50 protein-coding genes (2 of these 50 cut by a window edge) are annotated in these 57,671 nt (G+C 41.2%); 23 read left to right on the top strand and 27 right to left on the bottom strand.

What is annotated here, in order from left to right; translation table 11 throughout:
* Nucleotides 1–147 carry the 3' end of an amidohydrolase family protein gene (locus LZT21_RS10070; RefSeq protein WP_233990635.1) on the top strand. 774 nt of this gene lie to the left of the window's left edge, so 147 of the gene's 921 nt are visible here — the last part of the coding sequence; its start codon lies beyond the left edge, outside the window; the stop codon is at nucleotides 145–147.
* Between the two features lie 61 nt (nucleotides 148–208).
* Complete coding sequence (locus tag LZT21_RS10065) at nucleotides 209–484, top strand: hypothetical protein (protein WP_233924947.1); 276 nt, start codon at nucleotides 209–211, stop codon at nucleotides 482–484.
* Here the strand turns inward: LZT21_RS10065 and LZT21_RS10060 are convergent, their stop codons facing one another.
* Nucleotides 485–1,765 (bottom strand): serine hydrolase, encoded by a 1,281-nt coding sequence (locus LZT21_RS10060; RefSeq protein WP_233924948.1) that lies wholly within the window; start codon nucleotides 1,763–1,765, stop codon nucleotides 485–487.
* Nucleotides 1,766–1,920: 155 nt separating this feature from the next.
* On the opposite strand from LZT21_RS10060, the gene LZT21_RS10055 reads away from it, so the two are divergent.
* Genes LZT21_RS10055 through cobA form a run of 3 tightly spaced genes read left to right on the top strand, consistent with a single transcriptional unit; the run spans nucleotide 1,921 to nucleotide 5,065 of the window.
* Nucleotides 1,921–3,609: a nitrite/sulfite reductase gene (locus LZT21_RS10055; protein ID WP_233990633.1), complete on the top strand. Its 1,689-nt coding sequence runs from the start codon at nucleotides 1,921–1,923 to the stop codon at nucleotides 3,607–3,609.
* Nucleotides 3,606–4,208, top strand: coding sequence for a DUF934 domain-containing protein (locus LZT21_RS10050; protein WP_233990631.1), 603 nt, complete (start codon nucleotides 3,606–3,608; stop codon nucleotides 4,206–4,208). The genes LZT21_RS10055 and LZT21_RS10050 overlap by 4 nt, the downstream gene beginning before the upstream one ends.
* A complete protein-coding gene (gene cobA / locus LZT21_RS10045) occupies nucleotides 4,208–5,065 on the top strand; it encodes a uroporphyrinogen-III C-methyltransferase (protein WP_233990629.1) in 858 nt (285 codons plus the stop codon). The genes LZT21_RS10050 and cobA overlap by 1 nt, the downstream gene beginning before the upstream one ends.
* Here cobA and LZT21_RS10040 read toward each other — a convergent pair.
* The gene (locus LZT21_RS10040) at nucleotides 4,988–5,353 is read right to left on the bottom strand and encodes a sirohydrochlorin chelatase (protein ID WP_370634821.1); all 366 of its coding nucleotides are present in this window, start codon (nucleotides 5,351–5,353) and stop codon (nucleotides 4,988–4,990) included. The genes cobA and LZT21_RS10040 overlap by 78 nt on opposite strands.
* Before the next feature lie 88 nt (nucleotides 5,354–5,441).
* On the opposite strand from LZT21_RS10040, the gene LZT21_RS10035 reads away from it, so the two are divergent.
* Nucleotides 5,442–6,461, top strand: a complete 1,020-nt coding sequence (locus LZT21_RS10035) for a calcium:proton antiporter (protein ID WP_233935395.1) — start codon at nucleotides 5,442–5,444, stop codon at nucleotides 6,459–6,461.
* Here LZT21_RS10035 and LZT21_RS10030 read toward each other — a convergent pair.
* Nucleotides 6,421–7,008 (bottom strand): hypothetical protein, encoded by a 588-nt coding sequence (locus LZT21_RS10030; protein WP_233990627.1) that lies wholly within the window; start codon nucleotides 7,006–7,008, stop codon nucleotides 6,421–6,423. The two genes, LZT21_RS10035 and LZT21_RS10030, sit on opposite strands and share 41 nt — an antisense overlap.
* 225 nt (nucleotides 7,009–7,233) lie before the next feature.
* On the opposite strand from LZT21_RS10030, the gene LZT21_RS10025 reads away from it, so the two are divergent.
* From LZT21_RS10025 to LZT21_RS10000, 6 genes are read left to right on the top strand one after another with little or no spacing between them, the layout of a single operon-like run.
* Nucleotides 7,234–7,509: a hypothetical protein gene (locus LZT21_RS10025; protein ID WP_233990625.1), complete on the top strand. Its 276-nt coding sequence runs from the start codon at nucleotides 7,234–7,236 to the stop codon at nucleotides 7,507–7,509.
* The gene (locus LZT21_RS10020; RefSeq protein ID WP_233990623.1) at nucleotides 7,509–10,169 is read left to right on the top strand and encodes a glycosyltransferase family 1 protein; all 2,661 of its coding nucleotides are present in this window, start codon (nucleotides 7,509–7,511) and stop codon (nucleotides 10,167–10,169) included. Before LZT21_RS10025 ends, LZT21_RS10020 begins: the two co-directional genes overlap by 1 nt.
* Nucleotides 10,170–10,174: 5 nt before the next feature.
* Nucleotides 10,175–11,020 carry an ABC transporter permease gene (locus LZT21_RS10015; protein WP_233990621.1) on the top strand — a complete coding sequence of 282 codons (846 nt, stop codon included), beginning with the start codon at nucleotides 10,175–10,177 and terminating at the stop codon, nucleotides 11,018–11,020.
* A complete protein-coding gene (locus LZT21_RS10010) occupies nucleotides 11,020–12,252 on the top strand; it encodes an ABC transporter ATP-binding protein (protein ID WP_233924962.1) in 1,233 nt (410 codons plus the stop codon). Before LZT21_RS10015 ends, LZT21_RS10010 begins: the two co-directional genes overlap by 1 nt.
* Before the next feature lie 20 nt (nucleotides 12,253–12,272).
* Nucleotides 12,273–13,178 (top strand): bifunctional 2-polyprenyl-6-hydroxyphenol methylase/3-demethylubiquinol 3-O-methyltransferase UbiG, encoded by a 906-nt coding sequence (locus tag LZT21_RS10005; RefSeq protein WP_233990619.1) that lies wholly within the window; start codon nucleotides 12,273–12,275, stop codon nucleotides 13,176–13,178.
* Nucleotides 13,179–13,185: 7 nt separating this feature from the next.
* On the top strand, nucleotides 13,186–14,106 hold the full coding sequence (locus tag LZT21_RS10000; protein ID WP_233990617.1) for an alpha-1,3-mannosyltransferase family protein: 921 nt from the start codon (nucleotides 13,186–13,188) through the stop codon (nucleotides 14,104–14,106).
* Between the two features lie 27 nt (nucleotides 14,107–14,133).
* Here LZT21_RS10000 and LZT21_RS09995 read toward each other — a convergent pair whose 3' ends face one another.
* From LZT21_RS09995 to LZT21_RS09955, 9 genes are all read right to left on the bottom strand, one after another.
* On the bottom strand, nucleotides 14,134–16,155 hold the full coding sequence (locus tag LZT21_RS09995; RefSeq protein WP_233990615.1) for an acyltransferase family protein: 2,022 nt from the start codon (nucleotides 16,153–16,155) through the stop codon (nucleotides 14,134–14,136).
* 1 nt (nucleotide 16,156) lies between these two features.
* Nucleotides 16,157–17,341, bottom strand: coding sequence for a hypothetical protein (locus LZT21_RS09990; RefSeq protein WP_233990613.1), 1,185 nt, complete (start codon nucleotides 17,339–17,341; stop codon nucleotides 16,157–16,159).
* 10 nt (nucleotides 17,342–17,351) lie between these two features.
* Nucleotides 17,352–18,608, bottom strand: a complete 1,257-nt coding sequence (locus LZT21_RS09985; protein ID WP_233990611.1) for a hypothetical protein — start codon at nucleotides 18,606–18,608, stop codon at nucleotides 17,352–17,354.
* A 22-nt stretch (nucleotides 18,609–18,630) separates the two neighbouring features.
* Nucleotides 18,631–20,472 carry a carbamoyltransferase gene (locus LZT21_RS09980; RefSeq protein ID WP_233990609.1) on the bottom strand — a complete coding sequence of 614 codons (1,842 nt, stop codon included), beginning with the start codon at nucleotides 20,470–20,472 and terminating at the stop codon, nucleotides 18,631–18,633.
* Between the two features lie 15 nt (nucleotides 20,473–20,487).
* Entirely contained in the window at nucleotides 20,488–20,640 is a 153-nt protein-coding gene (locus LZT21_RS09975) for a DUF5989 family protein (RefSeq protein WP_233924969.1), read from the bottom strand.
* 65 nt (nucleotides 20,641–20,705) lie between these two features.
* Nucleotides 20,706–21,125 (bottom strand): SxtJ family membrane protein, encoded by a 420-nt coding sequence (locus tag LZT21_RS09970; RefSeq protein WP_233990607.1) that lies wholly within the window; start codon nucleotides 21,123–21,125, stop codon nucleotides 20,706–20,708.
* 23 nt (nucleotides 21,126–21,148) lie between these two features.
* Nucleotides 21,149–23,092, bottom strand: coding sequence for a nucleoside-diphosphate sugar epimerase/dehydratase (locus tag LZT21_RS09965; RefSeq protein WP_233990605.1), 1,944 nt, complete (start codon nucleotides 23,090–23,092; stop codon nucleotides 21,149–21,151).
* Nucleotides 23,093–23,140: 48 nt separating this feature from the next.
* Nucleotides 23,141–23,701 carry a sugar transferase gene (locus LZT21_RS09960; protein WP_233990603.1) on the bottom strand — a complete coding sequence of 187 codons (561 nt, stop codon included), beginning with the start codon at nucleotides 23,699–23,701 and terminating at the stop codon, nucleotides 23,141–23,143.
* Nucleotides 23,698–24,783 (bottom strand): NAD-dependent epimerase/dehydratase family protein, encoded by a 1,086-nt coding sequence (locus LZT21_RS09955; protein WP_233990601.1) that lies wholly within the window; start codon nucleotides 24,781–24,783, stop codon nucleotides 23,698–23,700. Before LZT21_RS09955 ends, LZT21_RS09960 begins: the two co-directional genes overlap by 4 nt.
* Before the next feature lie 105 nt (nucleotides 24,784–24,888).
* Between LZT21_RS09955 and LZT21_RS09950 the strand changes: the two genes are divergently transcribed.
* Nucleotides 24,889–25,947, top strand: a complete 1,059-nt coding sequence (locus LZT21_RS09950) for an acyltransferase (protein ID WP_233990598.1) — start codon at nucleotides 24,889–24,891, stop codon at nucleotides 25,945–25,947.
* A 12-nt stretch (nucleotides 25,948–25,959) separates the two neighbouring features.
* On the opposite strand, the gene LZT21_RS09945 is transcribed toward LZT21_RS09950, so the two are convergent.
* Genes LZT21_RS09945 through LZT21_RS09925 form a run of 5 tightly spaced genes read right to left on the bottom strand, consistent with a single transcriptional unit; the run spans nucleotide 25,960 to nucleotide 31,341 of the window.
* Nucleotides 25,960–26,703, bottom strand: a complete 744-nt coding sequence (locus tag LZT21_RS09945) for an SDR family NAD(P)-dependent oxidoreductase (RefSeq protein ID WP_233990596.1) — start codon at nucleotides 26,701–26,703, stop codon at nucleotides 25,960–25,962.
* 33 nt (nucleotides 26,704–26,736) lie between these two features.
* Nucleotides 26,737–27,144: a hypothetical protein gene (locus tag LZT21_RS09940; RefSeq protein ID WP_233990594.1), complete on the bottom strand. Its 408-nt coding sequence runs from the start codon at nucleotides 27,142–27,144 to the stop codon at nucleotides 26,737–26,739.
* Nucleotides 27,144–28,556, bottom strand: a complete 1,413-nt coding sequence (locus LZT21_RS09935; RefSeq protein ID WP_233990592.1) for a GMC oxidoreductase — start codon at nucleotides 28,554–28,556, stop codon at nucleotides 27,144–27,146. Before LZT21_RS09935 ends, LZT21_RS09940 begins: the two co-directional genes overlap by 1 nt.
* 47 nt (nucleotides 28,557–28,603) lie before the next feature.
* Nucleotides 28,604–29,905, bottom strand: a complete 1,302-nt coding sequence (locus LZT21_RS09930; RefSeq protein WP_233990590.1) for an FAD-binding oxidoreductase — start codon at nucleotides 29,903–29,905, stop codon at nucleotides 28,604–28,606.
* A complete protein-coding gene (locus tag LZT21_RS09925) occupies nucleotides 29,905–31,341 on the bottom strand; it encodes a UbiA family prenyltransferase (RefSeq protein WP_233990588.1) in 1,437 nt (478 codons plus the stop codon). Before LZT21_RS09925 ends, LZT21_RS09930 begins: the two co-directional genes overlap by 1 nt.
* 258 nt (nucleotides 31,342–31,599) lie before the next feature.
* Here LZT21_RS09925 and LZT21_RS09920 point away from each other — a divergent pair, with 258 nt between their 5' ends.
* Nucleotides 31,600–32,553, top strand: a complete 954-nt coding sequence (locus LZT21_RS09920; RefSeq protein ID WP_370634820.1) for a glycosyltransferase — start codon at nucleotides 31,600–31,602, stop codon at nucleotides 32,551–32,553.
* Nucleotides 32,554–33,510 (top strand): glycosyltransferase family 2 protein, encoded by a 957-nt coding sequence (locus tag LZT21_RS09915; RefSeq protein ID WP_233990587.1) that lies wholly within the window; start codon nucleotides 32,554–32,556, stop codon nucleotides 33,508–33,510.
* Between the two features lie 42 nt (nucleotides 33,511–33,552).
* Here the strand turns inward: LZT21_RS09915 and LZT21_RS09910 are convergent, their stop codons facing one another.
* Together LZT21_RS09910 and LZT21_RS09905 are read right to left on the bottom strand one after the other, a co-directional pair.
* Nucleotides 33,553–34,476: a transferrin-binding protein-like solute binding protein gene (locus tag LZT21_RS09910; protein ID WP_233990586.1), complete on the bottom strand. Its 924-nt coding sequence runs from the start codon at nucleotides 34,474–34,476 to the stop codon at nucleotides 33,553–33,555.
* Nucleotides 34,477–34,496: 20 nt separating this feature from the next.
* Complete coding sequence (locus LZT21_RS09905) at nucleotides 34,497–35,393, bottom strand: transferrin-binding protein-like solute binding protein (protein ID WP_233990585.1); 897 nt, start codon at nucleotides 35,391–35,393, stop codon at nucleotides 34,497–34,499.
* 171 nt (nucleotides 35,394–35,564) lie between these two features.
* On the opposite strand from LZT21_RS09905, the gene LZT21_RS09900 reads away from it, so the two are divergent.
* Nucleotides 35,565–37,721 carry a DUF6311 domain-containing protein gene (locus tag LZT21_RS09900; RefSeq protein WP_233990583.1) on the top strand — a complete coding sequence of 719 codons (2,157 nt, stop codon included), beginning with the start codon at nucleotides 35,565–35,567 and terminating at the stop codon, nucleotides 37,719–37,721.
* A gap of 70 nt (nucleotides 37,722–37,791) precedes the next feature.
* Here LZT21_RS09900 and LZT21_RS09895 read toward each other — a convergent pair whose 3' ends face one another.
* From LZT21_RS09895 to LZT21_RS09885, 3 genes are read right to left on the bottom strand one after another with little or no spacing between them, the layout of a single operon-like run.
* Complete coding sequence (locus LZT21_RS09895) at nucleotides 37,792–38,607, bottom strand: glycosyltransferase (protein ID WP_233990581.1); 816 nt, start codon at nucleotides 38,605–38,607, stop codon at nucleotides 37,792–37,794.
* Nucleotides 38,585–39,838, bottom strand: coding sequence for a glycosyltransferase (locus LZT21_RS09890; protein ID WP_233990579.1), 1,254 nt, complete (start codon nucleotides 39,836–39,838; stop codon nucleotides 38,585–38,587). Before LZT21_RS09890 ends, LZT21_RS09895 begins: the two co-directional genes overlap by 23 nt.
* The gene (locus tag LZT21_RS09885) at nucleotides 39,835–40,800 is read right to left on the bottom strand and encodes a glycosyltransferase family 2 protein (RefSeq protein ID WP_233990577.1); all 966 of its coding nucleotides are present in this window, start codon (nucleotides 40,798–40,800) and stop codon (nucleotides 39,835–39,837) included. Before LZT21_RS09885 ends, LZT21_RS09890 begins: the two co-directional genes overlap by 4 nt.
* A gap of 153 nt (nucleotides 40,801–40,953) precedes the next feature.
* Here LZT21_RS09885 and LZT21_RS09880 point away from each other — a divergent pair, with 153 nt between their 5' ends.
* Complete coding sequence (locus tag LZT21_RS09880) at nucleotides 40,954–42,732, top strand: ABC transporter ATP-binding protein (protein WP_233990576.1); 1,779 nt, start codon at nucleotides 40,954–40,956, stop codon at nucleotides 42,730–42,732.
* 23 nt (nucleotides 42,733–42,755) lie between these two features.
* On the opposite strand, the gene LZT21_RS09875 is transcribed toward LZT21_RS09880, so the two are convergent.
* Together LZT21_RS09875 and LZT21_RS09870 are read right to left on the bottom strand one after the other, a co-directional pair.
* The gene (locus LZT21_RS09875; RefSeq protein WP_233990574.1) at nucleotides 42,756–43,688 is read right to left on the bottom strand and encodes a hypothetical protein; all 933 of its coding nucleotides are present in this window, start codon (nucleotides 43,686–43,688) and stop codon (nucleotides 42,756–42,758) included.
* A gap of 47 nt (nucleotides 43,689–43,735) precedes the next feature.
* On the bottom strand, nucleotides 43,736–44,698 hold the full coding sequence (locus LZT21_RS09870; RefSeq protein ID WP_233990572.1) for a UbiA prenyltransferase family protein: 963 nt from the start codon (nucleotides 44,696–44,698) through the stop codon (nucleotides 43,736–43,738).
* 146 nt (nucleotides 44,699–44,844) lie between these two features.
* Between LZT21_RS09870 and LZT21_RS09865 the strand changes: the two genes are divergently transcribed.
* From LZT21_RS09865 to LZT21_RS09850, 4 genes are all read left to right on the top strand, one after another.
* Nucleotides 44,845–46,386, top strand: coding sequence for a hypothetical protein (locus LZT21_RS09865; RefSeq protein WP_233990570.1), 1,542 nt, complete (start codon nucleotides 44,845–44,847; stop codon nucleotides 46,384–46,386).
* Nucleotides 46,387–46,471: 85 nt separating this feature from the next.
* Complete coding sequence (locus tag LZT21_RS09860; protein WP_233990568.1) at nucleotides 46,472–47,359, top strand: glycosyltransferase family 2 protein; 888 nt, start codon at nucleotides 46,472–46,474, stop codon at nucleotides 47,357–47,359.
* A gap of 5 nt (nucleotides 47,360–47,364) precedes the next feature.
* Complete coding sequence (locus LZT21_RS09855; RefSeq protein WP_233990566.1) at nucleotides 47,365–49,167, top strand: DUF2142 domain-containing protein; 1,803 nt, start codon at nucleotides 47,365–47,367, stop codon at nucleotides 49,165–49,167.
* Nucleotides 49,168–49,189: 22 nt separating this feature from the next.
* The gene (locus LZT21_RS09850) at nucleotides 49,190–50,548 is read left to right on the top strand and encodes a hypothetical protein (protein ID WP_233990564.1); all 1,359 of its coding nucleotides are present in this window, start codon (nucleotides 49,190–49,192) and stop codon (nucleotides 50,546–50,548) included.
* Between the two features lie 15 nt (nucleotides 50,549–50,563).
* On the opposite strand, the gene LZT21_RS09845 is transcribed toward LZT21_RS09850, so the two are convergent.
* The 3 genes from LZT21_RS09845 to LZT21_RS09835 are packed head-to-tail and all read right to left on the bottom strand — an operon-like array spanning nucleotide 50,564 to nucleotide 55,482.
* Nucleotides 50,564–52,198, bottom strand: coding sequence for a hypothetical protein (locus LZT21_RS09845; RefSeq protein WP_233990562.1), 1,635 nt, complete (start codon nucleotides 52,196–52,198; stop codon nucleotides 50,564–50,566).
* 15 nt (nucleotides 52,199–52,213) lie between these two features.
* Complete coding sequence (locus LZT21_RS09840; protein WP_233990560.1) at nucleotides 52,214–53,518, bottom strand: Dol-P-Glc:Glc(2)Man(9)GlcNAc(2)-PP-Dol alpha-1,2-glucosyltransferase; 1,305 nt, start codon at nucleotides 53,516–53,518, stop codon at nucleotides 52,214–52,216.
* A 2-nt stretch (nucleotides 53,519–53,520) separates the two neighbouring features.
* The gene (locus tag LZT21_RS09835; protein WP_233990558.1) at nucleotides 53,521–55,482 is read right to left on the bottom strand and encodes a hypothetical protein; all 1,962 of its coding nucleotides are present in this window, start codon (nucleotides 55,480–55,482) and stop codon (nucleotides 53,521–53,523) included.
* Nucleotides 55,483–55,672: 190 nt separating this feature from the next.
* On the opposite strand from LZT21_RS09835, the gene LZT21_RS09830 reads away from it, so the two are divergent.
* Both LZT21_RS09830 and LZT21_RS09825 read left to right on the top strand, forming a co-directional pair.
* Entirely contained in the window at nucleotides 55,673–57,634 is a 1,962-nt protein-coding gene (locus tag LZT21_RS09830) for an acyltransferase family protein (RefSeq protein WP_233990556.1), read from the top strand.
* Nucleotides 57,631–57,671, top strand: partial view of a beta-1,6-N-acetylglucosaminyltransferase gene (locus LZT21_RS09825; RefSeq protein WP_233990554.1) — the beginning only. Its footprint extends 847 nt past the window's final position; the window shows 41 of its 888 coding nt (coding positions 1–41); it begins with the start codon at nucleotides 57,631–57,633; its stop codon lies beyond the right edge, outside the window. Before LZT21_RS09830 ends, LZT21_RS09825 begins: the two co-directional genes overlap by 4 nt.

The following is a 57,671-nucleotide window of genomic DNA, read 5'->3' as shown; positions in this document are numbered from 1 at the left end:
GGTAGTGATTGGCCCCATGTGATGGTAAAAAACACCATGCCCCATGATGCTGACTTATGTGATCTATTTGGCGACTGGGTCAGTGATGCTCATTTACGCGAAACTATTCTGGTCGATAATCCAGCGATGCTTTATGATTTCTCGTAATAGGCAGTTCGCCTTGCATAAACAAAAAATAACGCCAGGGTAATGAAAGCTACTAAAAATTATGGATATTATGTTAACTGTTTTTTTGGGGGCGCTCTTTATGGTGCTGCCCGTTATAGCGGGACGCTATATGTGGAAAAATTATGATCGTTATTTTGGCCGCAACGATCCCGCTTATATGGATACCCTCTCATATTTCGTGAAGAAATTAGGTCTATCTTTGCTAGTCATCTTTTTAGTTCTAACTTTGGGGATGGTTTTTATCTTTCAAAACCAAGCCCCACTAGCCATTGAAAAAGCAGCGGCAAAAAACACCGTGTCAGCTTCTTTAATTTAATTATTTTTCGAGCGCGCCATACACTAACGCGTTGACTTTCTCACGATGAATTTTACGAATGTCGCCTGGGGCAACTGCCATCATCACTACGACCATTTGCTCTTTGGGATCAACCCAAAAAAGGGTGCCATTAGCACCATTCCATGTGTAGTCGCCAACATTGCCATTAATCGCCGATAGACCGCGCTCCATGCGCACAGCCACACCCAAACCAAAGCCATATCCAACCCGTCCAGGCTCGGTTCCACCAACTAAATTTTTGATGTCTTTGTTTAAATGGTTCGATGTCATAAATGCCACGGTCTGCGGGCCCAGCACCCGCTTGCCATCTAGGCTACCGCCATTCAGCATCATTTGGCCAAAACGAATGTAATCACCTGCTGTAGAAAATGCACAAGAACCACCACAATCAAATTTCACCTTATCAGTCAAAATTTTGATTTTCTGTGGCTTCCCGCTCATTGGATCAAGTGGTAAGGGTTGGGCTAAACGTGCACGCTGGTTATCAGCAACCTGAAAGCTTGTATCGGGCATCACCACTTTTGACCACACCCGCTCTTGCAACACACTACCGAGAGGTTTGTTGGCAATTTTTTCCTCGATTAAACCCAATACGTCAATACCAAAACCGTAATCCCATACTGTACCTGGCTCATAGAGCAAGGGGATGGTCGCAAGCTTATCCATAAACTCTGGGCCGGTGTAATCAAAAGCTGCTGTTACCGAAGCACTTGGAAATAATTTATGTACTGCAGAATTGCCGCGTGCACCATAAGTTAAGCCATTGGTATGGCGCATCAGATCTTGAATCGTAATCGGATTCTTTGCTGGTACCGTGGTCAAGCTGCCATCGGCAGCCACGATACCGACTTTCATATCTTTCATTTGGGGATACCAATTTGAAATTGGTGCATTTAGAGGCATTTTGCCTTCTTCATAAAATGTCAACGCGCCCACTGCGGCCATTACTTTCGTCATCGAAGCTAAATTAAAGATTGCGTCGAGCGGCATTGGCGTATTCGTTGCCTTATTTAAAAAGCCATACGATTTATAGATCACCAGCTTGCCATTTTTTGCCACAGCTAAGACTGCTCCTGGCATCCGATTGTTGGCAATTTCATCGGCAAAGAAAGCATCGATTCGTTTAATACCATCAACACTGACCCCTTGACTCTGGGCATTAGCCATCGGCAAAGGCGGAGTGTTACCAGCTGCATGAGAAATGCCCGATGCTCCAAATAGGGTGCAAGTCATTAGACTAAGTAGGAACTTTGAATTCATGGGGTCTCCGAGTATTGGCCGCTTAATTATTAAAAGAATTTAGCTAGATTCTAACCGTTATTAAAAATCGGCTAACTCTATATACCTAAAATGATATATAAGATCAACTTTATATTATTTAAAGAAATAAGCAGGTTCTAGGACAATCCTTTCCTATGTACCAATATGACCCCATTGACCAAGCCCTCATAGATGAGCGAGTAATTCAATTCCGCGACCAGGTAGAACGCCGCATTAATGGCAGTCTGCCAGAAAGCGAGTTTCGGCCTTTACGCTTACAAAATGGGCTTTATCTACAGCGGCATGCTTATATGCTGCGCGTTGCCATCCCCTATGGCCTTATAAGTAGTAAGCAATTACTTACTTTAGCGGATATTGCCGATCGCTACGACCAAGGATATGGGCATTTCACGACCCGGCAAAATATCCAATTCAATTGGGTTGAACTTGAAAAGACCCCAGATATTTTGGCTGATCTAGCTAAGGTAGAAATGCATGCGATTCAAACCTCGGGAAATTGCATCCGCAATATAACCAGCGACCCCTTTGCTGGTGTTGCTGCCGATGAAGTCGTCGACCCACGGCCAATCTGTGAGCTACTACGGCAATGGTCTACTTTGCATCCAGAGTTTGCCTTCTTACCGCGCAAATTTAAATTTGCCATCAACGGCTCAAAAGAAGATCGCACCGTTCTCTTGTGTCACGATGTTGGTATTCAATTACACAAAGATCATCATGGTGAAATACTGGCTGATATTTATGCCGGTGGCGGAATGGGTAGAACGCCCATTCTAGGTAATTTAGTTCACACCAATTTACCCTGGCAGAAATTACCGAGCTATTTAACGGCATTATTGCGGGTTTATAACCGCTTTGGTCGTCGCGATAATCTCTATAAAGCCCGCATCAAAATTTTAGTGAAGGCCTTAAGTCCGGAAGAGTTTGCGCGCCAGGTGAATATTGAATGGCGCCAAATTCAAGAGAGTGATCACAACTTTACCCCTGCCGAGTGGCAACGCGTTGCACAACACTTTACTAAACCAGCGTATCAAATACTCCCATCACTCGATTCAGCTACGGTTGCATCACAAGCTGATACAAGCTCACGCCCAGCATTCCAGCGTTGGCTCGAGCGTAACGTACGCGCCCACCAAATAGCAGGCTATGCTAGCGTCGTACTTTCCCTTAAACCCCATGCCATACAAGCTCCTGGTGATGCGACTGCCAAGCAAATGCGCGCTATTGCTGGGCTGGCGCAGACCTATAGCTTTGGTGAGTTACGGGTAACGCATGAACAAAATTTAGTGCTTGCTGATGTCGAACAAAGTCAATTATTTGCCCTGTGGTGCGAAGCCAAAAAATCAAATCTAGTTTTACCTAATATTGGCTTACTCACTGACATCATTGCTTGCCCTGGTGGTGATTTCTGCTCATTAGCGAACGCTAAATCTTTGCCTATTGCTAAAGCAATTCAAGAACGCTTTGATAATCTAGATTATTTATTTGATTTAGGTGATTTGTCCGTCAACATTTCGGGATGTATTAATTCTTGCGGGCACCATCATGTTGGTAATATTGGAATTCTGGGCGTCGATAAAGATGGTGAAGAGTGGTATCAAATTACGCTTGGCGGTGAACAAGGTGTAAACGCTGCTATTGGCAAAGTAATCGGGCCATCATTTGGTGCGCTCGATATTCCTACCGTCATGGATGACATTCTTAAAGTGTATGTGAATGAACGCCAGAGTGATGAGCGTTTTATCGATACCTATCGTCGCTTAGGTATTGCGCCATTTAAAACTGCTGCATACCTCAAGCAAAACTTATCAGCGGAGCTTGTATGAAAGCTACAGCGCTAATTGCATATCGCCTGGGTCATCGCGCCACTTTTATTCAGAATGAATGGACTGTTTGGGGCCTACCGTCAGCTGAAGACAAGTCAGACCAAGACACTAGTTCAGACCTGCCCCCAGCGGTAGGCAAGGTGATCATTCCCTTCTCTTGGTGGCTAGAACATCGAAACAACAATGAGATCACCAGGCGGACTGCCCACGGTGAGATCGCAGTGTGGTTTACAGGCACAGATGATGTCCTCGCCCATGCTGCAGTAATTAAAAAGGCATCAGCATGGCCTTTGGTGGCTGTTCATTTCCCTATTTTTACGGATGGCCGCGGCTATAGTACTGCCGCATTGTTACGTGAGCGCTTGCATTGGCAAGGCAATATTTTAGCCATTGGAGATGTGCTGATCGATCAACTACGGCAAATGAGTCGGGTTGGTTTCGATCAATTTTCTTTGCGCGCAGATCAAGATCAAACCCTGGCCTTGAAACAATTCTCGCTCTACAGCGTTAACCTTCAACACGCCTGGCGCGATTCTCGAAGTCAACTTATTCAAGCAGCCAAGCATGACTGTCTTGAAGAAGAATTGCAGGCCGCTTAGTGAGCAAGGTATATTTAGTTGGCGCAGGACCCGGCGCTGCCGATTTAATTACTGTACGCGGAGCGAACTTATTAGCGCGCGCGCAAATTGTGTTTCATGATGCTTTTGTTGAGCCTGAAATGCTTGCTTTGTGTCCCCAAGCGATTCTCGTACCAGTCGGTAAACGCTGCGGGCAATTATCATCATCGCAACGTTTTATTAATAAGCGTTTAGTTGATGCTGCCCAGCGTTATGAAACTGTGGTGCGCTTAAAGGGTGGCGACCCCATGCTATTTGGCCGTGCTGATGAAGAATTACGCGCCCTAGAGGCGGCTGGGGTGCCAACTGAGGTAGTGCCAGGTATTACGGCTGCGCTCGCCGGTGCAGCGGCCATTAAGCAATCGTTAACTTTGCGTGGCGTGGCTCGGAGTGTGGCCTTCATTACTCAAGCGCAAGCAAGTAATATAGTCACAGACTCTGTTGGGCAAATTGCACCCACTTCAAGCCTTCCCAACGCACATGCTACTGCAGATACCTTGGTGTATTACATGGGTCGCAAAGATGCGGCGAGTATTGCCCAAGAATTAATTGCTCAAGGGCGTTCTATTGCTACACCAGTGCATTTATTAGAATCTGTCAGCACTCCACGCGAACGCATCTTTACTACTACTTTAGCTGAACTTGCAGATCATCAATCCGAGTCATGGTTTAACAGTAATTCGCCGCTCTTAATCATGATTGGTGAGGCTTTAAGAAGTAGACAAGAATCTCCAGTGCAGATTCAAGCCGCAGACGCCGTCTTAAATTGCTCGGCTACTGAAATCGATAATGGCTTGCAAGACCTGAGTGTCTTCGCCAACAGCCGACGAAGCGCTTAAAGATGCTTGCGGAAATTGCAGTTGGCAGGCCTCAAGTAATTTGGGGAAATCGTTGCGTAAATGTCCGCCCTGTCCAAAAAATACCGGAATCACTTGAATCGCAGTAGCGCCTTGGCCCACTAATTGAGCAACTGCCTCTGCCAGATTTGGCTCCATCATTTCTAAGAAAGCTACTGCACTCGGAACCTGCGGCTGTTGCTCGCACCATAAAGCACTTAGGCGATCAAACGGCTCACGCCAGCGGGCATCACGCGCCCCATGGCCAAAAAAGATTAGCGCTTTCATCATTATTTTTTAATTTAAATTGAACCTATGGATTTTAATCTGGCTAATGTGCTGTCGTGTATATTTATTCTTTCATTGCCTCCATTAAACTATGTCAAGCTTACTTAATCAAACTTGGGCCATTGCGCTACTTAGCGCCTTACTAATTGGCTCGGTCTTAATGGCAGTGCACCAAGCCGAGGTAATTGCCCATAAGGTTGGCGAACCATTCGGCACGCTAATCTTAGCGCTTTGCGTCACCATTATTGAAGTGGCGCTGATTGTATCGATGATGATCACGGGCTCTGCGGGATCTGAATTAATTGCTCGCGACGCCGTATTTGCCGTGATCATGATTGTGATTAATGGTGTTATCGGCTTATGTATTTTTATGGGTGGTCTGCGCCATAAAGAGTTAAGTTTTCGAATCGAGGGAAGTAATACCGCCCTAGCTGTTCTAGCTGCTCTGGCTATATTTAGTTTAGTCATGCCGGTTGTGACTACCAGCAGTCCAGGGCCAACTTTTAACAATAGTCAGCTGGCCTTTGCTGGTATTGCTTCACTAGCGCTTTATGGGGCATTTGTCTTTTTTCAAACGGTGAGTCATCGTAGCTACTTCTTACCACTTCAGGCTACGCAAAAAATGGCTGGCGTAACGCATGCCCCACACCCGAGCAATCTTAAGGCCATTATTAGTGGCATTCTGCTAATCGTAGCTTTAGTACTAGTGGTGGGCCTAGCCAAAGCCTTAAGCCCTGCTATTGAAGCTGGCGTTATGGCTATCGGCGCACCTAAAGCTGTCGTCGGCATTGCGATTGCCACTTTAGTTCTCTTGCCCGAAGGCCTTGCCGCAGTTAAAGCGGCGCGCGCTAATCAACTGCAAAGTAGTTTAAATTTATCGCTGGGCTCAGCACTTGCTAGTATTGGTTTAACCATTCCTGCGGTAGCCATTATTTCTATTTGGTTTAATTTACCCATTAGCCTTGGCATTAATTCAGTAGGCATCATTTTTCTTTTTCTTACTTTCCTTGTGAGTGTTCTCACTCTCGCCATTGGCCGAACTACCCTCATGCAAGGCGTGGTGCACTTAATTATTTTCTTTGAGTACCTGTTCCTGAGTCTGGTACCTTAACAGCAGTTGCATCAGTAGTTACATCAGCAGCACCAAACAAAATACGACTCACTTCGCTATACCCCAATTCTTCGCGAATGCCGACAAATACCAAGTAGGGCAGAATAATCAGCCAGTAAATAAAGCTGGTAGCTGCTAAGCGGTAGGGGTCACCTTGTTCAAAATTGAGTAGCGATTCCAAAAAGGGTTTGTGATGGAAGAGACCCTCCAAGCCTGCCTCAAAAAAACTAAGGGCTAAGGCTACAACTAAATACACTATCGAGTGCCGCATCAAAATCCAAAAAATAGGCCTCCCCTTACCAAGGGCCATGGGAAATAGACTTTGCCCTAAAAGCATAAATTTTGCGCACAAAGCGGCTTTCACTAAGGCAAAACTGAGCGTCAACAGAGGCAATTCATTAGCGCGCAAAATTGAATTTGATAGTAAAACTAGCGCACTAAACCAAACACTTAAATATAAGAATAGAACAATAAATTTTCTAGTCTCATTGATCGCACTGTTCTTTAGACCCGCTAGAAAACCGGCATGGTGGGGAAATAAGCTCAAGGGGTTCTTTTTCAGGGTTATAAAGACTAAAGAGTAGCAGATCGCTCTTACCCCAAGGCGCAAGAAGCGATCGAAACCTCGTAAAACTTCAATATAATGGCATCTTGCTCTTTTTTAGCTCTTTTATCGCTCTTTTTGTCTTTCTCAGCCATTCCTCATCATTTATTCTCAATGGCAACTATGCTAAGTACTCAAAAAATTAAACAGGCGCTGAAGTGGTTCATCTTGAACACGTTCAACCACTCGATGACTTTTATTAATAAGCATCCCCAATTACGTCAATCCTTATTTAATTTCTTGCGCTCAACTGGCATCTTAAAAATGCTCAAGAAAATGTATTTCAAGCATTTTCTGAAAAAGAATTTACCCTTTTCTCAATACATGATTGGCCCGACGATTGCTATCGATATTACTGAAAAACAAATGACAGCACGTGCCCATGCAATTTATGCTGATTTAAAAAATCGTCTTGCGACAACTAAGCATACGAAGGCTAATTAATGCGCATTGTTATCGATCTACAAGGCGCACAAAGTCTTAGTCGTTTTCGGGGCATCGGTCGTTATTCACTAGCGCTCACCCAAGGCATTATTCGCAACCGCGGTGAACACGAAATTATTTTGGTCTTAAGTGGCATCTTAAGAGATTCTGTGCCTACCATTGTGGAGTTTTTTGCACCTATTTTGTCACGTGAACAGATTCGGGTTTGGTATGCGCCTGGCCCTGTAGCAGAAATTCGTCAAGGTACCGAGCTACGGCGTGAGGCCGCAAAGCGCATGCGTGAAGCTTTTATTACCAGCTTAAAGCCAGATCTGATTCATATCAGCAGTTTTTTTGAGGGCTGGGGTGATGACGCAGTTGCCACCATTGGACCCTTTATGTCCGCAGATGGCCATGAAATTCCCGTAAGCGTCTCACTCTACGATTTAATTCCATTTCTGAATCAAGCAGATTACTTAGACATTATTCCGGGCTATAAATCAATTTATCTAGCGAAAGTGGCCGACCTTAAAAAAGTGCCGCTCTTACTATCCATTTCTGATTTTTCTCGTCAAGAAGGCATCGAACACTTACATATTGCCCCAGAAAAGATTGTGAATATCTCTTCTGCGGCTGATGATTTCTTTACGGATCAAGCCCCTAGTACTGACCCCCAAGCACTTTTTGAAAAGTTTCAGATTACCAAACCGTTTGCTTTGTATACCGGTGGCGCTGATGCCCGTAAAAACCTGAAACGACTACTACTCGCCTACGCCAGCTTATCACCAGCAATCCGCCAGGAACATCAATTAGTTCTAGCAGGGGTCATTGCGCATGAAGAACTCGTCAAATTACAAGAAATCCTGAAGCTCAATGGGATCAAGCCTGGTGAGGTCATTTTTACGGATTACATCACCGATAAAGAACTGCATACGCTGTACTTCACTTGCAAACTCTTCATCTTTCCTTCCTGGCATGAAGGTTTTGGTCTGCCTGCGCTTGAGGCAATGAAATCAGGCGCAGCCGTTATTGCATCAAACGTCACTAGCATCCCCGAAGTGATCGGTATTGACGAGGCGTTCTTCGATCCATTTTCAGTTGAATCGATTGCCCAAAAAATTGCCGCGGGCTTAAGCGATGAAGCCTTACGAACAAGGTTAATTGTCTACGGCAAAGCCAAGGCAAAGGAATTTTCTTGGGATATCACCGGCCAAAAAGCCATGGCAGCATTTGAAAAAGTCTATGCAAAGCATCAAGCTCAATTACAAGCACAAACTACAAAGCCTCTTCCTATCGATATTACTAATGCGGCACTGCGTAATCATGTACTGAATCAACTCATCAGCGATTCGCCTGATGCCGTTTTTCAAAAATACAAGCCTCATAATGAAGACTTACTGCGTTTATCCGTTTGCATTAGTCAAAATTTTCCAGCTGATGATCGTAAACCGCAATTTTTAGTTGATATCTCGCAATTAATTACAGTCGATGAAAAGACGGGTATTCAACGAGTGGTGCGCTCACTGATTACAGAATTTCTGGCAAATCCGCCAGCAAATTGGGACGTGAAGCTTGTCTACTCCGATCGCTTTTCTCTAGGGTATCGCTACGCTACTGAATTTAGTAAGCAATTTTCTCAGCAACCGACAGCTGCCGCCGATGATAGAGTTGATGATCAAGCCGATGATGAGTTAATTGAAACACAACCGGGTGATGTTTTTTTTGGCCTTGATTTGCAATCAGAAAATATTCAAATTCAGAAACAGTATCTTAATGCGCTGTTCATGAATGGCACCAAAATCTATTATGTAGTCTACGATTTACTGCCCTTATATTTTCCTAAAGCTTTTCCTGAAACTGTCGATCACTTGCATGCCCAGTGGCTTAGAGAAATTAGTAAGTACGATGGTATTTACTGTATCTCTAAAGCAGTAGCTGACGAATTTAAGGTCTGGTCGGCCAAAAATATTCCTACGCTTTCGCCAAAATTTGATGTCAATTGGTTTCATCTAGGTGCTGATATTGAAAGCTCTGCGCCCACTAAAGGGATGCCAGCCGATGCGCATGAAGTCATCGCCAAAATTAAGGCGCGCCCCAGCTTTATTATGATCGGTACGATTGAGCCGCGCAAAGGCTATAAGCAGGCGCTAGCTGCTTTTGAGAAACTCTGGGCCAAAGGCGTCGATGTCAATTTAGTCATCATCGGTAAACATGGCTGGCTAATGGATGAATTTGCGAATGATCTGCCAAAACATCCTGAATTTGGTAAACACTTTTTTTGGCTTAACCGCATTAGCGATGAATACCTAGAAGCGCTCTACGCTGCAGGCACTTGTCTACTACTCACCTCTCAAGGCGAAGGCTTCGGTTTACCGCTCATTGAAGCGGCTAGGCGGCATTTACCTATTATTGCCCGTGATATACCGGTATTTAGAGAGGTAGCGGGTGAGCATGCTTATTACTTTCACTGCGATTTAGAGAATGCTGCTAACCCTGCTGATAACACTGTCCCTGCAGCAGAATTCCCCTTGCACAATCTGGCTGAAGCAGACCAAATTGCCAGCAGCATAGAGGCTTGGCTAGCGCTTTATCAGGCTGGAAAACACCCCAAGTCGGATCAAATGCCTTGGCTTACCTGGAAAGAAAGTGCCCAGTCCATTCTGAAAAGCTTATTAAAATAAGGTTTATGAGCAAATTACCTTTGCAAAGCCAACCTCAAACGACCTCATTTAACTCGTTACCCCCCTCCTTGCTTTCGCTTTGGCAGTATCGGGCGTTTATCTTTGGTAGTACCAAGCGCGAATTTCAAATGAAGTATAAAAACTCGCTGCTGGGGTTTGCTTGGCCGATTCTGAATCCTTTAGCACTCATTTTGGTTTATACCTTGGTCTTTTCTAAGATCATGGGTGCTCGTCTACCGGGTGCAGAAAGTATTTACTCCTACAGTATTTATCTTTGTATCGGCATTATTACTTGGAGTTTATTTGCCGAAATTACTTCGCGCTCACAAACTGTATTTTTAGATAATGCCAACCTGCTCAAGAAACTAAACTTTCCACGCCTGTGCCTGCCAGTTGTAGTGATCTTCAATGCATGTCTTAACTTTCTCATTATTTTTGCTTTATTCATTCTTTTTTTGCTAGTTACCAATCAATTTCCAGGCTGGGTCATATTGGCTGTAATTCCCCTGCTACTAATTCAAATTGGCTTTGCAATTGGACTGGGAATTAATTTAGGCGTACTTAATGTATTTTTTCGGGATATTGGTTACTTCTATGGGGTAGCTTTGCAATTTTGGTTTTGGCTCACACCCATTGTGTATTCAGTCAATATTCTGCCGGAAAAAATTCGCCCACTGATTGCTTTAAATCCATTAAGCAGCTTGATGGAGGCATATCAAACGATCTTCATTAATCAACAATGGCCAGAGTGGTCTAGCCTTTGGTACATCATTATTTTGGCCCTCCTACTTAACCTGAATGGGCTGCGTTTATTTCGCAAGCGCTCAGGTGAAATGGTGGATTTACTTTAATGGGCAAAATTGTTGTCTCCAATCTTGGAAAAGCGTATAAACGCTATCCTTCCAAATGGTCGCGTTTAGCCGAGTGGCTTATTCCTTTTAGCGGGCAGCGCCATGAACTGAATTGGGTACTAAGCGATCTTAATTTCAGCGTAAAGCCAGGTGAAGCATTGGGCATTATTGGCATCAACGGAGCTGGTAAGAGCACCTTACTAAAAATGATTGCTGGAACATCACAACCCAGCACCGGCTCAGTTGCTATTTCAGGGCATGTAGCTGCTCTCCTTGAGCTTGGCATTGGCTTTCATCCCGACTTTACTGGCAGACAAAATGCCTATATGGCCGGACAACTCTTAGGCTTTAGTGTGGATGAGATTACTGCGCTGATGCCCGAGATTGAATCGTTTGCTGAAATTGGTGAGTACCTTGATCAAGCGGTGCGCTTTTATTCTAGTGGCATGCAAATGCGCTTAGCCTTTAGTGTGGCGACAGTAAAACGACCCGATGTGCTCATCATCGATGAAGCTCTATCGGTGGGCGATGCCTACTTTCAGCATAAGTGCTTTGATCGCATTCGCGAGTTTCGAGAGCTCGGCACCACTCTTTTGATGGTTTCACACGATAAGCTAGCGATTCAATCGATTTGTGATCGGGCTATTTTATTAAATAAAGGGCAAATCGCCATTGAAGGCGAGCCTGAAGTTGTCATGGATTACTACAACGCCTTATTGGCTGATCGCGAGAGCGAGCATGTGCGGCAAGAGCTCTCTCACCAAGATCCTAGTAAGCCAAATAAAGTGAAAACGATTTCTGGCAGTGGCGAGGCGCTGATTCAGGATGTCGGTTTATTTGCTAATGATGGAAATCGCATCGAAGTAGTCCAAGTTGGGCAAGCGCTTCAACTACACGTCAAGGTTAAATGTATCCAAGCAATTGATGCGCTGGTACTGGGGTATCTATTTAAAGACCGTCTGGGTATGCCCGTTTTTGGCACCAATACCTTTCACCTAGGGCGTCAATTAAGTGATCTGAAGGCCGGCGAAGTAATTGAGTTTAGTTTTCAGTTTATGGCTAATTTTGGTCCTGGCACCTATTCTTTAGCGCTTTCACTGCACGCTAGCGATAATCATATTGCCAAAAACTATGAATGGCGCGATCATGCTTTAGTCTTTACTGTTATCAATCAGCAAGAGCACTTCGAAGGAGTGGCATGGTTGCCATCCACCGTTGAAATCAAACGCTAAATAATGCTAGAAATGATCGAATGAACTCAAAAAATCCGAATTCTATTGGCCTTTATAAAGCTTTTGAGGATCTCCATCGAGGCTCGCACGAGTTAATTAAATCTCGCTTAGGAGTCTATTTACCTTTTATCGAAGTTGTCAAATCAATCTACCCTCCTGCTCCGTCCAGTTCTACAGCTACTGAAGCGATTGAAGCCCTCGATTTAGGTTGCGGCCGAGGAGAATGGCTAGAGCTACTTAAGGAAAACGGGGTCAGCGCTGAAGGCATTGACCTCGATGATGACATGCTCAGTGCATGCAGAGCTCGAGGCTTGAAGGTCGCTACGGGTGATGCAGTGGCCTATTTACAATCTCGGCCTAACAATAGTCGTAGCGTGATATCAGGCTTTCATATTGCCGAGCATCTATCGCTGGATGACTTAAAAATACTGGTCGAGGAATCACTGCGAGTGCTCAAACCTGCTGGGCTACTGATTCTGGAGGCGCCCAACACCGAAAACTTGGTCGTTGGCACCTCGAGTTTTTACCTTGATCCAACTCACCAGCGCCCCTTGCCTTCTCAGTTACTCACTTTTCTAACGGATTATTTTGGTTTTGCCAGATCAAAATTACTTCGCCTCCAAGAGCCAGCTCTATTACGTGATGAATTAACTCCGGTTAGCCTCTTTAATGTATTAAGTGCAGTAAGCCCGGATTACGCGGTGATTGCGCAAAAGCAAGCAGAAACAAATATATTGGCCCGTTTTGATACTTTATTTAATCAGGATTACGGTCTTAGCCTAGCGATTTTAGCGAGTCGCTATCAAGCACACCTCAATGACGTTGAGCGTCAAGTGCAATTTTTGACGGAACGCATAGATAAAATCTGGCGCCTCTTTGCGCCTTTGCGTTGGGTGAAAAACTTATTTAGCAAAGACTCAAAGTAAGCTAAGCATGGATCAGCAAATTAGCTCTCCTATTAGTTCTACTGCAGTTGCAGCTGAGCGTGGGTTAGTCGTCAGCATTCCGCCTCGCTACCTGCCTTTTGCCCTTTTTAATCTCAAGAAGATATATGGTGAATTAGGGTGTCAATTACCCATCGAAATATGGGAAGTAGGCAATGAGCTCAATGCTGATGCCAAAAAACAGTTAAATGCCATTACCGACAAAATTATTTGGCGCAACGTAGCGGAATTCACCCAAGACCTAAAACATTGGCAAGGCTTTCAAGTCAAAGCCTTTATCGTCGCCCATTCTGCGTTTAATGAAGTACTGTTATTTGACGCCGATGGTATTTTTCATCAAAACCCAGAAAATTTATTTTCTGATCCCGAATACCAAAAAACAGGCTATTACCTTTTCCGCGATTTAAAGCGTTGGGTCTTTGAATTTAATTGGTGGGATCGATTGATGTACAAATTAAACCTGCGCCAACCTTTTAAAGGCAATAAATTTCGTAATTATGCGTTCTTTTTGGAGCGCCAAGCGTGGTTGCGTAGATGTTTAAATAATATAAAGCCGAGTAACTTTCCAATCGAGTGGGATTACATTTGGCAAGATGAAATGCCTAAAGAGCCTGTCATCGAGACTTATGTAGATAGTGGTATCGTTGCTATTAATCGGAGTAAGCGTCCAGAAACCATTAAGAAATTATTTGAGCTCAATAATAATCATCCCGTTACCTATAAATATGTCTGGGGAGATAAAGAAACTTTTTGGATTTCAGCCCTCATGGCCGGCGAACCGCTAACCGTGAACCCTAAATGGGCGTATGAAAAAGATGCTGAACAAAATCAAGCATGGAAATCAAAGCAGAATCTAATTTGCCAAGATTGGAACGGCCAACTATTTTTTACCCAAAAGGGTGTAGTGTAGTGCCGCGCTTAATACTTTACTTCAGTACTATTTTTTAAGTAGTTGCGCTAAATAGCCATTAAGCTCTTTACCGATAAGACCTGCAGCATAGTCCGAGATATGGTCAGAATAGCTATAAAGTAGGCGATCATTTTTAGACATCCCACAGACCCCTTTCGTGACATCACACAGGATATCAGTGGTATCAAATACCGTTACTACACCTGGGTTACGCTTAGCTAATACGCGTAATAACTCGCTATATTTTTGCGTCATTTTTAGATGGCGCTCGTACGTTAAGGAACACCGCGCATTTAATTTCTTGGGGAAAATCCAATTTAATGCAGCTAGTGAGCTTTGCCTTTGCACGCAGTCCTCTGGAAATGCGAGCGTGGGGTTGTCCACCAATAAAACAACTTTTTTACCAGCGGCCTTTAGGGGGTTAATCGCATTTTGTACCGCTTCAAGAGCTACCTCAAAATAAGGGGATGCCTCAAGATCCTCCAGAAATTCAGTTTCTTTTAAATTAAAGAGATTGCGTGTAGCAGCCACAAATAAAACTGCTTCAATTTTAGAATTTTGTGCAATAGCATTAATGGCTAAAGGCGATGCTGGTAAAAATCTAGCATAAATGGGATCACTTGAAATCAGTGTTGTTACTGGAAACTTGCCTCCAGGCCCGCCAATAAAGAGCCAGCGACCATTTGTAGTAGATGTGCGCACTAGCCCACGAAAGATAGCTTCAGCATGGCTATCGCCAATCAATGCATACTTAAGCGGTTGGCGACTATCTTGCAAACAGGTCTTAAACCAAGACTTATCAACTGAACCTAAGCCACATTCTTCATTTAAATCAACGCCGGCAACCCCATCATTACCAGATAAAGGATCAATATTAATTTTATTGGCGACTCTAAATGGTAAGCCTTCACGCAATTTAATATTAATTCCTGCGCCAGCAATCGCTATCATCAACACTAATAAGATGATCGTTTTCATTTTCCCATTGCTGCCATAACGAAAGGGTTTCTCAATATATTGATAAGTTAGCCAGGATAGTAAGATCGCCAGCGCGACGATAATGCCGCGCGCTAGAAATGGTGCTACTTCGCTATTGAGAATGCGGGCCAATGACAATAAGGGCCAATGCCATAAATACAAAGGAAAGCTAATTAAGCCAAACCAAACCAAAATGCGATTAGATAAAACTTGTTGATTAAACCAAGGCCTCCCGCCATGGCTTCCTGAGCCAATTAAACAAGCAGCCCCAAGGGTCGGTAATAAAGCCCAATAGCCTGGGAAAAAGCTGTCCTTATTAATCAAGCTAATACCCAATAAAATCAATACAACGCCTGCCCAAGAAAGCCAATTTGAGGGTATTAATTTAAAGAACTTAGGAGTATATAAAACAAAATAAGCCAATAAAGCGCCAATCAAGAGCTCCCAAAAGCGAGTTAGAGGAGAGTAGAACGCTGCGACCCGATCTAGTTTTATTTCATCGACATTAAGCCAAAAAGAGCCAATTGCGATCACACCGACAACCCATAGCCAAAGATACGGTTGGGCAAGGCGTGATTTAACCCACCATGCTGCCCATAAAATCAATGGCCAAAAGATGTAAAACTGTTCTTCAATGCCAAGGCTCCACAAATGCAATAGCGGCTTAGTGTCAGAAGTGTTATCAAAATAGCCACTCTCTTTCCATAAAACAAAATTTGATAAAAAACTAGCGCCACCAAAAACATGTTTACCTAATTGCTGGTATTCGCGCGCCACTAAAATACACCAACCCAAGGCTAGGCTAACGAGCAAAACGGTGATTAATGCAGGAAAAATACGGCGTATACGACGAGAATAGAAATTAATAAAGCTAAACGAGCCAGCAGATAAGCTCTCAAATAAAATTGTCGAAATTAAAAACCCAGAGATTACAAAAAATATATCAACTCCAATAAAACCACCCGGCACCCACTCTGGAAAAGCATGAAAGAGCACTACGGCCAAAACTGCTACCGCCCTTAGCCCATCGATATCAGGGCGATATTTTATGGAATCATTTATGGTCGACAATTTACTGAAGCCTAAATGCATTGAGATAACCTAAAAAGTCTTGCGACCACCACCAAAAAATTTTATTTTCGCCAATAGTGTGAGCAATTCGCCAATAAAATAAATAGAGAAATGCCAACAAAATAACTAGTGGGAGTAGAAAGCGTGAGCCTTTATAAGTCAGTTCATGGTTATTTTTAATAGCAATTAAGATGATTAAAAATAAAAATCCTAAGATATGAATCCACCTACCCCAATCGATGCCAAGCATAAATAAAGGGAGTGTTGGTATTAAAGCTAGCCCCGAATAGACTAAAAACTGCTGATATTTGGGCTTACCTAAAGCAGCTATTCCATAAAGCGCTAGTGGCACTAAAGTCAATAATAATAGAGGAATGAAGCTTTTATAAAAACCCGAATGAATTTTCAGTGGTGGCTTACTGAGTATTTCAATCGCGTCGCACCCTAAAGAGCCATTTGTGCTCCATGGATTAAGGCTGGCACAAATAATAACGGTATCGCTCAAACTACCCTTGAAAAAGAAATAAAGGCTCAGCAAAATACCAAATGCAATGCCGTAAGGGATAATAAATACAAAGACTTTACTGTCCTTATTTAATAAGTAAATCAGTAAAATAAAAAATTGTAAGAAGAAAAATAATCCTTCGTGCATCAGCGTTAAAACGGGAAAGCTTAGGCACAAAAACCAAAAATCCCATCTTTTATAGAAAATATTTGTAGTTGGTTTGGCAATCAACTGTAACAAAGCAAAGATGGAGAAAGTAGCAAAGAGGAGTAATTCTTTTCTACCTGAACCCATTGGGTCATTTAGATCAAACATAAAGCCCCAAGGGGCTAAAATAAGTACTAACTCGATTGGCCCAATTTTTTTAAGGGCGCAGATCAGAAAAAATGATCCGCATAAGGTTGCGTAGAGTAAATACTTGGTGGCAAGTACGGCCTTAACAGGATTAATATCTAAATATTGATTTAGCCCTAAAGCAAATTCCCCAAATAAGCCGCGACGGATAAAGCCACTCGAATAATTGATTAGCCAATCAGTCGCAATATAGCCATGAAAAGAATAGGTATTTTGTATTTCATTAACTTTAAGAAAATAGGCTAATAAAAATACCGCTAAAACCACTAAGGATAAAATCTGCAGCAATGAGAATCGACGGAACTCAAAGAGAAGAGAGTTTTTCATTACCGCTAACTTAAGGCTTTTCGAGATGTCGCAGAAGAATATGTACGCGCTCAAGATTAGCGGCCGCAGTAGGATGCTTATCTAGCTCATGAATATAATATTGGCGAGAAAGGTCTTCATTTTTTGCAGCTAATGTGAGGTCGACAGCATCGATGCCCATACCTTTTATCTTGGCTAAAACCTTGTCATTATTATAAGTGCCGATAAACCAAGCTTCATCAGCTTTAATAAAGCCGACAACGAGTCGCTCCCCGCGTTTTTTACTTTCTAGTGCCATCGTCTTCAAAACACCAAGATACAACTCAATTTGCTTATCTTGATCAGTGGTAACCAAGAGACTATCTTGAATTAAATTAAAAATCTTTGATGAAGTAATTAAGGCGCGCAAGGCTTTGGGAGAATGCTCTACCCACACAAAGGAGCGGCAATAGCCATCCCGCTTAACTTCTCCAGAAGGCTCTAATTGATATTTAGGCGAGCCCAAAGAAAAGAAATCCGCGCAAGCAACCCGACTCGCATGCCATGGGGCAGTTAACACCACTTGCACATCGGCTTTGGTATCTAATTGACTTTGTAAGACCGCCAATGATTGATGAATTCCCCAGCCATGAATACCGTAATTCTTAACGACTAATGGAGTATATGCCTTTAAATTGCTGGGTACTTTATCGCCATTAAGTAAATCACCTGTGTAAAAACTCATGGTTTCGTTATCTGCCACGCCCTCACCAAAGGTAAATGAGTCTCCTAAGAAATTAATTCGGTGGCCTGACTGATCAGATGTAGTTTTTGGCGCAAGATTTGCATCGTATTGCGGTGTTACCCGAAAACCATCCTTGCCAATCGTAAAGATCGTGTCGTAAAGCACATCACCATTGGATGCTACCTTCTTCGCCGTAAATGCTCCGGGCTGAGGCTGACTGCCAAATTCGCCTAAATGCCAATAGGCTGGGGTGTTATAAGTTTGGGCTGAATCAAAATAGGCAAATACCGATTTATCTTTGCCGGTATTAATGCCAGTGTCAGGCTTTTTACCCATTAAATCAGGCGCATAAGCAAGCCCAGTTTCAACTAGAGCCATAGTCACTGTTAGAGAAATAATCACAATCACCGCGTCGCGCAAAAGGCTGGTAGTGCTAGCAAGACAAGCTAAGCTAAAACTGATTGCCCATAGAAAGGTAGCAACGCTGCGCTGCTGATAAGCACTATAAAATAAATACGCTGCAACAGCTGCAAAAATGATGGGTAGGATCAGTTTCTTCAGCATACGATGTGGTGAGCCTTAATGACTAATCAAGTTCGTAGGCGTTTTTATAATCCAGCTTTAATGCGGGGTCTTGATCTTCTTTACGCATAATTGAATTACCCACGACAAGAAATTCAATTTCAGTGCCCATCAGGCAACGGAAGGCATCTTCAGGAGTGCAAACAATCGGCTCACCCCGCACATTAAATGAAGTATTTACTACTACTGGGCAACCAGTGAGGGCTTTAAAGCGACTCACTAAAGCGTGATATTTAGGATTTGTCTCTTGATGAATCGTTTGTACTCGCGCTGAGTAGTCGACGTGGGTTACTGCGGGAATTTCCGAACGCGGAACATTTAATTTTTCGATACCAAAGAGTTTTTGCTCTTCAGTGCTCATCGATAACCGTTTTGACTTTTGCACATCAGCCACTAAAAGCATATAAGGGCTGTCGACATTAATATCAAACCATTCGTTTACATCTTCCCGTAATACGCTAGGTGCAAAAGGACGAAATGATTCACGGTATTTGACTTTAAGATTCAATAATTTTTGTGCTGATGGTGAACGTGCATCAGCCAAGATAGATCTACCGCCCAAGGAGCGTGGGCCAAACTCCATTCGCCCCTGATGCCAGCCGATGGCCTTACCCTCGGCTAAAGCCTGGGCAGTTAATTCAGTAACTTCGGCGTCCGAGTGATTGGTAAAAATAGCACCTGCAGCTGCTAAGCGTTTTTCAATATCAGCTTGCTCAAATTGGGGCCCCAGAAAAGATCCCTTCATACCATCCTGCAGGGCAGGATTCAGTTTGCGGGGCTGTTGCAACATAATGTAGTAAGCACCCAACGCAGCTCCCACTGCACCGCCGGCGTCTCCTGCAGCCGGCTGGATCCAAATATTCTCAAAGATATTTTCACGTAGCAACTTGCCATTAGCGACACAGTTAAGCGCCACACCGCCAGCTAAACACAAGTTTTTTAGACCTGTAGCCTGCTGAATACCCTTGGCTAACTTAATGACCACTTCTTCGGTAACCGCTTGAATCGACGCGGCCAAATCCATTTCGCGCTGCGTTAACAGAGCTTCTTCTTTGCGTCGTGGGCCACCAAATAGATCATCAAACTTTTGGTTGGTCATGGTTAGACCCGTGCAATAATTAAAGTAGCTCATATCTAAAGCAAACGAGCCATCTTCTTTAATATCAATCAGGTGATCTTTCATCAGCTGCGCAAACTTTGGCTCACCATAGGGAGCTAAGCCCATCACCTTATATTCACCCGAGTTCACTTTAAAGCCGGTGTAATACGTAATTGCTGAATACAGCAACCCTAAGGAATGAGGAAAATGAATTTCCTTTTGCACTTCCAATGAATTACCCTTACCAATCGCTAGCGACGTTGTAGTCCACTCACCCACACCATCCATCGTCAAAATCGCTGCTGCTTCAAAAGGCGATGGAAAGAAGGCGCTGGCAGCATGGCTTAAATGGTGCTCAGAAAATAAAAGGCGCTCAGTCCAATTGGTATTTTTGCCCCACAAACTTTTAAGGGCATCTGAAATAACCGACTTCTGAAATAGCTTATCTTTTAACCATACGGGTAAAGCAGTTGCGAATGACTGAAAACCACTTGGCGCATAGGCTAAATAAGTTTCTAGTAAGCGTTCAAATTTAAGAAATGGCTTGTCGTAAAAAACAATGTAGTCAATCTCTTCGGGTTTGCAACCCACTTCGCTTAAGCAATAATTAATTGCCTGATTCGGAAAATCTTGGTCGTGCTTTTTACGCGTAAAGCGCTCCTCCTGCGCAGCAGCCACAACCTCGCCATCAACGACTAAGCAAGCGGCAGAGTCATGATAGTAAGCAGAAATTCCGAGAATCTTCATGCTCAACCGATTTGCTTAAAACAAGGTATAGATAAAGGGTGCAACGACTGCACTCTTAGCTGCCAAAATTAACAAGCCGCCCAATACAACCATCACGATGATGATGGGTAAAAGCCAGAGCTTTTTGCGTACTTTTAAAAATTTCCATAACTCTTGTAAAAATGACATGGATTTAAGTCCTTTAATTTTATTTAGTAATTAACAATATAAAGTGATGATTTCGATAAATTTTTTTAAAATTGATCTTTAAATGATTCGGGATTGGGGCCCGGGGGATTGCGCTCAATCCAATAGGAATTAACGTGTTGTTTTTTAATTCTTAGGGCGTCACGACCAATTAAACGCATAAAAAGTGCGACTGGCGTAATCACAATAAAGAAAAGAATACCCAAAACCAGTGGGCTTACCACGCGCCCCATTAATAAGCCCAGTTGATACCAAGCTTTATTGAGCGGTGCTAATAAAGTTGGAGCAATTACCGTAGCCAACAAAAATGCAATCGATAAACCGCCAAAGGTTTGAACATAAATCGGCGCAGAATCCGTTAACCAGTTGTATGCGGCGATAAGAAAAAAGATGCCAGTAAAGACTAGGCCAAAAGTTCGGTTTTGCGGTAAAACAGAGCCGTGCAAAGAATTGGGATTTTTACTCATAGTCACTTTAAGATTATTCCCAATTATAAAGTCTTTAAGTAAAAGGGCTGATAGCCCTGTACTAAGCGTTTTAACTGAGCAATCAGGGCTGCAAAATCATCACGTCCGAGATTTTCTTGTAGCAGACTTAACTCTGTAGTCAATTCACTCCAGGGTAGGAAATCTTCTTTAGCCATCATGATGCGGGGATGCGAAGTGATTACAGGGTTTTCGCCAATCAAAAGCTCTTCATAAAGTTTTTCACCGGGTCGTAAGCCCGTAATCACAATTTCGATATCGCCCAAGAGGTCGCCGATTTCGCCCGCATTTCCATTCTGCCGATTAGTTTCGCTAAGCTGGTCGACTAAGGGTTCACGTACAGTTAAGCCTGAGAGCTCAATCATGCGCTTAGCTAAGTCATAAATCTTTACGGGCTGCCCCATATCAAGTACAAAGACTTCCCCACCCTTAGCCATTGCACCAGCTTGAATTACTAATTGCGCCGCCTCGGGTATCGTCATGAAATACCGCGTCACATCTGCATGGGTTAGGGTCACTGGCCCACCAGAGCGAATTTGCTCTCTGAACAAAGGCACAACTGATCCGCTCGACCCCAGTACATTACCAAAACGCACCATACAAAAACACGTTTTACTATTAGTGGCTAAAGCCTGCAATACCATTTCTGCAAACCGCTTGGTAGCGCCCATCACATTGGTCGGCCTCACAGCTTTATCGGTACTAATTAAAACAAAATTAGCAGTGCCATAGGTTTGTGCAGCCATGGCTAAATTGAAGGTGCCAAGCACATTATTCTGCAGTCCTTCAGCAGGGTTATGCTCAACTAAAGGCACGTGCTTATAAGCTGCTGCGTGATAGACCGTATCGATCGGCCACTGCTTGAAAATACTGTCTAAGCGGGCTACATCGCGCACATTGCCAAGCAGCGGAATGATTTCAACCCCCTCTTTTTGCTGGGCTTGCATTGACTCGCGCAATTCGGATTCAATGGCATACAAGTTATATTCACTGTGATCGAGTAGCAGGATTTTTTTAGGACCAGTCTGTAATATTTGTCGGCATAGTTCTGCACCAATACTGCCGCCAGCTCCACTCACCAAAACTATTTTATTGCGACTATTTTTTTCAATTAATACTTGATCTGGGGTCACCGGCTCACGCCCTAATAAATCATCAGGATCTAGTTCTTTAATATCAAGAACCGTTATGCGTCCCTGGGCTAAATCGACTAAGTCGGGAAGCGAGCGCACATGCACTTGATGTTGGCGCAGGTCTGCCAAAATTTCATTACGCTTGGCACGCCCTATCGATGGCATCGCCAACAAAATGTCGGTCACTCCATGGGTGTCAATCAAGCGACCAATCTCATTGGGAGCGTAGACCATCAAGCCATTAATCGTACTACCTTGATACTCTGAACCGTCATCTAAATATCCAGCCAAAAAATATTGGCCCGATTGGCGAAGGGCTGAAGCAATTTGCATGCCCGAGTGTCCTGCGCCATAAATGAGCAAGGTGCCTAATACAGGTCGACCATTTTTCCCACGGGCATTAAAGCCAAACGAGAGGCTTGCAGTAATGCGCGCTAAAGCCATTAATAAAAATAAAATGATGGGCTGCACTAACCCAATACTGCGATAGATATAAGGCGACGCAAACATGAAAATCGCCGTGAAATACAATACCCCATAGATCGCTACTGCTTTACCCATGAGCGCCATTGAATGCACCCCGGTAAAACGCAATACGGTTTTATATACTCCAAATTGGATAAATACCGGTATCGCTAAAGCTACAGCAAGGAAGTATGCGTATTTCTGCTCAGGAATGAGGCGATGCCACTCATCCAGACGCAATGAAAAGGCTAGCCAGGTAGCTAACAAGGCGCACACAATGTCGACTGACATAGCAATAAACTGCTTAGCCCAACGGGGCATACCCAAAATAGCCGCTAATTCTTTTTTCATGACCATCCTGTCAATTTAAGCCCATTTTAGAGGCTTTTTAGTCACGTTTTAATGTGCGACACCCTCACGTCCCAATACCTTCATACCTGTCAAAAACAGAATGTAGCAATCAAAGGGGGTTGAGCGCCTTTGCAGATACTCAAAGTCTAGTCGCACCTTTTGCTCTAAATCAAGCTCATCGCGCCCATTTACTTGCGCCCAGCCGGTAATACCAGGTAATAAAACCTCAATACCCTTGGCGTTACGCATCGCAATTAAATCATCTTGGTTATATAGCGCAGGGCGAGGCCCAACAAAACTCATCTGGCCAAGTAGGACTGACCATAATTGCGGCAATTCATCCAAACTCGATTTGCGTAAGAAACCACCAATCGGAGTGAGATAGCTTTGCGCGCCCGTTAATAAATGCGTAGCCACATTAGGAGTATTTTTTTGCATAGTTCTAAATTTTGGCATGAGGAAAAGTGAATTATTTTTACCGACCCGCATCGACCAAAATAAAATTGGCCCTGGCGATGTGAGGCGAACCGCGATTGCTACCAGTAACATTGGTATAAACAAAATGAGTAGCGCCAAGCTACATAGAACTAAATCTAAGCAACGCTTCATGTTGATTGCACTGCCTTTTTACGTTGCGCCAAAAAGGCTTGTGCCGATAGTGCAATCGCATCTGTGGCCTTAAGGGGTGGTTGCCAATTTAAAAGGGTCCGGGCTTTAGTCGAGTTCACTTGCAAAGAACCCACTAGGCGTTGAACTGCTGCCCTCATACCCAGCATAGAACCTAAATGAAGCATCAATCCTGTAGGCAAGGAAAATAATAAAGGTGGCTTTCTATGCATTCCCTTAGCAATCATTTGAATCAAAGCTGGCGTAGAAAAATCGGTTCCGTCTGCCAATAAAAAAAGTTGGTTTGCAGCTTTAGGGTGGGCAATCGCGAGGCGTATAAAGTCAACTAAGTTATCGAGCGCCAAAAAACTACGCTGATTGTGAATGCCCCCCAAGGGCAGCGGTATGAGATTCCCTAAGACAGTACCAGATTGAGTAGCTACTAAATCCATTAATTTACGAAAGTTTGCCTTCACACGTGGACCATAGATGAGTGGGGCCCGAATAATCACAAAGTCCATGTGAGAGCCATGCTCAGAACAGATTTTTTGTAGGCCCTCCTCCGCCTCCAACTTACTAATTCCATAAGGGTCAACAGGAGCCGGGGGGGAAGCCTCACTAAACGCCTCTCCTAGAAGCGTTTCTTCACCATTTACCTTAATGCTACTGAGGAAAATAAAGCGTTTTACCCCCGCAGCCGCGGCTTGCTGCGCTAAATTGGTGGTAGCAGCGGTATTAGCATGCCGATAGACGGCTAAAGGGTCAGGTGCAGACTCCCTCATCACATGGGTTCGTGCCGCCAAATGAATCACGGCGTCTACCCCCAAGAGGATAGGCCATTCTGTATTCGGGCCAATGTCGCCGAGGGCGACATATTTAACCTTAGAGGCGCTATTAGACCCTTCCAAAATAGCCTTACTTGGCAGCGATCGCACCGCGGCCAAAATCTCCAGTTCTGGCCAGGTTTGAGTCAAAACTGCAAGTAGGCGGCGGCCCACAAACCCAGTCGCTCCGGTTACTAATATCCGTCCCACGGCTGGGGAGGGCAAATTAGACGATGAGGTAGAAAAGGAAGAGTTAGTCAAGCCGCTCTCAGAGTATGGATAATCAGGGAAAACATCGAAAGTCTCAAAATGTCCAAAACTGCTATGTCCTGCAATTTAACTAAAAAGCTATTTTAGTCTGCACTTATGGGTTTAATTCGATTCTTCTTAGCCTACTCGGTGGTAGTGGCCCATTTTCTGTTTTTTCCCAGCTTTCGCCTCATTGGCGGCGAAGTGGCGGTTGAGGCATTCTTCATTATTTCTGGCTTTTATATTGCCATGATCCTCAATGGGCGCTATTCCTCTATTAAGGATTTTTGGATTAATCGGTTTTTGCGCCTCTATCCTGCCTATATTGTCATTGCGGGCTTCAACCTAGTAGTTAATTTAATTGAACCAGGCGAGCTCAAAAATGTCTTCGAACTTCCCACCGCGTTAAGTATTTATCTCGTCTTTACCAACGCTACCATGATGTTCCAAGATTTAGCGATGTTTTTGGGCGTACGCGATGGGCATGTCTTGTTTGTAAAGAATTTTTTAGAGTCTAGCCCGGTGGTATTTCGTTACTTGTTAATTCCTCAAGCCTGGACGCTAGGCGTAGAAATCAGCTTTTATTTGCTTGCGCCACTGCTATTTTTTAGGAAATATAAATACATCTATCTATTTTTCTTTATTTCTTTAATCATCCGCATTTATTTGCTGATGCACGGTAAGTTCGATGACCCTTGGAGCTATCGCTTCTTTCCTAGTGAGCTTGCACTATTTATGTTGGGGGCAATTGCATACAATATTTATGACAAGATTGACTTCAATAAGAATCCTGCACTCTTACAAGAAATTGGCAAATGGTTTTTAGTCTTAGTAATGGGATTCATTTTTTTCTTTCCTAATATCGCCGCAAATTATGAATTTAAAAAGGGGCTCTTCTATTTACTACTGGCTGTAGGGATGCCCTTGATCTTTAACTTAACTAAAGATAATAAAATTGATCGCTTTATCGGCGAGCTGTCTTACCCCATTTACCTTATTTGGGGTTTGCGGATCGACATCACTAAAATTATTTGCGATGCATTTCAAATCACCAATGAAAATGTCAAAGGCGTGATATTTTATGGCTCTATATTAGTATTAGCAATTGCTATTCATGTATTAGTTGAGAAGCCAGTTGAGAAAATTCGCGCGCATTTTAGGACGAGAAAAATATAGCTCCTGCTTAAGTTAAATGTTCAACTTATTAAAAATAACTGCTGGTATGTGCCGCACAATTAACATAATCAACTGCCATTTTTTTGGAGTATAGATGACTGCTTTTCCCTTTTCAATACCATGGACGATATCTTGAGCTACCGACTTAGCAGGGGCACATTTCAGACCATTTTCCCGTAGCTTTGCTGTCATCGCAGTAGCCGTAGGGCCTGGCTTGATTAAAGATACCCGAATGCCTGTAGCTGCAAAGCGGTGCTGCATACCCTCTGCGTAACGAGCAACTAAGCCTTTAGCGGCGCCGTAGATGTAATTTGATTTACGGCCACGATCACCCGCCACAGATCCAATGATCGCTATCTTGCCGCTTACCTGCCCTTGCATTGCATTGGCAAAGGCTTCGGCAAATAAACAAGGTGATACGCCATTAATTGCTAAGGTGTCATTACTAAGTATTAAATCATTTTCACAATCCAGCTGGTCTGGTAATGTGCCCTGCGCGATTAAAACAATGTCGATTGGACCTGCTTTAGCGATTACACGAACCATATCGCTAATAGCGCTGGGATCAATAAAATTACAGGCAATTGACTCTACTGAAGATTCTGGACTGCGCACTAATAGATCGGCTACCAGCGGTTTAGCACGCTCTAAATCCCTAACTATGAGCATCAAATTTGCTGGCTCAGTCTTGATCCAAATGCGGGCACATTCGATTGCAATGCCCGAGGTGGCACCAACGATAACGATTTTTTTCATTTCAATTCTTTATAAAGTGCCGATTAATGCGAACTAAAACCATTCCTTCACTTTGCCAACCCATTTATTCCAACGGGTAGACCAATCCTTACTGGATTCTTTTGGAGGCTCTGTGGGTGCAGAAGCAGAAGGGGTAATAGGGGCTTCAGTTTTAATAGGCTGTTCAGGCTTTTTTTGGGCTTTTTTATCTTCCTGTAATTTTGTTTTTTTTGCTTCTACTTCGAGAAGCTCGGTTCTATCTTCTAAATTAATCACCCAGCCGGCATTATAGGAAACAGTACCGTCTAATTTAGGGGCTATGGCTGTAGCAGATGGGGTAATAACTTCCTTGCTTACAGCTTTTGTTGTCTGAGCAAAAGCAGAATCAGCAAGCCAAGGCACTAAATAGCCGACTGCAGACCCAGCTAAAAGCTTAAGAAGGGAACGGCGGGTAATCGTCATTAGGTACCCTTCTTTAACTCTGCTACTAAGTGATCACCTAAACGCATACCCAGGGCAGCAATTGTCCAAGTGGGATTCGCATAGCCTACCGTAGGAAAAAGACTACTGCCATTAAGATATAAGTTTTGATAGCTCCAAACGCGCCCTGTATGGTCGCAGACACTTTCTTTAGGGGAAGTGCCAAAACGGGTAATGCCGCTGGGATGCGCCCAACCCCAGGGTTTTAAGAAAATAGCATCATTGTCAACAGTAGTCACGCCGAGTTTATTTTTTAGAAAATGCTCAGAGAGCATCCGCGTAGTAGTATCAAGTGACATCAAGTCGCGCGCGCCAAAAACACAATAAATCTTCAATTTATGCAAGCCTGCCGCATTTTTATCAGCAATAATTTCAATGCGGTTATCTACGTTGGGTAATTGCTCAGTACGCGCATAAAGGGTATAAAGATCTAACTTTTTACGCCACTTTTTTTGATAAAAATCTTGTACCGCCTCTTCGTTGGGGCTTAAAGGTCGTATGGCTGATATTGTTAATGAAACAGAGGCATTAAGTAATTTCAATTTTGTTTTGTAGTCGGCACCAATAATATAGGCTGGCAACCATTTTTTATAATTTACCTGTGCCCATGTAGGTTTACGCACCACGATAGGGTCAATAAAGCCCTCTCCTACAGCGATATGAGGATGGGCCATGAGCGTCTTCCCTACTAGGCCAGATTCATTGCCGACTGCCACCCGACGATTAGCAGCAGGCTGCAACAAAATTTGCGCATTCCCTAAGCCGCCTGCGCCTAACACTATCTTAGTATTTTTTTTCACGCTAGCGAAATGTACTGTGCCTTCTACCGAATACCATATCCCGTTAATGAAGCTACCCGAATCATCACAAGTAAATTTAATCACATTGTGCTTAACTCGTAATTCAACATTCTTATTGTTCAAGAGGGGCTTAGCATCGGCATAGGCTAGGGCTGGATCCATAATAATGTACGGCCGATCAACAAATTCCCGTGCTACGTTGTATTTAGTCAAATTGGCGACCGAAGGATCTTCTCCCATTACTGGTGCTGATATCCGGTAGTACTTTTCTAGTTCATCAATTCCTAAAGGCCACTTTGGGCGCCCTTCGATGCCGATAAGGTCCCAATTTTCTAGGGGAGCAGAAAACCCATTCCAAACCCGCGAAGCTCCACCATACTGTCGCAACCAATGGCCACCCCAATGGTGGTTAATGTAATGGCCCCGCTCATCGCTAAAAGTGAGATTATTACCAAACGGCGTTAGCTCATAATCACCGCCCTCGAGCACCAAAATACGTGCATTGGTCTTGAGTAGCGGTAACAGTACCGTTTGGGTTGCAATACTGGTTCCGATGACAATTACATCGGCATCAAAGGTTTTAACTGGTTCCATAAAAAGCTATTTTATCGGATTTCTTGGTATTAAGAATTAACTCAAGCTCAAGCCAAGCCCAAACGCTTCGATTGCAAAGAGGCAAACTTACCAATGGCATGATAGTGCTCTCGAACTGCTTCAAAGTCCTGCCAGTTGGGATAACTGGTTTTAAATGTAGTCTCGCTCATACGAGCGTCTTTTGCTAAATACAGTCTGCCTCCATATTGGAGTACGAGGTGATCTAATTGGTCCATTAGAGCGAAAATGGGCTCAGTAACCTTAAAGTCTAAAGCCAAGGTATAACCTTCAATCGGGAATGAAAGATAGTTGGCATTTTTCTTGCCAAAGGTTTTAAGCACTGCCAAAAAAGAGCCTTGGCCTGATGCGGCAATTGTTTTTAAAATTTGGCGCAAACCCTCGCGCCCTGCTGAGGTAGGAATCACAAACTGGTACTGCATAAAACCTGCTTTGCCGTACAGCTTATTCCATTGCAAAATTTGATCAAGTGGATAAAAGTAACTTTCAAATGACCTGCGTCTAGTACTAAGGCCATTTTGTGCTTTAGCATAGTAGAGGGCATTAAATGCCTTGATAGAAAATGGGTTCAAGAGGCTGCTGGGTGCATCGACTGGCATGGTCAATGGATTTTTATCAGCAACAGTCAAAGGTCCATCTTCAGCGTGTTCACCGACCATTAATAATGAACGCCCTAAATTCTCATCTTGGGCTAGGCAGTCAATCCATGCAACGGTATAGGTACTCGCACCGAACTGCTCAAACCCATCTAATACGGCATCAAGATTGGCAGCTTTGATAGTCGTTTCTATAATCTCACTCGACTTAATCGGTACCAAGCGAAAGGACGCTGAGAGAATCGTCCCGGTAAGTCCCATCCCCCCGCACGTCGCATGAAATAAGGCCGTGTTCTCGGTAGGAGAAACCTGAACGATCTCGCCGTTACCCAATAGTAATTGCAGCGAAATCACATGCTGGCCAAAAGTGCCATCTAGGTGGTGATTCTTTCCATGGACATCACTTGCAATTGCACCTCCAACTGTAACAAAGCGGGTGCCAGGAGAAACAGGGATAAACCATCCCTTCGGTACAAAGACTTTAAGAATCTCGAATAGCGAAACGCCTGCATCACAACTTAAAATGCCACTAACCGAATCAAAAGAATGGAAAAACTGTAAGTTAGTGGTTTCCAACACCCTGCTAGCTAAACTACTATCGCCATAGGCCCGACCCAAGCCCCTGGGAATAAGCAATCCATCACTTTTAACCAATGCACTTGCTTGCAATAAATCTCGCGGAAGATTCACTTCCGCATCTATCTTTGGATAACGACCCCAACCAGAAATTTGCATTACAAAGACGCAAGGGTAAAAATTAAAACGAAGCAAGCGGCCACAATCCAACTAGTGCGATCTTTAATCGCAAAAATAATTGGGTCATCCGTCATATTGCCACGGTGAGTAATCACCCAAGTACGCGATACCCAATACAAGAGTAAAGGGCAGGCCAACCAAATAATTTGAGGGGTACGATAAAGTACCGCTGTATAGCTGTCTTGAATATAAAACGCTAACACCAAAATCGATAAATATCCTGCTGCCACACCCATCATCGAAACAATCTCTAGATCATCGGGCGCGTAACCCCGCCCAGCTAGCTTCCCCCCGTATCCCTGTTCTTGTGCTGTCTTTAGTTCACTAAAGCGTTTGACAAATGCGAGGCTCAAAAAGAGGAACATCGAGAAAGTTAATAGCCAAAATGACACCGGCACTGAAACCGCTACTGCACCAGCCAAAATCCGGATGGTATAAAGGCCGGCCAACACCAAAACATCTAAAATAGCATAGCGTTTAAGCGCAAAAGAATAAGCAAGGGTGATTAAGAAATAGGCAGATAGCACATAGGTGAAAGCACTTGGTAAGAAAGAGATTGCCAATATAAAAGAAAGCAACAATAGACCTGGCCAAAGCATCCAACCCGTAAGTAGACTTAAGTATCCTGCAGCAAATGGTCTAAAACGCTTTCGCGGATGAATACGATCATTCGAAATATCAACTAAGTCATTCAATAGATAAACTGCAGACGCACAGAAACAAAAAGCGAGAAATGCAATGAATGCCTGAGCCCAGCCAAGTGGATTAGCGAGTTGGTGTGCTGCAACTAAAGGCACAAAAATTAAGCAATTTTTCACCCACTGATAAATACGCATCTCTTTAAGAAGTGCGCCAACCCAGCCAGGCTTCTCTGCTGCAAATACCTCGCCTAGGTTGCCGTTGGATGCTGCCTTATTAATTAGCGCTGCAGAATTACTCACCACATGAGCTCGTTTAGCGCTATGCCAAACGACAAAATCTGCCGCTTCGTTGCCAATATAGTCAAAGCCTTGTCCGCCAAATTGCTGCACCAACAAATCACGCTTACGCTCTGACTTTAGATTCACTGTACTATTACTAGCAAATACGCCAGTAAAAATTCCAAGGTGCTTGGCAACACTCTCTGCCAGCGCCTGATTGCTAGCTGTTGCTAAATAAATTGGTATACCTAACTTAGCCTGCTCGCCTAACCACCTTATTACTGCTTGGTTATAGGGTAAAGAAGCAGGATCCAAAGAAAAATGTTCGGCTAATTGGGCTTTTAAGTAGGAGCGACCTTTAAATAGCCAAAAGATCAATTTTCCAAAGGACAATGGCTTTTTTGTCAAAAATTGATTCGCTGACTCAAACAACAAGTCAGTTTTAATTAAAGTCCCATCTAGGTCAACGATAATGGGCACAGCTTGGGGCGCCATATAAAATATTCTTTCAAATCAGTACATTGCCATGATAAAGGAGAATCAGCCACAGTTTAATAAAACCCGGCACGAATTGCACGTATGCCGAGGAGGACTTCGACGTTATAAAAAAGCGCTTTTGCAATTGAATTCTCAAAAGCCTTCCATTAACGCTCACGCTACTTATGCTTATATATAAAGGTTTTATAGCTTTTGATTCAAAGTATCATAAATGAGAAATAAGCTTAAAATTCAACTCTACACTACTGTTTAATGATGGCACCTATGGCAGCTCGCCCTTTAATCTCAATCGTTACTCCTTTCTTTAACGAAGGGGCAGGGGTTTTGCATTTCCATCAATCCCTAAAAAATTCCATTGACGACTTAACTGATTTTGATTTTGAGATCATTTGTATTGACGACGGCAGCAAAGATGAAACGCTGAGCCGCCTCATTGACAGCTCCAAAAAAGATTCTCGCATCATTGTTTTAGAGCTTTCTCGTAACTTCGGTAAAGAGGCCGCCATGTCCGCTGGCATTGATGCAGCTAAAGGCGATTGCGTTATTCCAATTGATGCAGACTTACAAGATCCCCCTGCCCTCATTTCAATCATGGTAAAGGAGTGGCAAAAGGGTGCTGAAGTAGTCCTAGCGAAGAGAATAGATCGTTCGACTGACTCATTTGCTAAGCGCAAGACCGCTCAACTTTTTTATCGCCTACATAATATAGTATCAAATTTACAAATTCCTGAAGATGTAGGAGATTTTCGCCTTATGGATCGAGTTGTTGTAGATGCTTTAAAAAAACTTCCTGAGCGTCAACGGTTTATGAAGGGTCTATTTGCTTGGGTTGGTTTTCAAACCATAACTGTTGAATATGTAAGGAATGCCCGCTCAACTGGAAAAACTAAATTTTCTGGATGGAGGTTATGGAATCTCGCAATTGAAGGTATTACTAGTTTCAGCCTTGTGCCTCTAAAGATATGGACTTATATAGGTCTCTTTGGATCCGTATTTGCTATTTTTTATGCTACCTATATTATTATTCGGACGTGGATTTTTGGGATCGATTTACCAGGATATGCATCCTTATTGGTTGTCATGCTTTTTTTTGGCAGCCTGCAATTAATGAGCCTTGGGATTATTGGTGAATACATCGGCCGTATTTATTTTGAATCCAAACAACGCCCTATTTACCTGATAAAAAAACAATACCAATTTAAGAAATAAATGGCGGCTATTAGCGATCGTGCATACCCCTATAAATTGAGTATTGTCGTTCCTTGTTTTAATGAGGGTCAGCATGTTGCTCAATTTATTAATCAACTTAAAATTACAATCCAAAAACTAACCCCTAATTATGAAATATTAATAATTAATGATGGAAGTAAAGATAACACCCGTGATATTGCCCTTTCCTTCATTAAAAATGGTCATATACGTTACATAGAATTTTCTCGAAACTTTGGCAAAGAGTCGGCACTAATGGCAGGTATTAATCATGCCGTTGGTGATGCTGTTCTTCTTATCGATGCAGATTTTCAGCATCCATTAGATAAAATTGTGGAAATGGAATTGCTTTGGAAAAATGGCTATGAAATGATTTACGGTTTGATTGTAAGCAGGCTACAAGAGTCTTGGTGGAAAAAACTTGGAACCAGAATTTTTTATGCCCTAATGAACTCTTCAGAAGTTGTAATCCCCGCAAATGCAGGAGATTTTAGATGGCTTGATAGACGTGTTGTTGATGCACTCAAACAGTTGCCTGAAAGAAACCGTTTTATGAAGGGGCTTTATGCTTGGGTTGGCTTTAAATCAATTGCACTTCCATTTGAGCCAAATGAACGTAGATCAGGTAACTCAAGCTTCGGGATAAGTCGACTATCTCGCCTAGCCCTTGCTGGCTTAGCATCATTTAGTAGCATTCCACTTCAACTTTGGATCGCCACAGGTATTTTAATTTCTGGGTTGGCAGTAACTTATGGTTTTTATGTGGTGATTGATACTTTTATTTATGGAAATTCCGTTAGCGGTTGGCCCACCTTAACCGTCGCTATTATGTTTTTTTCGGGTATTCAATTGTTATCGATTGGTATCGTCGGAGAATATATAGGACAGATTTTTAATGAGGTAAAACAACGGCCCCTTTATCTTATTGCAGATGATATTTCTTCAGAAAAAAAGTAAAAGTTAAATTCCTTCAGCCGGTAAGGGGAAAAACCCTTAGGTTTATCGCTTTCCTCCAAAGCTGCCAACCATCGTTCCAATTCCAGCACCGTAAAGAGAATATGTGCCGCCAATTTCATTCAGGCCAGGACCATAAAATTTCCCATTCATCTTTCCAGTCATGCCACTTGTACTAGCTACAGTTCCTGTAAAATTATTGGTACCGGTTACATAAGTCATAACGCCCGTTAGCTGTAAATCAGTATTGTCGTTTATCTTTCCATTCGGTGCACCCTGAATGTTGGTGCTGGATGTAGTGAAATTCAAAGTCCGATTGTCAAAAGTTGAAGTAATTATCATATTGGCATTGGTGATATAAGAAAACTTATTTGTGTCAACATAGTAGCCAGTAGAACCACCGGTATAATTTAAGGATCCTACGGCGGGAATAAGGCTTGCTACCGAAGCAGACCCATCACTTATTGCATAAGAACTTCCAGTTGCATTCCCATAGGGCCCCCAGACGCCAAAGGCTTGGTAGTCAAAGGAATAGGTAAATGGATTGGCAAAAAGCCCAATAGTCGTTTGCGCCTTATTCAGAGTGGTAGTATTTTTTGTAAAGAAACTACTTTGCAACGTGTCGCCAAGTGCTGCACTAAAAACAGCAGAATTTCCAGATGATGCTGTTGGACTAATCAAGGTAAAGTTATTACTGGCATCTCTAGTAAAAGTAGCCGAACCGCTAGAATCTGACTGAGTAATATTTCCGACTAAATCAATGGAAGATGAAGACCCCTCGGTCATGGCAACCGGCACATCTGCAGTTGTAACTGACCATGAAGTAAAGGCTGTAATCGTAGGCGAACTTGGGGAACTAGTGGATGAGGTAGGGGTGGTACTCGAACTACTGCCCCCTCCGCAAGCACTCAAAAAAATTGCGCCAATGGCAACGAAGAAATAATTATTTCTTAAGTTTATTTGCCTCATTAGTTTCATTCTATATTTTTTTATCGCTTGCCGCCAAAGCCTCCTACCATTGTGCCAACACCTGCACCATAAAGCGCAAACGTACCCCCGAGCTCATTAATTCCAGGCCCATAAAACTCTCCGTTTATTTTACCGCTCATACCATTGGAAGAGGTAACAGTGCCAGTAAAATAATTTGTGCCAGTAACGTAAGTAAGTGTGCCCGTAAGATCTAAATTTGCAAACGAAAGTGCGTTACCACTCGGAGCGCCTAGGATCCCAGAATTTGATGTTGCGAATGTTAAGGTTTGTAAATCATAACTAAGAATCACCGTCATTGTTGCGTTAGTAACATAAGAGTTATTACTTGCATCAACATAATATCCAGTTGAGCCTCCAACAAACGCTATGCCGCCCACAATTGGAATTGCACTTACTGGGGAGGCCGAACCATCACTTAGCGCAAAAGAACTTCCCGTAGCTTTGCCATAGGGTCCCCAAGCGCCATAAGTTTGATAGTTAAAAGCATAATACGTCGGGTTGAGAAAAGTTCCAATCGTAGTCTGAGATTTATCTAGAGTAGTAGTAACAGCGCCATCAAAATTACTTTGCAAAGTATCGCCAAGCGCAGCACTAAATATAGTCGAATTATTAGTGGATGCTGTGGCACTAATGAGGGTAAAGTTATTGCTAGCGTCTCTAGTAAAAGTGCCCGATCCGCTAGACAGTGACTGCGTAATATTCCCAACTAGATCAACAGTAGATGAAAATCCCCCCGACATTCCAACGGGTACATTTGGGGTTGTAGCCGTCCAGGTGGTAAAAGATGCAACCGTTGGTGTGCTGGGGGTAGTGCTTGTTGAACTACTCGAACTACCGCCACTGCCGTCGCAGGATATTAAAATAATTGAAATTATTAGTATTAAGAGGTATCTCATCTTTTTCTCCTTATTTTCGCCCTATGTAAATAGGCATTACAAAGCTGGCTATATCCTCGAGATTACTTGATTGTATTGTACCCCCCTCGGGCACTCTTATAAAGTAGATATAAATTTGATTTAGTATATTTAATATAACAATGATTACTCTTACTCTGGTATCTATATTACGTGATATTTTTTAATAAAAATACTCCGCTCATTCCCTTATTTTTTGGCATTGTATTTTTTTATCTTATAGTTGGGCTTGGGCCCCTTGATCCATCTAATTTAAGCTGGATTTTTGGTAGATTTGACCCTCCTCAGCACTATTTGGGGTGGGTCTTTTATCGTTATGCGCCATGGACTTTTCCAATTGGCTTGAGCCCGAATTTTGGAATGGACATAAGCAGTTCGATTGTATATACCGACTCGCTTCCATTAATGGCCATTTTTTTTAAATTATTCTCACCAATATTACCTCAGGTATTTCAGTATTTTGGTATTTGGCTATTAGTTTGTTTTCTGCTGCAAGCCTGGTTTTCTTGGAAAATTATTTCTCTCATCTCCAATAATTTCTGGGTAAATTTTTTTGGCACTGGACTATTATCTTTTTCACCGCCAATGTTTTGGAGGTTATATACCCCCTCAGGAACGCAGGCAAGTTTAGTAGCCCATTTTTTAATCTTAGCCGCCCTATTTTTGCTGCTAAGAAAATCGCAAGAAAGACGTATTTTTTCTTGGACACTATTACTTTCTGTCGCTGTTCTAACGCATTTCTATTTATTTGCCATAGTTAGTTTTTTATGGATATCTGACTTACTAGATCGTTCAATTAGTCAAAAAGTGATGCCCTATCGAAAGCTTTTTTATGAGTTATTTTTAGTTAGTGGGGTGTTATTACTATGTACTTGGCAAGTTGGCTATTTCTCAATTATGGGCTCTTCAGGTATCGATTCAGGATATGGCTTCTTCAAGCTTAATGTCTTGGGTCCAATTGACCCAAGTGGCTGGTCTTATTTATTGCCGAATATTCCCATACCCACATCATGGGGAGAGGGATTTAATTATCTAGGTTTAGGGGCAATTTTGGTGATTGTGATCGCTTGCATATTATTAATATTCTTTTTAAAACCTAAATCTAAAGCACTTGCTCAGAAAAGTAATGTTATTCAGCTTTTTATTGATCATCGTTTTTTATGTATTTGTTTATTTTTTTTATACCTCGATGCCATTACTAATAATATTGGAATTGGTGCGCGGGTTTTCAGTTTTGAACTCCCATTATTTCTAAGTTCTCCCTTGCATATTTTGCGCTCATCTGCTCGCCTGTGGTGGCCTATTCATTATTGCCTTATTATTTTTTCAATTTACCTTATTTGCAAAGTCAGCTCCACCCGTATTGCAATTGTCATATTAACAGGAGCCCTAGTATTGCAAGTAGTCGATACAAAACAGGGATGGGCACTAGTTCACAAAGAACTTGCACAAGATACTTATGCGGGAATTTTCGCTCCAGACTTAAAAAATCCATTTTGGCAATCAGCTGCCCAACATTATAAAAAAATTATTCGCATACCGGCGATGACGCAAAGCTCGAAATGGGTTCAATTTGCATGGCTGGCATCAGAATATGGCATGAAAACAAATTCTGTATATTTTGCTAGGGTAGACAATCGTAAAATAGCGAAAGCTAATCAAGCTCTAAAAGCAGTTATTACGCAAGGTGAATATGATCCTAACGCGCTCTATGTTTTTGAAGATCGCTTCCTCATTCCCATTTTGGCAACCCGGGGGCCAAACGATATAATCGCTAAGGTAGATGGTTTTTTAATCCTAGCGCCTGGCTGGAAAACCTGCAAATCATGTGTCCCAGTAGCGCCCGAGGATTGGATAAATAATGATCAACTACCAAATCCTAGTAATAATGCGATTGGCTTTTCAAATCAAAAAAAGGATAAAGACTTAGTTTTTTATTTAGAAAATGGCTGGAGTTGGCAAGAGGATTGGGGAACGTGGTCTGATGGTAAAGCTGCCACACTCAATATACCTTGGCCCAAAAAAACTCCCCATTCAATTACGCTTAATTTCAAAACATTTCTTGACCCCAATAAACATCCGAGTCAAACCATTGATATTTGGATTAATGGTTTCTTTGATCGCCAAATAGAGATTCGACAATATGAAAATAACTTTTTGACGCTGCCGCTATCCAAAAAAATAATAGAGGATCCATACCTCAAGCTGGAATTTAGATTTAAAAATCCAGTAGTACCAAATGACTTGGTACCCGAGAATAAAGATAAACGAACGCTTGGAATTGGGTTGATCTCAGCGCAATTTAAATAGCCGAACGTAACTCATTGTATTCTGATTATCAAAGCATGGATATACAGCTTTAATCTCTTGCAAATCCATCTTAAGTCACAATCATGCTATTTTTACTACTAGCATACGATGCAATCGTCGCATACCTAACTTCAGAGCCTTTCAAGCTATAAATCCCATGACCATTAAAGTCGATACCGGCCTGCATCAAATCTGCATCTTCATTCGTATCTAGATATTCACGTAGGGTTTTAGTGAACATGCCTGGACCAGTCAAACTGAGAATCGCATTCTTAGGAACTGCAAATGATTTCTCTTTAAAGAAGGGGTAGTACTCACAAATATTTTCTAAAAGAAGATGCAAGAAAGCATGCTCCTTAGCAAACCCCATACCCCACTGTAAAACATATTTTTCGGGATGAAGCATTCTACGCATGGCATTCGGCTTGGGAATCACCACACAATCATGCGCTTCATACGATATCAATCCCGTGGCGCTTGCACTGCATAAAGATGCAATCGATACTGCGCAGCCCTTACTGATATCGAAATAAAAACCACCTCGCTCAAAAAGAATACAGTAGCGAAAAATATCAGCCAACATGGGTCCAAACTTAGCGCCTTTAAAGATTGGGTAGATAGGATGTTTTCCCCACACCTCTTCCATATAATTTTCTAAGCGTTCTTTAGCAAAAAATTGGAACTGCAGATCGGGATTTAAAGCGCGAAATTGTTGGATTTCGGCAAAATGGGTTTTACCAAAATAATTGACTTCCCAAGTTTGATAAACAATAGGGGGAATTTTTAATAATGAAGAAGGGCTTTTTGCCTCACAGTCCCCAAGCGTCTGCATTGGCCTCTCGCCAATTAGCTTCCATTTTTTCTTAATTGCTGTCAGCATTCTCATCAATCGCTTGTTGATAAACCGCTTGGTATTGCTTAGCTATAACAGGGTAACTGAATAAGTCTACCGCCCTTTGTCGTGATGCGTAACGAAGCTTAGCAGAGTCTTGCTGATTCTCTAATATCCACTGAATGCCAAAGGCTAGCTCTTCTGTATCAAAAGGTTTGGCTAAATACCCCGTGACTTTGTGATCAACCACATCCACCAAGCCTGTACTTGCAAATGCTGCTACAGGTAAGCCACAAGCTAATGCCTCACTCGCCGTTTGTCCGAATGACTCTTGCCGAGAAGGTACAACCATCACATCAGCTGCACTATAAAGTAATTGCAGTAATGCATCGTCTTGCACATGACCAAAATAATGACTCGGAATTCCATAGGGGTTAATCTCGCCTTCCGGTGCCTCTTGCCCAAATACCAATAACTGCAAATCCGGAGTGGCTGTCTTAAGTGCTGCTAATGCTTGCAAGAGCAAGTCAAAGCCTTTACGGGGATCGGCCTCGCCCCCTAGAGCGCCAAACAAAAGCATTGGCACATCAATCGGTAAGCCTAATTTTTGTCGTGCATATACCAGTTTTAGGGGTTGCCATTGATCGGTATCAATGGGATTTGCAATTGGCGTAACCGGCCAATCCTTCATGAGCGCGCTCTCAGAAATGCACTGTGCCAACCAATGACTCGGTGTCACCATCTGAATGGGCTTAGTCCAATACTGTTGTTTACGCAGCCAAGCCCAACGATTTAAATCCAGTCCTGATTCATTTGGCGGTCGATTCAAGGCGTGATAGCCATCTCGCCACCGCCTATTTTCTGAGTAATGCTCAGTGCCGCTAAAGCCCCACATATCATGCATGGTCCAAATGAGGGGCTTGGTAATTAGGCTAATGTCTTTAATGGACATCATTTCACCATTAATCCAATGTAAATGAGCAACATCAAAATTCGAATTATTAATCTCCTGTGCCACATCAGTTGGCATCACAGCTAAGGAGTGATATTCGGGTGGTGAAGTACGTAAAGTCTTGGCCAAGATCTGCGCAAAACCCGAATTAAATTTGTTTTTAAGCTTTGGTAGTGTGCCCTTAGGTTCTTGAATGGTCGCATCCTGTAGCACTTTTTGATTGACTCGCAAAATCGAATCAATACCTTGCTCGCGTACAGCACAGTGAATACGATAGGCCGCGCGCGCAGCGCCGCCAACCGTATCTGAATGATTTAAAGCCATCACTTTCATGCTGACTCACCCTTACCCAGCAAGTGTTGGATGGTTTTTTTTAAAGGGCGTAATTGACGTCTTAGATAACCCCACCAATGGATACCATGAATTCGCTTAAACATGAGGCGATCAACCTGCCAATCTGCTTGCAAGTGCTGGGGGTGAATCAATGGAAAAGATAAGTCACTTGGAATCGATTCAATTAGGCAAGCAGGTTTAGTGGCAGAGGTATGGGTAGCCTCCATGCCATAACCTAAATTATCCGTTAAATTGTTTGCAGGAATAATACTTTTCATACCAGTAGACCAGCAGGCAAAAAGCCATTGGTAATCCCACGTATCTTGTTTGCCCTGATAAACACGGTCTAGCGCATCTTGCCAATAACGCATCACTAACGCATTACCATGAAACAGTTGCTGCATCTGACTGCTAGCAAGCCAATTTGGATAAGTTGACATGGTGAGATCATATTTCTGCCAAGCACGTCGCCAGGTAGCCCAACCCCAAATAAGGGGAATGGCAGTGACAAAATAACTTGCTAGATTATTTTGGCCAAGGTTGTCTGGGCGCACTCTTTTTGAAACCAAATTGGATCCAGTAATCATGCCAATCGTTGGGTCATCCCGATATCGCTCTAGCATCTCATCGCAAAAGGTGAAAAAGCTGGGCATCGGCAATACATCGTCTTCCAAAATAATGCCCTCGATCTCGTTTTGAAAGAACCAATCAATCCCACTAGAAACACCGAGCTTACAGCCCAGATTTTTATCACGAAAAAGGGTTTGAACTTCACAAGGCCAATCGATTGCCGTAGCAATGCTACGTGCTTGAGCACAACGTTCCTCTTCATCAGGCCTTCCAGAACGCGGCCCATCAGCAGATATATAGAGCTTAGGGGGCTTGGCTTGGCGAATCGCCGCAAAGACCTGGTCCGTGGTTTCTGGGCGATTAAAAATCAGAAATAGTACGGGGCTTTTCACAACATAGCCCAATGCAAGCATGAATGTAGGGATGGATAACGGGATTGATACCGCAAGTGCTGGGGATAAACCAGTCTTAGGCGATAGAAATATGCTTTAAAATTAACCATTTAACGCTATTTTACCTTTTAGAGTGCACAGCGCCAATCTCAATTGACCTCAGCCGAAAAACTTCCTCAACTCCTTATCCGCCTCTGGGAGCACTTTAGCCCTAAGCGCAAGCAGCAATTTACTTGGCTACTGATTTTGATGGTCGTAGTTTCCTTTGCTGAGGTGGTGAGTCTTGGGGCGATCGTGCCCTTTTTAGCTGCCCTAACCAATCCCCAGCAAGTATTTGAGCTGCCCATAGCTCAATCCTTTATTCGTCTACTGCATCTACAGTCACAAAATGACCTGTTATTGCCATTAACTTTACTTTTTGGATTAACCGCAATTGTGGCAGGCGTGATGCGTCTGGTTTTACTCAAAGTGAGCTTGCGACTTTCTTTTGCTACTGGTGCTGATATTGGCTATAGCATTTATCGTAAAACCTTATTTCAACCCTACATCACTCACCTGTCGCGTAATACCAGTGAAATTATTGATGGGGTTACCGGCAAGACCACCATCGTCACAGACGGCATCATCATGTCGGCGCTCTATGTTTTGAGTTCGCTCATTATGCTGGTCTTAATGGTTACCGCCCTACTGATCATTGCGCCAATTCCCTCATTAGCTGCATTTGCTATTTTTGGTTTGATGTATGTCATCACCATGAAGGTGACGCGCAAGAAGCTGATGAATAACAGCAAAGACATCACAATAGAATCGGCGCGAGTTATTAAATCTTTACAAGAAGGTCTTGGGGGTATCCGCGATATTTTGATCGATGGGTCGCAAGACGCCTATTGCCAGGTTTACCAAAAATCCGATGCAATTTTACGTAAAGCCTACGCAACCAGTTCATTTATTAGTATTAGCCCACGCTTTGTCACTGAAGCCCTAGGGATGCTGCTGATTGCCTTATTAGCCTTTGCCCTTTCTAAGCAATCTAACTCGATTAATCAGGCTATTCCGATTGTTGGCGCCTTAGCGCTTGCTTCGCAACGCTTACTGCCAGTCATGCAATTAGCCTATAGCGCCTGGACTGCAATTCTGAGAAATCAATTTTCTCTTAAAGATACCTTAGACTTTTTAGATCAGCCCTTGCCTGAATATGCCGGTCAAGTCCGCGTTCCGCCAATTCCATTCCAACATCAAATTGATCTAAAGCATGTGTCTTTTCGTTACCGCGATAACGCCCCGCTCATTTTGGATCAACTCAGCCTTTCTATTCCAAAAGGTAGCCGTGTTGGATTTATTGGCACCACTGGCGCTGGCAAAAGTACCTTACTCGATATTTTAATGGCCCTACTGCAGCCGACTTCAGGCAGGCTCGAAATTGATAGCCAAACGATTACGGACGCTAATCACCGCGCTTGGCAAATGCATATTGCCCATGTGCCGCAAAGCATTTATCTTGCCGACTCTACGATTGCAGAAAATATTGCTTTTGGCGTACCACCTGATGAAATCGATCATGCCCGAGTAAAAGAAGCCGCTCACAAAGCCCAAATGGCCGCAACTATTGAAGCCTTACCCCAAGGCTATCAAACCTTGGTGGGTGAGCGTGGCACCCGCCTCTCAGGTGGGCAACGCCAACGTATTGGGATTGCTAGGGCGCTCTATAAAAATGCAGATGTACTGATATTAGATGAGGCAACGAGCGCACTCGATAATGAAACTGAAATTGCGGTAATGGACTCAATTCAGCACCTTGGCCCAGATTACACCGTACTCATCATTGCACACCGCTTAACTACACTCAAAGACTGTTCACTCATTGTGAAGTTGGATAAAGGGCGGATTGAGGCGGTTGGTAGCTACGAGGCGATTGCGGCGCCCTTAATTTAGAATATCTAAGCCCATGAAACTAGTTAAGTTATTTTGAACTTAGCGGAAATTGCCTGAATAAACGAAATCATTAATAAAATATATGCGCCGACAATCGTAACGGCAAAAACTCTTAAGCCATCAATGGTTATAAAAATTGAAAAATATGCAAGGCTCAGAGAGCAAATTGCTGCAATCGCGAAATAATAATTTCGTCGATATATAAAAAAGCCAGTAGTAATGGCGTAAAAAAGCAAAAATGGAATTCCTGGAGTCAACCAAAAACCTGCAATATTACTTTGATATCTTTCTATAAAGAACCCCAGCCCTTTATTAAAAATAAAATCTACCCTGCTTATTAATTCATAGTTAAAAATTAAATACCAAAATGCTAAAAAAATACGTGCAATTAAAATTCCTAAAATACTGGCAATAGCCAAGCCAGCCCTTAATTTCTTCTCAATAAATGGGGCAAATAGAAAGAGCATGGTTATCCCGCATGCCCCTAATAAGGCCATTGAAAAATGTGAAAGGCCAGCGAGACAGATACACATTAATACATAAATTGATTTGCGTGAAAACGCCGCTATTCCTAAAAATAAAATTGTCAATGGGTCAGGAAAACCTAAAATATAAAATTCTAAATACTGAAAGGTCGAAGCAAAAAGTAAGGTAAAAATAATTGCTTGAACCCTATTTTTAAGCATTTTTAGGCAGCACCATGTAAAAACTGGCAAAATTAAACAAGTCAAAATAGCACAAAGATACTTATAGGCTAATAAAGAATTGCTGACCTTAATAAGGCGGGCAATCAAGGGCAATAATATGGATTCAGCATAATATGCAGAATTAGCCTGAAAAATGGTTCTAGAAAAATCCACAAACCATCCATAAGAATTACTATATAAATCAGTTGATAACCAAGGATTTTGAAAAAATAAAAAGAGGCTTAGCGCACAACTCAAGCCAATAATCATTACATTTGCGCCTCTAGTAGTCATTAGCAGCTTTAGTGGTCATCGCTCTAGCGCAATACTGACTGCTGAAAAAAAGAAGTGAAACTTGGTAATGAATAATTCATTAAAAATATCATCAACATAAGACAAATAAAACAAACTAATATCAACGGTTTTTCTCGCCATAATTTTTCTGGTGCCTGGGCTGAACCATCGTTTTTGAATGCTAAATTGAGATACATAGCCATAATTAAAGCTATCACGGGGAAAGAGAGGATTAACTCTAGTTTGTATCGCATCACAAAAGCCCCAAAAAATAGCATCGATGAAGCGGCATAAAACATGATTGATACTAATAAATTTTGTTCTGTGTAAAAGGCAAATGATTTTCTATACTGTTTAGCCGAAATACTTTTAGAAATATCTCGCATTTCTGCAAAACGCTTAATTGCCATTAAATAGCAGCCAATCATCCAATATGAAATGAGTAGAGAAGTGGGCGGAACAAAGGGTGGAGACACCATAAACCAACCAGCTAAAAATCGAATTGGATTATTAATTGCTTCAACTAAAACATCAATGTATGAAATATCTTTTGCACGTATGGGAGCAATATTATAAATACATCCCATTAGCCATAATGCAGCTAAAACATAAACTAAATTTCTTGATACCAAAGAAGCTAAAGCTAACCCAACAATCATTAATGCTATCCATTGTAAATAAGCAAGTTTGATGTTTACTTGCCCGGACGGAGTTGGACGATTTTTTTTTGTAGGATGAAGCGCATCAAACGGAGCATCCAACACTTCATTAATAACATAATTACTTGAGGCAATTAAACCGCTAGCAAATAAGCCGATTAAAATATCATTTATAAGGCCGAAATTGATACCTTGCGGATAGAGGCTTAATGCCACTAAAATTCCAGGCAATATAAAGACGTTTTTAATCCAATGATCAAAGCGGCAAATTTGAAGATGCCCTTTGATTAATTTGGACCTTGCCTGAAATTTGATCTCTGATTCCATATTCTTTTAGTATATTGTCTTATAGCAGCAGGTAGACTTAATTTATTAAAAACAGCTTATTTTCCCAAATTTCGATCCAATACATGCGATTAAATTTAACCCAAATTCTCCATCCTAAACTGATGCGGGTTTCAGTCAGTCTATTTTTGGCAATTACATTTATTTTATTAACCTACTTACCCTTAATACTGCATGGCGGAATTATTGTTGATGATTGGGGTGATATTGCCCATAATTTGACGTGCGCAAATTTTAGTGACTGTTACTTATCTTGGTTCCCTCTATTTTCAAATCGTCCACTTGCGCCACTTCCAATAACTACGCTAACCTTTCTTTTTGAAACGAACTTCAGTGCTTATTTAATTTGCAATACAGCCATCTATTTAGCAGCAATTTACCTATTTGCAAGCGTAATAAAAAAAATAGTAACTTACGAAGCGGCGCTTATTTTCTTTCTGTTAGCGTCAATTCCTATGATTGCGATGCCACTAGTGAGCTCTCCAATCAATCAATCTACTGCAACGGTCTCTTTTCTTTATTGGGCCATCTCATTATGGCTTTTATATCAAGGAACCCATAAAAAATTATGGATATTCTTTTGTGCTTCGTACTTTTTTTTATTACTCAGTTTTTTAACCTATGAAATTATTTTGCCCCTAATTTTAATAAATGCCTTGTTACCATGGATCATTTTTGGCGATGGGCAGCAAAAAACTGCGTGGTTTAAATATTTTATAAAGTTTATTTTACCAATTCTAGTCATTTTATTAATTGTTACTTTATGGCAAAAGGAATTTGCCCCAAGATTTATGGATGTTGACTCAAGACTTAAGTTTATTCCAAGCCATTCCTTAGCAAAATTACATACCTGGTTACATGTATTTTTTATGCAAATTCCCAATCTTTTTCTTAAAACTAAGGATTTTTTTACTGCATACTCTCTTTTGACAGCGCTTACCTTAGTTTTTTGCCTATTATCTAGCTCATTTTCTAGGCCGCTAGCTAGTATTACCAATAGTCGTAATCAGCGTTTCTTTCTAGTTTGCTGTCTAAGCTTTTTTGCTTCTGTTTTAATTTTTATACTTTCAGATGAATCGGCTGTTTCTTGGGGCTATCAAGCGCGGGGTCTTTCCTCAACCTGGTTTACTTTCGCACTATTTTGGGCCTCCGCTTCATCTATTACAAAGAAATTGCGTTTTATCTATTTAATCCTCTTGAGTATCTTTTGCTTTCTTAGCTCCTTATCTTTTTCTGCTCAAAGAGATGGCTATATTGAAAGCTGGAAAATACAAAAAATTATTATTAATGACGTCCTACACAAACTTAATACTCAAGTTACTAAACCAAATCTGATTGTATTTGGTGATGTGCCTAAATTTCTTAACTTAAATTACAACGATGAAATTGTTTTTAGCCAATCTTGGGATTTTGGGGATGCCCTCAGAATCTACAATCCCCAACTAATAGCGGGTGGAGCAGTTATAGACTCAAGAAAAAAAGATTTTCATAATATACAATTTACGAATGAATATATATTACTAGATGGCTGGTGGAAGAATGATGCAAATAACATCTGGTTTTATGATTTTGATCCCATTAGCAAACAAGGTAAGTTATTTAAGATAGAAGATCTTCCACACCTTAAAAAATATCTTCAATTTCTAGGTGCGCCTGGCGCTTTAAACTAAATTTGAGGTTTATTTTTAAGCACTCAACTTAAAACGCTATACTTAGCTAAGCCTTAATTTAGTAAAACTGCTGGGGTTTAATCTTATGCAATATCCTAAAATTAGTATTGTTACCCCCTGCTTCAATGCCGCAAATTTGATCGATGAAACACTCGATTCTGTTCTTGGCCAAGGTTACCCTAATTTAGAATACATCGTGATTGACGGAGGTAGCTCTGATGGTACTGCAGAAAAAATTCAAAAACGCTATTCGAAACTTGCATTTTTTACTAGTGAAAAAGATTTAGGCCAATATGATGCTATTAATAAAGGTTTTAAAAAAGCAACTGGTGATATTCTCGCGTGGCTAAATGCTGATGATTTATTATTACCTAAATCACTATTTACTGTTGCTGATATTTTTATACAATTCCCTCAAGTTGATTGGATTTCTTCACTTCAGCCTGCTTCCTGGGATGCAAATGGGCGCTTAGCTAAAATTGATCTTCTTCCTGGATTTAGCAGAGAGGCATTTCTTGACGGGCTTTATTTACCAACAACTACTAAAAAGGGTTACTGGCTACAACAAGAATCTACCTTTTGGAGAAAGACATTATGGGAAAAAGTTGGTAATAAAATTAGCGCACATCAATTAGCAGGCGATTTTTCTCTTTGGTGCGAATTTTATAAACATGCTGAGTTGTACGGGGTAGATTACCCACTAGGCGGATTTAGAACAATTGAGGGGCAACGTAGTGAGGATATTAATCAATATATGTTTGAAGCTAACTCTGACTTGCAGAGCTTAAGAGAACATTTTAAATGGGATATAAATTTGAAAAATTGGTTACGATTTAATCCTCTTAACTCCCTGCCAGCTATTGCTAATTTTAATACGAATAATTTTGGTTATTTTGGGCACAGAATTACCAATGACAATACCAAAATTAAATCCTCACGCTGGCAATTAAATGAATATCGATTTTTACCCTAAAATTTATGTCTAATTTTTTAAATCAAAATTTTTATAAAGAATATTTTTGGTCATTTTTTATATTTAGCTTGTTTTCAGTCTCTTTTTTTATTTCTGCCCTAGTACCATCGTTTCAATCTCCCGATGAAAACGATCATGTTAAACGGGCATATTTGCTTAGTCGGGGTCAGATTTTGGTCGAAACCCCGCTAAATGGCTCATCAGGCGGTTTGATTGACTCAGGCTTGCTTAGTTATATGCAAGCCTATGAAATACTTAATTTTAAGGCAGCCAGAAAACTGTCGGCTGATGAAATTTATGATGCCAATCAAATTCAATGGTCAGGAACACATTCATTTTCTCCTACGCATGGAATTAGTTATAACTTCCCATTAGTTTATACGCCCCAAGCTATTGCAATATCAATTGGGAAATATGCTAATTTTTCAATCAGTAATTCATATTTATTGGCACGTTTTTTTGCCCTTGCTTTTTCTTGTCTTATTCTTCTATGGGCTTTTAGAATTCACCCCCCTGATTTCTTAATAGCTAGTTTACTTATTATTCCCATGAGCTTGTTTCAATTTGGCGCAGCCAGCATTGATGGGATTTCAACTACCCTAACTACTTTAGCAATCTCTTTATTTCTTAGAATCAGCAAAGATGGCAAAAATTATCGCCAAAGTGATTTATATTTTCTCTTCATTTCTACCATTTTAATTTGCACTTGTCGTAGCCATTTATTGCCTCTACTTTTGCTTCTCTTTACGGTCTATTTTTATACCAAAGATAAGAAATGTCTTCTCTTTGGTGTTTTAGCATCCCTCATAACCCTAAGCTGGCTCATATTTGCCTTTAAAACTACGATTGACAAAAATCAACTTTCGGGTTTAGCACCGACCCTGATACTTCAATTTTATCTTTCTCACCCCATTGATTACTTCACTGTACTAATTAATACCCTCTCTGATTTTTCGATTACTAAGGCTTATTTCACATCATTTATTGGCGTATTAGGCTGGCTAGATACTAGCTTTCCAAAAGAGGCTTACCTTGTTATTGGCATTCTCTTAAGTCTGATATTCATTTCTTCTCTGTCACGTAATTTTTTTAGAGATTGGACCTTATCTAAAATTTTACTGTGTATTTGCTCATTGCTTTCATTACTGATTATCTTCACCGCACTACTGCTTACATTTACCATACACCCTGCAAAAGTAATTATGGGGGTTCAAGGTCGATACTTTTTGTTACCCCTAATTCTGCTTGCCTATGCAATCCAAGATAGCAGTCGAGCAGATGATTGCTACCAGCATAAAATGGTTAAAAATGCTGGCCTCTTTTTCTTAATCTTGCTTTTTCTTTATTCTGGCTATCAAACTGAACGCGTCTTACTAAATCGGTATTTCATTACTAGCGAAACCCCGTTGAATCGAGAGCTTAAATTTGCGCCTAGTGCTTTACCAAAAGAAGATCAAGCAATCGAATTAAATTTCCTTAAAAAGCAAACGATAAGACCAGCTAAGTTGAAAGGGATTAGTATACTTATTACTAAATTAGATACTACTGTTTTAGGCCCTTCTGAATTACAACTCATGACACAAGGAAATGAGTTGAAAAAAATTCCTTTCAATACCAGCAGCATTGTGCCAAATGCCTATACCTATTTCCCCCTTGATGAGAAAGCATATATTAGCGCGAAAATAATATCTCCCATGGGGGGTGGTATACAAGTTATGGAATCTACGATAGACAATCAGCCTGTGTATTCTTGCATCATTTATGAACTAGATGATGGGAACAGAAGATATACGGTTGGCTGTCCTTAGTTAGATAGAATTTGATTCTGATATGAACATAAAAAAAGATTGGTCCTTATGGCTTGCCGGAATTAGCCAAGCATTCATATTATATTTAATTTGGAATCATCATTTAATCATCGGCTCAGAGGCCGGTAATTTTTTTTACCCCTACATTAAATATCAACGTCGTCTTGATCTTGGTATTGCTTTAATTGCTCTAACAATCTTTTTTATTTATATCTCTAAGATTGAAGCTTTTATAAAGTCATCATCAGAGAGAAAAGAGTTATTACTAGTATTACTTACCTATTTTATAGGGCTAGCACTTGAATGCTGGATTCGTAGTCGATATCCATTTAGCTTGGCTGCAGTTATTCAAGACAAAACAGCAACTGGTTTTTATACCGCAGCACTTCAATCTTCTTTTAGCCATATTTTGCAAGAATTTTCAGAATTTGCCTCTCAATTTCCTTCGGCGCATGTACAGGCAAATATGCCGGGGAAAACTCTATTTTTTAAAATATTACAGATGTTGTTAAATTTTCCTTCTCTAATTGGTTTTTTTATTATTGCCATTTCAAACCTCACGGCAATCATTATTTTTTATATTTGCAAGGAACTCTTTCGAGATAAATTGATTGCCTGGTCTGCACTCCTTCTTTGCCTTTTTATTCCAGCAAAAATACAATTTCAGCCAATACTAAATACAGTTTCTCCTGTTCTGATCTATATGTCTTTTTTTCTAATTATTCTAAGCACAAAAAAAAGAATGAAATTATATTCCTTGATAGCGGGGATCACACTTTTCTTTCAGTTTCTTTTTGATCCCGTTCCATTCGGATTAGGTCTTATTTTTTTGGCAATTTTATTTCGACTTTGTACAGGAAATAACTTTAAAATAAAGTTCTGCAATATTATTCTATTTGTTACACTAGGTTTTTGTGGAGCAGGAATATTATTCTATGCATTAACTGGCTTTAATTTGGTTGATGGTTTTATCTATTGTCTCAAAGATGCGTCGCACTTTAATGCTAGCATGCGCCCATATTCAATTTGGGTTATTGAGAATTTAAAAGAATATGTCATTGGTGCTGGTATTGCATCTTCTACAATTCTTTTATGCAGCATCTTTAAGCTGCATAAAATGAATTGGAAATTACCTGCTGAAGGTAATGCGGGAATTATTCTTGCTTTCTTTGTCCTAACGATTCTGATCTTAAATTTTTCTGGAGCAAATCGAGGAGAGGTGACGCGATTATGGATCTTCTTAACGCCGATGCAAGCTTTACTTACTGCATTTTTTTGCAAATATAATTATGGCAAGAACGGATTTTTGAATCCCCTTGGAGCTTCCTATCTACAGGCCTCTATCTCAATAAATAGTATTGGCTTTGTTCTAGTTAGCTAATCGTCAAATTAAGAATCAGGGACACGAGTAAAGCTCGCCCATGCCTAAGGTCAGCTTTGAGTAAGGTAATTTACGCTCCTCACGATGTATTAAACTGCATCCTTGTGGAGGGAGCGCCAAGCTGCCATTGCGTGTGGGCCAATAAAAAAGAAATGGTCGAGCTATCAAAGACAAATCGCCTGGATAAGATGAAATACATCGTACTTCAGTAGGATCTATTTTAAATTGCCATAAATGTAACGGGTTCACATAGATGCATTCTTCTTTACTTATGAATTTTGCCTGATTGGCCCAAAGTGCCGATTTACCAGCGGAAAATTGAAAATAATCAGTCTCAAATTTTTGGCCGCTTTCAAACTGCCGTGCTAATTCATTAATATAAGTATATTGGTAGGGGTGTAAATTAATGTCATCCCAGATAAAGAGTGGCAAAGAAATAACGAGAGCAAAATATGCTACTAATCGATTAAAATAAAAAAGGGATAGAATGCCCAAAATAAAAAGAATTGGAAACAAGAAAAGCACTTGACGCAATTCATTGTAAAGATTGACCTTCCGCATTATTAACAAGAAAACAATTGTAATAATAGAGAAAGTCAAGCCCACTAGTAAAGATATGTTTGGCGCTGAAATAAATTTTTTGCTTGCTGCATTGCGAATTAGAACTAGTGGCATGAGAATAAGTCCACAGATCACAACTAGAGGGAGTTTGACGCTGAACCAAAGTGGAATATATTGATAAAGTAGATTTCCCGGTTCAAACAACCTACCTCCAGCTAGGGTATCTCCCTTCCATGGATGTTGGCTCATATATAGAAAAGCATTCACTATTTCTAGTGGATTACTCCATAAAATAGGATTAATTAAATAAATTATAAGCAGCAAAGAAAAGCAAAAGTAAATAAAGTATTGAAACTTGAATATTAAATTCTTACCTTCAGACTTCTGCAAATTGCTAATAAAATAATAAGTTAAGCCCATCACTAAATATTCAATAAATATTAAAATGCCAGAAACTCGGATTGAAATTAACCAGCCAGTTGCTAACCCTAATAGCATTAGATTTAGTCCTTGCTTTTGCTGCTCTTTATTTAAAATATTATTTTGAAAATTTATGGCTGATAAAAAGCGAATCAGCATATAAGTGCAGAGTAACCAAGCAAATAAAAAGGGAATATCTTTAATATTCATCAGCCCATGCCCCAAAAGATATGGCCATAGCAAATAAGAAAATAACCCAAGAGCAGCAAGTCGAGCGTCTTGTGATGCAGAATAAATTATTGAGCGGACTAATAACCCACTACATACGTAAGCCAAAAAAACACTAATATGATTAAAGGCTAGATAACCACCCAAAGCATCTATCTCAAGAATTTTTGGTAAAGAGCCGTAAATGAATGAACTAAGGGCATTAGAAGCCAAATGAAACCCAATCCCATAATACCGATCCCCATATTCAAGTAATTTTTGATAGGATGAAAGATCTCCACTTATTAATCCTTTAAATGCATTGATATTTACTAAATAAGTTTCATATTCTCTGGCCTCATCCATGCCAATACCAATGTCAATACTGGCCCATATGCCAATTCCTAGCAATAGTAGAAATAAAATGCCTTCTATGGCTTTAAGGTAAAGCTGTTTATGCATATATTTGGTAAATAGCTAAAGAAAATATTTCATGGAGATAATTCCCCAGGTTAGTGGAATGCTCAATAACATACACCATAAAAGTAAACTGCTCTCAACTATAAGCCCCTGAGGTTTTCTAAAAAGCATCAAGATTACAAAGGGAACGATAAAATAACGCTGCTCCAATAAGGAAATAGGCAGAATAGAAAGAATTGTTACGGGATAAAGCCAATATTGCTCAGAAGACTTTAAGCGGATTACACATAGCGATAAAAAAGTCCATGCTATAGGTACATATAGCAATACTCTTAGCCTAAAGGAATCCTTCATCTTGAATAAAAACCAATTACGAATAAAGTAGTCAGATGGAAAATTATGAGGATGGGTTAGCTTGAAGCTGAGTAGATAAAAAATAAAACAAAGAGATAGCAAAGCAAAAACCCATATATTTTGTTTTAAAAAATTGAAAATTTTAGGTAAATTAGCTATATGTAGCGGTAATAAAGCAATCCAAAGCACTAAAAATAAAAAATATATTTGAAACGGATAGATGCCCCCAAATTGCTGATTATTTCGGTCACCCAAAGCAACTCCATCATTAAGGTAAATAAAAATCCCAAAAAGTAAAATGGGCAAGACAAATATTCGGGTTTTATATAATGCTTTCCATAAGCCAGAAAATACTTTTGGAATCGCTCTTAATTTAGGATTTTTAAAGAACGCCATTCCCTGGTCAAATCTATTCTCATAGCTTATTGCCATGAGCCAAAATAATACCGCCCAGAAAATATTTGATTGTCTAAAAAAAAGTGCCAAGATGCAGATCAACGCTGAGCTTGCGTAGCGCTGACGCGAAACCAGGATTAAGGCAATCAAAATAATTGATAAAGAGCTTAAGTCGGTATATAAGACCCAAAAAAAAGGCCACAGAAGGGGTACAGCAAAAAGCTGAGCAGTTTGGATGACAGGATATGCGGGTTGACCTTGACGTAGAAACACATAAATAAAAATCAGGCTTGTTAACGATACGCATGCGCCTACTAATCTAATCCCAGATAAAGAGTCAATATTGAATATTTTGGAAAATGCCGCGATGATCGCATGAGAGCCTGGAGGCATTGTTAAGGTTTGATCTAAATAAAATTGATTTGCCATAAAAAGCATTACTTGCGTAACATGAGAATGCTCATCAGCAACTAATTGGAGGGGCATTAATTGCATCATTACTAGGATAGCCAAAATGATGGCCAAGCCCAGCAATATATTTCCGACTAAATGAGTCCTAAATACTGTATGCAGTAAATTAGAAAAAAGCTGGGAATCAGGTTTTTTTATCATACCTAACCACCCATTTTGATAGGTATATTCTGGTAATTCTCACTGGATAATATCTCTACAGCTTTTGGTAAAACGGCAAAGCCAATAACTGATTTATCTTGATAAACAGGTTTAAAAAGATCTGACCGCAGATTGAGCCATGCAATCGTTGCATTTAGGTTTACCTCTTCAGTTGACGCGAAAGGATTGTCAGCAATTAGTATTAATTCAGGCCGAAACTGCAGAACAATACTAATAATTCGCTTTTTTCCCTCCTCGACAGGACTGATAGTTTCATTCGAGAGGTCATAAAAAACAGTGTTATTCCAATTTTTACCATAAAGGCCATAAGGACGTAAGCCAACTGCAAAAATTCTCAATGGACTATCTTGGACTTGTATCCAGGCATAGACACCTGTTTGATAATGAGGGCCTATTTTTTCGTAACCTGGCAAGCCAATAGAATTTATGTTCCAAGCAACAGCAATTACTATGAACACAATAAAGATCATAAAGCCTAAAAATAGCCTGCGAATCCTAGCTCCCACTCTTTTAATGAGGTCCTCTAAATCTGTAGCCAAATCCATGATGCTAAATGCATAAATAACTGATGCAGACAAAAATAATGGGGCGGCCAAACGCAATTCAAATTGCCCTTTTTGAAACATAAATGGGGTAATCAAAAAAGTTATCATCGCTATGCAATGAAAACTAAATACAACCCACCAGCTAGTATAAATTTTCTGAGAACGAGCCGCAATCAAGGGCATTACCAGGCTCGGTACGCATGCGAATAGTGCCATAAAAACAAGTATTGACTTACCATTGATTTGATAAAGTAATGCATTATTTAAGTTTGCTAGAACGCTGGTATTTAGCCCCCAGCTAGTGAGCACTGGCGAAAGCTCGCCAAATAATATGAGATTGCGCAAAGTCCAAAAGCCACCCATTGAAAAAGCAAGCATGAAGATGAAAAGTGCAGCAAATAATGCTTTTTTAATCTGCCGCTGCTGAAAATAGCTTGAAACTCCAATTAAGAGTGGAAAATATCCAAGAAATAATAACGCGGAAGGTTTTGTTGATATTCCCAAGCCAACACAGATGCCAATGACAATCAGATAAAGTTTTTTGCTCGCTGAGTTTAAATGATTGGTCTGAATCAAACGCATTGAGAAACCCAATGCAGAGAAGATACAGGCAGCCATAAAAAGATCATTTTTGCCGACAGCGCCGAAGGATTGGGGCGCAGTTATGGACCAGATTCCAATAGCAAGCACTGATATTGACAGCAGGCGCCCTAAGGAATACTTAGAATTGAATTGGAAGATAGCCCCACAAACCAAAGCAATAGATCCCACAACTAAGGCCAAGGCAATAATATGGGCAATTAATAAGCCCCAATGTGCATGAAAGCCTTGGGAAAAAAACATTCCGATCAACTCGAAGCCAAAACTATAGCTCTGATAAGGGCCTAATACACTCCAAAGACTTTGCTTTTGATAAAACTCTATCCAGGCAGGAAGGTGATAGGAAACTACATCCCACCCTAACGTTGCATGCGGGTCAAATAGCTTTAGTGGGATATCTTTAATATAAAGAAGAAATGGGCCGCAAAGAATTATGCCCGTTACAAATATGATTAAATCCACCTTAGTATTAAATATTGTAATCCTCTCTTTAGGCTCCTCAAGGAATGGGTATACTTTTTGCTTGCTAACGTACTGTTTAGTAAAAAACAAAAATAACCCACACAAAATAAAGAAACTCACCTGCGAAATGAATGGGCTTAAGACCCCTAAAATGCCAGGTACTAGACTAGATAAGTAGATGAAGCCTATCGATAGAAAACTTGAGCCTAAAAAAGGTGTCACCCCAAATTGCTCACACAGCCTCCAAGAACGACTCCAAACAAATATTAATAGCAATAAAACAAGCGCCAAGAGTATTAACTCGCCTTTAATCGCAAAGAGTTCAATAAAGTTCATCTGCATATTATTTTAAAGAAGTTCAATTTTCATTTGCTATCAATTCTTAGGCACTCTAAATAAAGGTTAAGTTATGCGAAAATTACAGTATTACCCCTATCTTACGGGATCAGAGCATCTTCAGGCTACCCTTAACTAGTAGTGTCCTAAATTCTTCTGTATATAAATATCTAATGCTCAATAACCCGCCATGAACTATCGTCCAGAAATCGATGGTTTAAGAGCTGTTGCAGTATTAGCTGTAATTGGCTTTCACGCTGGCTTACCAGTATTACCAGGTGGATTCATTGGCGTTGATGTCTTTTTTGTAATTAGTGGCTACCTTATTTCTAGCTTAATTCTTGAACAAAAAGTAAATCAATCATTTAGCTTAATTCACTTTTATGAACGACGTGCGCGCCGAATCCTTCCAGCACTGTTTACCGTCTTATTTTGTTGTATTCCCTTGGCTTGGATGTGGCTTCTACCTGCTGATATGAAAAGCTTTTCTCAAAGCTTAGTGGCAATTTCTATTTTTGCATCAAATATTTTATTTTGGCGAACTAGCGGTTATTTTGATTCAACTTCAGAATTAAAGCCATTAATGCATACTTGGAGCCTTTCTGTTGAAGAACAATTTTATCTAATTTTCCCTGCACTAATTTTGTTAGTTTGGCCCCTAGGGAAGAAATGGCTTCTAAAAATTCTAATAATTCTTTCTTTGATAAGTCTAGGCGCTGCACAAGTTTTTATAATAAGCGAGCCCTCTCCTACCTTCTATCTTTTACCTACGCGCGCTTGGGAGCTTCTATTGGGAGGTGTAGTTGCCCTTACCTTCCCTCAAATAAAAATTGCAACCCTAAATAAAGGGATGTTATTTACACACCACTGTCTTGCCTTTATAGGTCTGGCGCTGATTTTCTATAGTCTGACTCAATTTTCAGCGATCACTCCCTGGCCAAGCCTATACAGTCTTCTGCCTGTTCTCGGCGTAAGCTTAATACTTCTTTATGCACATTCCAAGGGCTGGGTCTTTCGACTACTTTCGCATCCTTTTATTGTGAGTTTAGGTATAATCAGTTATAGCGCGTACCTTTGGCATTACCCTTTATTTTCGTTTGCTAGACACCTTACCTTCAACCAGCCAAGCGCCCTTCTTTTAAGTCTTCTGACTGGCTTAACACTGCTATTAGCCTATGCAAGTTGGAAATGGATTGAAACCCCATTTAGAAATTCAAGCGTTATTTCAAAAAAAACACTGATTTCACTTGGTGTTATCGGCTCTTTGTTTTTTATCGGCTTTGGATTGGCGGGTCAATTTTCTAAGGGCTTTCCAGCGCGGATGCAAGAAGAATCCCAATATTTAGCCCACTTTGAAAACGCTATTCCAGACTGGGCCTTTTTTACCAAAATTGGCTTACCAGACAAGTACCGTATGGAATGTGATTTTTATGATGTTGCCCAATACCGCAAGGGAATGGCTACAAAAAAACCTAGGGTAGATATCCCAACATACTGCTATGCGCGTAATTCACAGATGCCACATTCGGTATTTTTATGGGGCGATAGTCATGCACAACACCTCTATTACGGGCTCAGAGAAACAATGCCTAAGGACTGGCAAATTCTCCAAATTACGACCTCGGGATGTGAACCCAAAGTTGATTCTAAAATATCAACTGTCGATTACTGCGATTATTCGAATGCGTTTAGCCTAGGGGCTATCGCCAATGCCAAGGCAGATGTTGTGGTTGTCGCACAAAATTTGCACCATACCATTGCCAAAATGGATGCTATTCGCGATGCCTTGCTTTCTATTGGCGTTAAAAAAGTCATTTTTGTAGGGCCAACTCCACATTGGCTAACTGAATTACCTAAGCTTATTACCCAAAAATTTTGGCCTAATCCGCCTAATCGAACGCTAGTGGGAATTAACGCTCCGGTACAAAATCACGATATGTATTTAAAAGAACACTTTTCCAATTCAGAAAAAAGTCAATATTTCAGCTTGATTGATGAGCTTTGCAATAGCAGAGGGTGTACCGTGTATTTTAATGACGACAAGTTGGGGGGCATTACCTCCTGGGATTATGGGCACCTCTCTCCCATCGCATCTTATACTATTGCCAAGCAAGGACTCACGCCTTTGATTATTCAAGGAATTGCAAAATGAAGCATGGATTCTTAATTACGGCCTACCGAGATTTTGA

Source organism: Polynucleobacter sp. IMCC 30228, from assembly GCF_021395205.1.
Classification (GTDB): Bacteria; Pseudomonadota; Gammaproteobacteria; order Burkholderiales; family Burkholderiaceae; genus Polynucleobacter.
The sequence above is the reverse complement of the archived record's forward strand: the minus strand, read 5'-3'. Positions and strand labels throughout refer to the sequence as shown.

Excerpts from the sequence above, each read along its gene's own strand:
- LZT21_RS09855 (WP_233990566.1), top strand. The coding sequence starts at position 47,365 with ATGTCTAATTTTTTAAATCAAAATTTTTATAAAGAATATTTTTGGTCA.
- LZT21_RS09910 (WP_233990586.1), bottom strand. The coding sequence starts at position 34,476 with ATGAGGCAAATAAACTTAAGAAATAATTATTTCTTCGTTGCCATTGGC.
- LZT21_RS09925 (WP_233990588.1), bottom strand. The coding sequence starts at position 31,341 with ATGGCGCCCCAAGCTGTGCCCATTATCGTTGACCTAGATGGGACTTTA.
- LZT21_RS09920 (WP_370634820.1), top strand. The coding sequence starts at position 31,600 with ATGGCACCTATGGCAGCTCGCCCTTTAATCTCAATCGTTACTCCTTTC.
- LZT21_RS09930 (WP_233990590.1), bottom strand. The coding sequence starts at position 29,905 with ATGCAAATTTCTGGTTGGGGTCGTTATCCAAAGATAGATGCGGAAGTG.
- LZT21_RS09860 (WP_233990568.1), top strand. The coding sequence starts at position 46,472 with ATGCAATATCCTAAAATTAGTATTGTTACCCCCTGCTTCAATGCCGCA.
- LZT21_RS09895 (WP_233990581.1), bottom strand. The coding sequence starts at position 38,607 with ATGAGAATGCTGACAGCAATTAAGAAAAAATGGAAGCTAATTGGCGAG.
- LZT21_RS09960 (WP_233990603.1), bottom strand. The coding sequence starts at position 23,701 with ATGAAGCGTTGCTTAGATTTAGTTCTATGTAGCTTGGCGCTACTCATT.
- LZT21_RS10050 (WP_233990631.1), top strand. The coding sequence starts at position 3,606 with ATGAAAGCTACAGCGCTAATTGCATATCGCCTGGGTCATCGCGCCACT.
- LZT21_RS10010 (WP_233924962.1), top strand. The coding sequence starts at position 11,020 with ATGGGCAAAATTGTTGTCTCCAATCTTGGAAAAGCGTATAAACGCTAT.
- LZT21_RS10020 (WP_233990623.1), top strand. The coding sequence starts at position 7,509 with ATGCGCATTGTTATCGATCTACAAGGCGCACAAAGTCTTAGTCGTTTT.
- LZT21_RS09990 (WP_233990613.1), bottom strand. The coding sequence starts at position 17,341 with ATGAAAAACTCTCTTCTCTTTGAGTTCCGTCGATTCTCATTGCTGCAG.
- LZT21_RS09980 (WP_233990609.1), bottom strand. The coding sequence starts at position 20,472 with ATGAAGATTCTCGGAATTTCTGCTTACTATCATGACTCTGCCGCTTGC.
- LZT21_RS09935 (WP_233990592.1), bottom strand. The coding sequence starts at position 28,556 with ATGGAACCAGTTAAAACCTTTGATGCCGATGTAATTGTCATCGGAACC.
- LZT21_RS09890 (WP_233990579.1), bottom strand. The coding sequence starts at position 39,838 with ATGAAAGTGATGGCTTTAAATCATTCAGATACGGTTGGCGGCGCTGCG.
- LZT21_RS09970 (WP_233990607.1), bottom strand. The coding sequence starts at position 21,125 with ATGAGTAAAAATCCCAATTCTTTGCACGGCTCTGTTTTACCGCAAAAC.
- LZT21_RS09940 (WP_233990594.1), bottom strand. The coding sequence starts at position 27,144 with ATGACGATTACCCGCCGTTCCCTTCTTAAGCTTTTAGCTGGGTCTGCA.
- LZT21_RS09975 (WP_233924969.1), bottom strand. The coding sequence starts at position 20,640 with ATGTCATTTTTACAAGAGTTATGGAAATTTTTAAAAGTACGCAAAAAG.
- LZT21_RS09870 (WP_233990572.1), bottom strand. The coding sequence starts at position 44,698 with ATGGAATCAGAGATCAAATTTCAGGCAAGGTCCAAATTAATCAAAGGG.
- LZT21_RS10000 (WP_233990617.1), top strand. The coding sequence starts at position 13,186 with ATGGATCAGCAAATTAGCTCTCCTATTAGTTCTACTGCAGTTGCAGCT.
- LZT21_RS10035 (WP_233935395.1), top strand. The coding sequence starts at position 5,442 with ATGTCAAGCTTACTTAATCAAACTTGGGCCATTGCGCTACTTAGCGCC.
- LZT21_RS09950 (WP_233990598.1), top strand. The coding sequence starts at position 24,889 with ATGGGTTTAATTCGATTCTTCTTAGCCTACTCGGTGGTAGTGGCCCAT.
- LZT21_RS09945 (WP_233990596.1), bottom strand. The coding sequence starts at position 26,703 with ATGAAAAAAATCGTTATCGTTGGTGCCACCTCGGGCATTGCAATCGAA.
- LZT21_RS10040 (WP_370634821.1), bottom strand. The coding sequence starts at position 5,353 with ATGATGAAAGCGCTAATCTTTTTTGGCCATGGGGCGCGTGATGCCCGC.
- LZT21_RS09965 (WP_233990605.1), bottom strand. The coding sequence starts at position 23,092 with ATGAAAAAAGAATTAGCGGCTATTTTGGGTATGCCCCGTTGGGCTAAG.
- LZT21_RS10060 (WP_233924948.1), bottom strand. The coding sequence starts at position 1,765 with ATGAATTCAAAGTTCCTACTTAGTCTAATGACTTGCACCCTATTTGGA.
- LZT21_RS09845 (WP_233990562.1), bottom strand. The coding sequence starts at position 52,198 with ATGCATAAACAGCTTTACCTTAAAGCCATAGAAGGCATTTTATTTCTA.
- LZT21_RS09835 (WP_233990558.1), bottom strand. The coding sequence starts at position 55,482 with ATGAACTTTATTGAACTCTTTGCGATTAAAGGCGAGTTAATACTCTTG.
- LZT21_RS09985 (WP_233990611.1), bottom strand. The coding sequence starts at position 18,608 with ATGCTGAAGAAACTGATCCTACCCATCATTTTTGCAGCTGTTGCAGCG.
- LZT21_RS10065 (WP_233924947.1), top strand. The coding sequence starts at position 209 with ATGGATATTATGTTAACTGTTTTTTTGGGGGCGCTCTTTATGGTGCTG.
- LZT21_RS10005 (WP_233990619.1), top strand. The coding sequence starts at position 12,273 with ATGAACTCAAAAAATCCGAATTCTATTGGCCTTTATAAAGCTTTTGAG.
- LZT21_RS09850 (WP_233990564.1), top strand. The coding sequence starts at position 49,190 with ATGAACATAAAAAAAGATTGGTCCTTATGGCTTGCCGGAATTAGCCAA.
- LZT21_RS10015 (WP_233990621.1), top strand. The coding sequence starts at position 10,175 with ATGAGCAAATTACCTTTGCAAAGCCAACCTCAAACGACCTCATTTAAC.
- LZT21_RS09915 (WP_233990587.1), top strand. The coding sequence starts at position 32,554 with ATGGCGGCTATTAGCGATCGTGCATACCCCTATAAATTGAGTATTGTC.
- LZT21_RS09875 (WP_233990574.1), bottom strand. The coding sequence starts at position 43,688 with ATGATTATTGGCTTGAGTTGTGCGCTAAGCCTCTTTTTATTTTTTCAA.
- LZT21_RS09840 (WP_233990560.1), bottom strand. The coding sequence starts at position 53,518 with ATGATAAAAAAACCTGATTCCCAGCTTTTTTCTAATTTACTGCATACA.
- LZT21_RS09905 (WP_233990585.1), bottom strand. The coding sequence starts at position 35,393 with ATGAGATACCTCTTAATACTAATAATTTCAATTATTTTAATATCCTGC.
- LZT21_RS10055 (WP_233990633.1), top strand. The coding sequence starts at position 1,921 with ATGTACCAATATGACCCCATTGACCAAGCCCTCATAGATGAGCGAGTA.
- LZT21_RS09830 (WP_233990556.1), top strand. The coding sequence starts at position 55,673 with ATGAACTATCGTCCAGAAATCGATGGTTTAAGAGCTGTTGCAGTATTA.